At 66.0% G+C, this 56,997-nt stretch carries 49 protein-coding genes (1 of these 49 only partly in view); 24 read left to right on the top strand and 25 right to left on the bottom strand.

Features of this window, described 5'->3' with window-relative positions; translation table 11 throughout:
* From N7640_RS20875 to N7640_RS20865, 3 genes are all read right to left on the bottom strand, one after another.
* A protein-coding gene (locus N7640_RS20875) for a hypothetical protein (RefSeq protein WP_279905387.1) crosses the window boundary here: on the bottom strand, positions 1-430 show its 5' portion. Its footprint begins 89 nt before the window's first position; only the first 430 of its 519 coding nucleotides appear in the window; its start codon is at positions 428-430; its stop codon lies beyond the left edge, outside the window.
* A gap of 39 nt (positions 431-469) precedes the next feature.
* Entirely contained in the window at positions 470-772 is a 303-nt protein-coding gene (locus N7640_RS20870; RefSeq protein WP_279905386.1) for a hypothetical protein, read from the bottom strand.
* A gap of 312 nt (positions 773-1,084) precedes the next feature.
* Positions 1,085-1,786, bottom strand: a complete 702-nt coding sequence (locus N7640_RS20865) for an NAD(P)H-dependent oxidoreductase (protein ID WP_279905385.1) — start codon at positions 1,784-1,786, stop codon at positions 1,085-1,087.
* Positions 1,787-1,906: 120 nt separating this feature from the next.
* Between N7640_RS20865 and N7640_RS20860 the strand changes: the two genes are divergently transcribed.
* Both N7640_RS20860 and N7640_RS20855 read left to right on the top strand, forming a co-directional pair.
* Entirely contained in the window at positions 1,907-2,806 is a 900-nt protein-coding gene (locus N7640_RS20860; RefSeq protein ID WP_279905384.1) for a LysR substrate-binding domain-containing protein, read from the top strand.
* Positions 2,807-2,951: 145 nt separating this feature from the next.
* Positions 2,952-3,143, top strand: a complete 192-nt coding sequence (locus tag N7640_RS20855) for a CsbD family protein (protein ID WP_279905383.1) — start codon at positions 2,952-2,954, stop codon at positions 3,141-3,143.
* A 1,119-nt stretch (positions 3,144-4,262) separates the two neighbouring features.
* On the opposite strand, the gene N7640_RS20850 is transcribed toward N7640_RS20855, so the two are convergent.
* The 3 genes from N7640_RS20850 to N7640_RS20840 form a co-directional block, all read right to left on the bottom strand.
* On the bottom strand, positions 4,263-4,841 hold the full coding sequence (locus N7640_RS20850) for a hypothetical protein (RefSeq protein ID WP_279905382.1): 579 nt from the start codon (positions 4,839-4,841) through the stop codon (positions 4,263-4,265).
* A gap of 120 nt (positions 4,842-4,961) precedes the next feature.
* A complete protein-coding gene (locus N7640_RS20845; protein WP_279905381.1) occupies positions 4,962-6,209 on the bottom strand; it encodes a ribonucleotide-diphosphate reductase subunit beta in 1,248 nt (415 codons plus the stop codon).
* A gap of 399 nt (positions 6,210-6,608) precedes the next feature.
* Positions 6,609-9,488, bottom strand: a complete 2,880-nt coding sequence (locus N7640_RS20840) for a ribonucleoside-diphosphate reductase subunit alpha (protein ID WP_279905380.1) — start codon at positions 9,486-9,488, stop codon at positions 6,609-6,611.
* 663 nt (positions 9,489-10,151) lie between these two features.
* On the opposite strand from N7640_RS20840, the gene N7640_RS20835 reads away from it, so the two are divergent.
* Both N7640_RS20835 and N7640_RS20830 read left to right on the top strand, forming a co-directional pair.
* Entirely contained in the window at positions 10,152-10,877 is a 726-nt protein-coding gene (locus N7640_RS20835) for a winged helix-turn-helix domain-containing protein (protein WP_279905379.1), read from the top strand.
* The gene (locus tag N7640_RS20830; protein ID WP_279905378.1) at positions 10,874-12,490 is read left to right on the top strand and encodes an ATP-binding protein; all 1,617 of its coding nucleotides are present in this window, start codon (positions 10,874-10,876) and stop codon (positions 12,488-12,490) included. The genes N7640_RS20835 and N7640_RS20830 overlap by 4 nt, the downstream gene beginning before the upstream one ends.
* 13 nt (positions 12,491-12,503) lie before the next feature.
* Here N7640_RS20830 and N7640_RS20825 read toward each other — a convergent pair whose 3' ends face one another.
* On the bottom strand, positions 12,504-13,226 hold the full coding sequence (locus tag N7640_RS20825; protein ID WP_279905377.1) for an rRNA pseudouridine synthase: 723 nt from the start codon (positions 13,224-13,226) through the stop codon (positions 12,504-12,506).
* Positions 13,227-13,347: 121 nt separating this feature from the next.
* On the opposite strand from N7640_RS20825, the gene N7640_RS20820 reads away from it, so the two are divergent.
* Positions 13,348-14,463: a PQQ-dependent sugar dehydrogenase gene (locus N7640_RS20820; protein WP_279905394.1), complete on the top strand. Its 1,116-nt coding sequence runs from the start codon at positions 13,348-13,350 to the stop codon at positions 14,461-14,463.
* A gap of 59 nt (positions 14,464-14,522) precedes the next feature.
* Here N7640_RS20820 and N7640_RS20815 read toward each other — a convergent pair whose 3' ends face one another.
* Positions 14,523-16,724 carry an LTA synthase family protein gene (locus tag N7640_RS20815; RefSeq protein WP_279905376.1) on the bottom strand — a complete coding sequence of 734 codons (2,202 nt, stop codon included), beginning with the start codon at positions 16,722-16,724 and terminating at the stop codon, positions 14,523-14,525.
* 279 nt (positions 16,725-17,003) lie between these two features.
* Between N7640_RS20815 and N7640_RS20810 the strand changes: the two genes are divergently transcribed.
* On the top strand, positions 17,004-17,840 hold the full coding sequence (locus N7640_RS20810; protein WP_279905375.1) for a S1-like domain-containing RNA-binding protein: 837 nt from the start codon (positions 17,004-17,006) through the stop codon (positions 17,838-17,840).
* Positions 17,841-17,865: 25 nt separating this feature from the next.
* On the opposite strand, the gene N7640_RS20805 is transcribed toward N7640_RS20810, so the two are convergent.
* The 11 genes from N7640_RS20805 to lon form a co-directional block, all read right to left on the bottom strand.
* Entirely contained in the window at positions 17,866-20,220 is a 2,355-nt protein-coding gene (locus tag N7640_RS20805) for a TonB-dependent siderophore receptor (RefSeq protein WP_279905374.1), read from the bottom strand.
* A gap of 275 nt (positions 20,221-20,495) precedes the next feature.
* Positions 20,496-21,416: a FecR domain-containing protein gene (locus tag N7640_RS20800; RefSeq protein ID WP_279905373.1), complete on the bottom strand. Its 921-nt coding sequence runs from the start codon at positions 21,414-21,416 to the stop codon at positions 20,496-20,498.
* Complete coding sequence (locus tag N7640_RS20795) at positions 21,413-21,925, bottom strand: RNA polymerase sigma factor (protein WP_279905372.1); 513 nt, start codon at positions 21,923-21,925, stop codon at positions 21,413-21,415. Before N7640_RS20795 ends, N7640_RS20800 begins: the two co-directional genes overlap by 4 nt.
* Positions 21,926-22,685: 760 nt before the next feature.
* Entirely contained in the window at positions 22,686-23,654 is a 969-nt protein-coding gene (cmoB, locus tag N7640_RS20790) for a tRNA 5-methoxyuridine(34)/uridine 5-oxyacetic acid(34) synthase CmoB (protein WP_279905371.1), read from the bottom strand.
* On the bottom strand, positions 23,651-24,394 hold the full coding sequence (gene cmoA, locus N7640_RS20785) for a carboxy-S-adenosyl-L-methionine synthase CmoA (RefSeq protein ID WP_220813549.1): 744 nt from the start codon (positions 24,392-24,394) through the stop codon (positions 23,651-23,653). The genes cmoB and cmoA overlap by 4 nt, the downstream gene beginning before the upstream one ends.
* 65 nt (positions 24,395-24,459) lie before the next feature.
* Positions 24,460-25,029 carry a hypothetical protein gene (locus N7640_RS20780; protein ID WP_220813548.1) on the bottom strand — a complete coding sequence of 190 codons (570 nt, stop codon included), beginning with the start codon at positions 25,027-25,029 and terminating at the stop codon, positions 24,460-24,462.
* A gap of 111 nt (positions 25,030-25,140) precedes the next feature.
* The gene (locus tag N7640_RS20775; RefSeq protein WP_279905370.1) at positions 25,141-25,833 is read right to left on the bottom strand and encodes a lysoplasmalogenase; all 693 of its coding nucleotides are present in this window, start codon (positions 25,831-25,833) and stop codon (positions 25,141-25,143) included.
* Between the two features lie 92 nt (positions 25,834-25,925).
* On the bottom strand, positions 25,926-26,216 hold the full coding sequence (locus N7640_RS20770) for a hypothetical protein (protein ID WP_279905369.1): 291 nt from the start codon (positions 26,214-26,216) through the stop codon (positions 25,926-25,928).
* Positions 26,213-26,614, bottom strand: coding sequence for a protease inhibitor I42 family protein (locus N7640_RS20765; RefSeq protein ID WP_279905368.1), 402 nt, complete (start codon positions 26,612-26,614; stop codon positions 26,213-26,215). The genes N7640_RS20770 and N7640_RS20765 overlap by 4 nt, the downstream gene beginning before the upstream one ends.
* An 86-nt stretch (positions 26,615-26,700) precedes the next feature.
* The gene (locus N7640_RS20760) at positions 26,701-27,120 is read right to left on the bottom strand and encodes a glutaredoxin family protein (protein WP_279905366.1); all 420 of its coding nucleotides are present in this window, start codon (positions 27,118-27,120) and stop codon (positions 26,701-26,703) included.
* A gap of 101 nt (positions 27,121-27,221) precedes the next feature.
* Positions 27,222-29,621 (bottom strand): endopeptidase La, encoded by a 2,400-nt coding sequence (gene lon, locus N7640_RS20755; protein WP_279905365.1) that lies wholly within the window; start codon positions 29,619-29,621, stop codon positions 27,222-27,224.
* Between the two features lie 186 nt (positions 29,622-29,807).
* On the opposite strand from lon, the gene N7640_RS20750 reads away from it, so the two are divergent.
* A complete protein-coding gene (locus tag N7640_RS20750) occupies positions 29,808-30,560 on the top strand; it encodes an AraC family transcriptional regulator (RefSeq protein ID WP_279905364.1) in 753 nt (250 codons plus the stop codon).
* Positions 30,561-30,660: 100 nt separating this feature from the next.
* On the opposite strand, the gene N7640_RS20745 is transcribed toward N7640_RS20750, so the two are convergent.
* Both N7640_RS20745 and N7640_RS20740 read right to left on the bottom strand, forming a co-directional pair.
* Positions 30,661-31,515, bottom strand: a complete 855-nt coding sequence (locus tag N7640_RS20745) for a sulfurtransferase (protein ID WP_279905363.1) — start codon at positions 31,513-31,515, stop codon at positions 30,661-30,663.
* 46 nt (positions 31,516-31,561) lie between these two features.
* Positions 31,562-32,620, bottom strand: coding sequence for an SMP-30/gluconolactonase/LRE family protein (locus tag N7640_RS20740; protein ID WP_279905362.1), 1,059 nt, complete (start codon positions 32,618-32,620; stop codon positions 31,562-31,564).
* 253 nt (positions 32,621-32,873) lie between these two features.
* On the opposite strand from N7640_RS20740, the gene rnd reads away from it, so the two are divergent.
* Genes rnd through N7640_RS20725 form a run of 3 tightly spaced genes read left to right on the top strand, consistent with a single transcriptional unit; the run spans position 32,874 to position 35,193 of the window.
* Complete coding sequence (rnd, locus tag N7640_RS20735; RefSeq protein WP_279905361.1) at positions 32,874-33,989, top strand: ribonuclease D; 1,116 nt, start codon at positions 32,874-32,876, stop codon at positions 33,987-33,989.
* Positions 33,986-34,279 (top strand): YcgL domain-containing protein, encoded by a 294-nt coding sequence (locus N7640_RS20730; protein WP_279905360.1) that lies wholly within the window; start codon positions 33,986-33,988, stop codon positions 34,277-34,279. Before rnd ends, N7640_RS20730 begins: the two co-directional genes overlap by 4 nt.
* Positions 34,279-35,193 (top strand): D-2-hydroxyacid dehydrogenase, encoded by a 915-nt coding sequence (locus tag N7640_RS20725; RefSeq protein WP_279905359.1) that lies wholly within the window; start codon positions 34,279-34,281, stop codon positions 35,191-35,193. Before N7640_RS20730 ends, N7640_RS20725 begins: the two co-directional genes overlap by 1 nt.
* Here N7640_RS20725 and N7640_RS20720 read toward each other — a convergent pair.
* Together N7640_RS20720 and N7640_RS20715 are read right to left on the bottom strand one after the other, a co-directional pair.
* The gene (locus N7640_RS20720) at positions 35,187-35,762 is read right to left on the bottom strand and encodes a flavin reductase family protein (protein WP_279905358.1); all 576 of its coding nucleotides are present in this window, start codon (positions 35,760-35,762) and stop codon (positions 35,187-35,189) included. The genes N7640_RS20725 and N7640_RS20720 overlap by 7 nt on opposite strands.
* 43 nt (positions 35,763-35,805) lie before the next feature.
* Positions 35,806-36,711 (bottom strand): bestrophin family ion channel, encoded by a 906-nt coding sequence (locus N7640_RS20715; protein WP_279905357.1) that lies wholly within the window; start codon positions 36,709-36,711, stop codon positions 35,806-35,808.
* Positions 36,712-37,102: 391 nt separating this feature from the next.
* Between N7640_RS20715 and N7640_RS20710 the strand changes: the two genes are divergently transcribed.
* Positions 37,103-38,257 carry a Ca2+-dependent phosphoinositide-specific phospholipase C gene (locus N7640_RS20710; protein WP_279905356.1) on the top strand — a complete coding sequence of 385 codons (1,155 nt, stop codon included), beginning with the start codon at positions 37,103-37,105 and terminating at the stop codon, positions 38,255-38,257.
* A gap of 210 nt (positions 38,258-38,467) precedes the next feature.
* On the opposite strand, the gene N7640_RS20705 is transcribed toward N7640_RS20710, so the two are convergent.
* On the bottom strand, positions 38,468-39,664 hold the full coding sequence (locus N7640_RS20705) for an amidohydrolase family protein (protein ID WP_279905355.1): 1,197 nt from the start codon (positions 39,662-39,664) through the stop codon (positions 38,468-38,470).
* 35 nt (positions 39,665-39,699) lie between these two features.
* A complete protein-coding gene (locus N7640_RS20700; RefSeq protein WP_279905354.1) occupies positions 39,700-40,770 on the bottom strand; it encodes an amidohydrolase family protein in 1,071 nt (356 codons plus the stop codon).
* Between the two features lie 290 nt (positions 40,771-41,060).
* Here N7640_RS20700 and N7640_RS20695 point away from each other — a divergent pair, with 290 nt between their 5' ends.
* The 13 genes from N7640_RS20695 to N7640_RS20635 all read left to right on the top strand — a co-directional run.
* Positions 41,061-41,675 (top strand): TetR/AcrR family transcriptional regulator, encoded by a 615-nt coding sequence (locus N7640_RS20695; protein WP_279905393.1) that lies wholly within the window; start codon positions 41,061-41,063, stop codon positions 41,673-41,675.
* 244 nt (positions 41,676-41,919) lie between these two features.
* Positions 41,920-43,776: a DUF1302 domain-containing protein gene (locus N7640_RS20690; RefSeq protein ID WP_279905353.1), complete on the top strand. Its 1,857-nt coding sequence runs from the start codon at positions 41,920-41,922 to the stop codon at positions 43,774-43,776.
* Between the two features lie 14 nt (positions 43,777-43,790).
* Complete coding sequence (locus N7640_RS20685; protein WP_279905352.1) at positions 43,791-45,155, top strand: DUF1329 domain-containing protein; 1,365 nt, start codon at positions 43,791-43,793, stop codon at positions 45,153-45,155.
* A gap of 188 nt (positions 45,156-45,343) precedes the next feature.
* Complete coding sequence (locus N7640_RS20680) at positions 45,344-46,213, top strand: alpha/beta fold hydrolase (protein WP_279905351.1); 870 nt, start codon at positions 45,344-45,346, stop codon at positions 46,211-46,213.
* Between the two features lie 15 nt (positions 46,214-46,228).
* A complete protein-coding gene (locus N7640_RS20675; RefSeq protein WP_279905350.1) occupies positions 46,229-47,212 on the top strand; it encodes a VOC family protein in 984 nt (327 codons plus the stop codon).
* 8 nt (positions 47,213-47,220) lie between these two features.
* The gene (locus N7640_RS20670; RefSeq protein ID WP_279905349.1) at positions 47,221-48,966 is read left to right on the top strand and encodes a bifunctional 3-(3-hydroxy-phenyl)propionate/3-hydroxycinnamic acid hydroxylase; all 1,746 of its coding nucleotides are present in this window, start codon (positions 47,221-47,223) and stop codon (positions 48,964-48,966) included.
* Positions 48,963-49,754 carry a fumarylacetoacetate hydrolase family protein gene (locus N7640_RS20665; RefSeq protein WP_279905348.1) on the top strand — a complete coding sequence of 264 codons (792 nt, stop codon included), beginning with the start codon at positions 48,963-48,965 and terminating at the stop codon, positions 49,752-49,754. Before N7640_RS20670 ends, N7640_RS20665 begins: the two co-directional genes overlap by 4 nt.
* Before the next feature lie 22 nt (positions 49,755-49,776).
* Complete coding sequence (locus N7640_RS20660; RefSeq protein ID WP_279905347.1) at positions 49,777-50,724, top strand: acetaldehyde dehydrogenase (acetylating); 948 nt, start codon at positions 49,777-49,779, stop codon at positions 50,722-50,724.
* Between the two features lie 11 nt (positions 50,725-50,735).
* Positions 50,736-51,776: a 4-hydroxy-2-oxovalerate aldolase gene (gene dmpG, locus N7640_RS20655; protein WP_279905346.1), complete on the top strand. Its 1,041-nt coding sequence runs from the start codon at positions 50,736-50,738 to the stop codon at positions 51,774-51,776.
* Positions 51,777-51,827: 51 nt separating this feature from the next.
* Positions 51,828-52,643, top strand: a complete 816-nt coding sequence (locus N7640_RS20650) for an SDR family NAD(P)-dependent oxidoreductase (protein WP_279905345.1) — start codon at positions 51,828-51,830, stop codon at positions 52,641-52,643.
* A gap of 471 nt (positions 52,644-53,114) precedes the next feature.
* Positions 53,115-54,770: an AMP-binding protein gene (locus tag N7640_RS20645; protein WP_279906231.1), complete on the top strand. Its 1,656-nt coding sequence runs from the start codon at positions 53,115-53,117 to the stop codon at positions 54,768-54,770.
* A 51-nt stretch (positions 54,771-54,821) separates the two neighbouring features.
* Positions 54,822-55,961 (top strand): acyl-CoA dehydrogenase family protein, encoded by a 1,140-nt coding sequence (locus N7640_RS20640; RefSeq protein WP_279905343.1) that lies wholly within the window; start codon positions 54,822-54,824, stop codon positions 55,959-55,961.
* Between the two features lie 250 nt (positions 55,962-56,211).
* Positions 56,212-56,997: acetyl-CoA C-acyltransferase (locus N7640_RS20635; protein WP_279905341.1), on the top strand; the 786-nt coding region annotated here is incomplete at its 3' end.

Raw genomic sequence — 56,997 nt, 5'->3', positions numbered from 1 at the left:
TGGCGGGTGGACATTCGAAGAAGGCGCTCTCGGCGAGCGTGTGGAGGCGCTCGCCGCTGTTCAGGGTGAACTGCACGAAGGCTACATGCTCCGACCAGGAGCGGTAGCGCCGCACCATGAAGAGGCTGTACCTGGAACTGGTCGAGCTGATCGTCGACAGCGCCACCCGGCGGTCGCCCTCCGCGCCGCACAGCACCAGTTCGTCGCCATGGATGAACGCCGGCTGGCTCCTGGCGACCCTCAGCCACTCCACGCTGAAGCGGCCGACCATGGCCAGCACGACAAGCGGGAGGGGAGAGAGTGGCGCGACTTCGCCCCTGGCCATGCCCGCCAGCGTCATGCCGGCGATGAGCAACAGAAAGAGCAGGGTGATGACCCTGTAGAAGTGGACGTTGCCGAACTCCGGCAGGGGCAGTAGGCGAGCTTCCATGTGGGGTGGGCTTTCTTCGGATGGGTGAGCGGGGTGCCGTCAGCTGCGGCTCTCGAAACGCCGGGCGAGAAAGCCCATCAGCATGCCTCCGGCGATACCGATGGCGCCACAGGTCAGGCCCATGGGGCGGTCGCTTACGAAGCCGACGTTCTTCACAGGGGCCGGCAGGCCGAACAGGCCGCTGAACAACAGCATCGCGACTGACAGGGCGACGAGGTGGATACCCCCGGACTGCCAGGAGTTGCTGGGTATTCCCTGGCTCCTGCAATACAGGTGGCCCAGGCCGAATGGCAGCAGGAACTGGGTGGCGAGGAAGAGGATCAGGTGGCTGCTATCGCTCATCGTGGGCGGCTGCTTCGAAGTGGTTTGTGGCCAGGGTAGGGCATGCGCTTGTCAGGCTGGGTGACTTGTCGCGCAAAACGATGGCTATGTCCCCCTTACGTGTTGGTGGCGCAATCCTGCTCTTGTGGGAGCGGCTGGGCGGCATTCCGATTGGCCGCGAAGTTCGCGGATAAATCCGCTCCCACAAGGTGTGCAACAACTAATGGGGACATAGCCAAAACGATGGCTTGGTCCCGCTGCCGTGCTTCATGTCGGAGCAGCCGATAAGGCTGCTGGCTGGCGATGGACCGGGCGGTGCGGGTTGCCGGCCATTCAGGCGGGCTCGGGAAGGCGCTCCGCCTGCAGCGCCCGCTGCAGCTCCGCCACCAGCGCATCGACCCTGTCCAGGCCCCGCGCCACCGATGCGGCCAGCAGCTCGCCGCCCACCTCCTGGCCTTCGATGGCGACCTGATGCACCCGGGTGATGCCGATGAAGCCGAGGGCGGTGATCAGGTTCGGCTCCAGGTGGTTCATGTGGGCCATCTCGCCGCCGGCGTCGAAGCCGATGCCGCCCCGGGCGGTGAGGATTACCACATGCCGAGGCCGGTCGGCCAGCTTCGGCACATAAGGGTCGAGCCGGTTGCTCTCGTCCACGTCCACCGTCCTGCCAGGGCGCACCACTTGGTCGACCCAGGCCTTGAGCGCGGCCGGCATGCCGAAGTTGTACAGCGGCGTGCCGATCACCAGCACATCCGCCGCGATCAGCTCGTCGACCAGTCGGTCGCTCTCCGCCAGGGTCTGCCGCATCCACGGCTCGCGCTGCGGTTCCGGCGTGAAGGAGGAGGCGATCCAGTCGTGGTCGATGATCGACGGCGGGTTCTGGCCGATGTCGCGGTAGGTGACGGTGTCCTGCGCGCGGCGGGCCAGCCACTGGCCGACGAAGCGCTGGCTGAGGTTGCGGCTGTGGGAGCCGTGCAGGTCCTTGCCGGCAAGGCCGGGGCGGGCGCTGGCGTCGAGGTGCAGAATGTGCGGCATGGGGAAGTCTCCTGCTTGAAGTTGAACTCATCTGTGAATCGCAGCAGACTCAGGCTAGGTCCAGCCCTGTTGGGCGACAAACGATCATTATTTTCGGGTACGACTGAGGAAAATTCAGCCATGACGCGACGCTGGTTACCTTCGCTCTCGGCCCTGCGGGCCTTCGAGGCGGCCGCTCGCCACGAGAGCGCCAAGCGGGCCGCGGAAGAACTCTCGGTGACCGCCACGGCGGTCAGCCACCAGATTCGTGCGCTGGAGGAATCCCTCGGTGTCGCGCTGTTCCTGCGCAAGCCGCGCCAACTCGAACTGACCGCCCAGGGCCGCGAGCTGCAGCAGGTGCTGGAGAGCGCGTTCGACAGCATCGGCGCGACGGTCGAGCGGCTCAGCGCGGTGCCCTGCCGCCAGGCCATCACCCTCAGCACCACACCCGCCGTGGCGGTGCGCTGGTTGCTGTCCTGGGTGTGCCTGCTGCGCGACTCGCACCCGCAGATCGACCTGCGCATCCACGCCTCGCACGAGCCGGTCGCGCTCGATGGCGTCACCGCGGACATCGCCATCCGCTACGGCGACGGCCGCTGGCCGGGGCTGGTGGCCGAGAAGCTGTTCGACAACACCTTCATCCCGGCCTGCAGCCCGCTGCTCGGCCTGCGCGACGCGGCCGAGCTGCCCAACCACCCGCTGATCCACTTCCGCAACCAGGCCGCCATTTCCTCGCCCCTGGACTGGGCGCTGTGGCAGAAACAGGCCCGGGTGCCGGGGCTGGATGTCAGTGCCGGGCTGGTGTTCTCCGACGAGACCCACGCCGTGTCGGCGGCCATCGGCGCGCAGGGCGTGGCGCTGATGAGCCGGCAACTGATCGAGGATGAGCTGAGGGAAGGGCGGCTGGTGCAGCCATTCGGGCCGGAAGTGGAGGGCAAGCCGTTCTTTCTGGTGTATCCGGAGAGCCGGAGGAGTGATCCGACCATTCAGGCGGTGAGGGATTGGGTGATGGCGGTACCGGGTGGGCTTTGCACGCTGTAGGCCAGGCTGGCCGCGCAGGACGGCTGCTCTTCCTTGCCGTCCCCTCCAATCGCCCCGCGAAGCGGGAGGGCGAGCAAAAGAAATACGAAACGATTAAGGCCAAACGGGCTCCATTCTCCGTAACCCATCGGAAATGAGGTGTCACATGAGCAGCACGACAGACAAGATCAAAGGCAACGTCAACGAAGCCATCGGTAAAGTCAAAGAGGGTGTCGGCAAGGCTACCGATAATCCTCGTCTTGAGGGAGAAGGGGATGCTCAGCAGGTGAAGGGCAAAGCCCAGCAGCTCAAGGGCGACGTGAAGGACGCGATCAAGAAGGGCGTCGACAAGGCCTGATAGCAAGTTGCTGGCAGGCGGGCGCTGGAGCGTTCTATTCCCCGCAAGGATGTGAACGATCAGGCGTCTTTGGGCTTGTTCGATGCAGAACGGCTGTTGTGTCCCGGATGGGGCTGGTCAGGCTAGCTGGCGGCGCATCCGGGGCCGATTCTGTTTTCGTGCCGCTGCTTATTTTCTGGTCGGGTGAGGCAGTGGTTCCGCCCTGCTGAGCGGGTCACTTTTTCCAGCCGCGCCTGCCCGGTCGGGAAAAAAGTAACCCAAAACGCTTGCCCCGCCATCCGGCCCTACGCTTTGCTCCGGGTGACTCGCTGCGCTCGCCCTTCGGGCCAGCCTGCGGCTGTTACTGCGCTGCGTTTCGTTCGCTCTATCGCCGCTCCAGGGGTCGCCGCGAAGGGCCATCCCTACCTAGGCGGCCCCACCTAGGCGGCCCCGGCCATCGCGCCTCTCGCGGCATCCATGCCGCTCAAACCTCCCCGGCCGGCCCCTCACACAACGATTCCGCTCACCCGCCTGAAGGGGCGTTTGGTGTTGCCTGATAGTCCGGGTAAAGCAGTTGACTTGGATGGCTTCGGGGACGATGTAGAGTGCGCCGTGCGCACCATCCTCCGAGCCATCGGTGCGCACAGCGCACCCTACGCGGAACCATCAATCTGCTTGGTTTTGCAGGAGCGAGCCTGCTCGCGAACCAGGCCCGCAAAGAGCTTCGCGAGCAAAGCTCGCTCCTACTGGTAGCCCGGATGCAATCCGGGAAAAGGTGTGGACCCGATCCCGAATGAAAGCGTTGCTTTCATTAAATTCCGCCAAAACTTTCAGGCAACTCGGAGCCCGAGTCCCCGTCAGGAGGCCGAGTGGAGGTGTCGCGCAGGGGGACCAGCCGCATGGATGCGGCGAGAGGCTTAAAGGGCCATGGATGGCCCGTGTATGCCGTGCCCCCGGAGTGGCACCGGAGGGAGGGAAGTCTGGCCGCAGGCCAGACCCGGATGTCGGGGTGCCCTTCTCTTTGGTTACTTTCTCTTGGGCACGCAAGAGAAAGTGACTCGCCGTAAGGGCGAAAAAAGATGATTCAGTTGGACTGAGGGGTTTGTCTCGCTTAGCGGAAAGGGACCTGCATCATTTTTATCAGAGGTAGTTATCTACGTCGTTTATATAGAGTCTCAGGATGTCACCTCTTTTTATAGAGCTGGACGAGTGTCCGAGGTCTTTTCGGATGGCAAGCATAAGGTCTTCTACGATAAATAGAATATTGGAGCTTGAGTTGCCTTTTTCATTTGCAATGGCACCCTCTCGGAACTTAGAGAAAGCCAGTATCATATCATTTGATCCCCATACAACTAGGTCTCTAGTCGTGTCTGTGAAAAATTTAATCATCTCCTTTTCAGATGGCTGCTTCTCGCCAAGTTTTTCGGCAAAAGTTATTTTGAAAATAAAGTTTATTATATTTTCGTAAGTGGGTGTTTTTCTCTCTCGGAGAGTGTTGTTTATTATGGTTTTGGTTTCTAGATGTTTTGATACTAGTATGGATAGAACTGATACGATTACTGTCGTTGAGGCAGCAATTATGCCGGTACTTAAAGTGGAGTCTAGATTTGATATTTGGCGCCATATGTACTTTGCTAACGAATAGGTTCCCCAGAGGGTCGCGGCTATAACTAGCAGAGAGAAGATTAGGCTGAGTATCTTTTTAATCTTGGACTTCATGAAAGCCTCTGAATGAAAAAAGCCCCGCTCTAGACGGGGCTTTTTGTTTCTCTCGCTACCCCGAACATCCGTACTCAGGTAAAGCGCTTCTAATCTGTCCTAACAGTCTAGACCCAGGAATCAATCCCAGCTCAACGCCCCACCCGTCTGATACTCAATCACCCGCGTCTCGAAGAAGTTCTTCTCCTTCTTCAGGTCCATGATCTCGCTCATCCACGGGAACGGGTTAGTGGTGCCCGGGTATTCCTCTTTCAGACCGATCTGGGTCAGGCGACGGTTGGCGATGAACTTGAGGTAGTCCTCCATCATGGCCGCGTTCATGCCCAGTACGCCGCGCGGCATGGTGTCACGCGCGTATTCGATCTCCAGCTGGGTGCCCTGCAGGATCATCTGGGTCGCTTCGTCCTTCATCTGGGCGTCCCACAGATGCGGGTTCTCGATCTTGATCTGGTTGATCACGTCGATGCCGAAGTTCAGGTGCATGGACTCGTCGCGCAGGATGTACTGGAACTGCTCGGCGGTGCCGGTCATCTTGTTGCGGCGGCCCATGGAGAGGATCTGGGTGAAGCCGCAGTAGAAGAAGATGCCTTCCAGCACGCAGTAGTAGGCGATCAGGTTGCGCAGGAACTGGCGGTCGGTCTCCGGGGTGCCGGTCTTGAACTCGGGGTCGGAGATCGAGCGGGTGTATTTCAGGCCCCAGGAGGCCTTCTTCGCCACGCTGGGGATCTCGTGGTACATGTTGAAGATCTCGCCTTCGTCCATGCCCAGCGATTCGATGCAGTACTGGTAGGCGTGGGTGTGGATCGCTTCCTCGAAAGCCTGGCGCAGGATGTACTGGCGGCACTCGGGGTTGGTGATCAGGCGGTACACGGCCAGCACCAGGTTGTTGGCGACCAGGCTGTCGGCGGTGGAGAAGAAGCCGAGGTTGCGCTTGACGATGCGGCGCTCGTCTTCGCTGAGGCCGTCCTTGCTCTTCCACAGAGCGATGTCGGCGTTCATGTTCACTTCCTGCGGCATCCAGTGGTTGGCGCAGCCATCCAGATACTTCTGCCAGGCCCAGTCGTACTTGAAGGGTACGAGCTGGTTGAGGTCGGCGCGGGCGTTGATCATCTGCTTGTCGCCGACCTGTACGCGGGCGGCGGAGCCTTCCAGGTCGTCCAGGCCTTCCTGGATGTCCAGGTCGTCGAGGGCCTTCTTGGCGCGGGCGACGGCGTCGGAGTCGTCGGCGGAAACGGCGCGGGCGTCCTCGACGGAGCCGGCGGCGTCGTCGTCCAGTTTGTCGATGGCGGCGCCCATGACGGGTGCGGCGGTCTTGGCGGCGGCGGCTTCAGCGCCGTCTTCCTTGTCGAATTCGTCCCAGCTGAGCATGGTGGTCTCCTGCTTGGTATCGGGCCGGGTTTCTGCGCGGCCTGTATGAATGTTCAGTAATTCTGATTGTGTTCCGTTGCGGTCTGCACGCAAGGGTCTAACCGTGCCGCCCGATTGGCGGCGCCCAGGCCCGTGTGGCGGGCGAGGGGAGTGTTCGCTGGGGGATTCGGCTGGGCCTGGGGTCCCTCACCCCCTGGCCCCTCTCCCGGGGGGAGAGGGGAAACAAGCTGTCCGAGTTGCCGGTGGCTTTTATCTTTGGCAACTCGGTGCGAGCGCGAAGCTGAGCGAGTGAGCGCTAGGCGCCTGGCTGGTCCGAGCCCCTGAGCGTGCTGGTGCACGTGATGGGGGCGGACCTGCCGGGCAACGACGCGGGCGCCGCTCAGATGCGCGCGACTTCCTTTATTGGCAGGCTTCGCAGTCGGGGTTGTCGATGCTGCACGCCTGCGGTACAGGAGCTGGGCCGGCCGACGCGGCGAAGTTGCCCTCGTCGATCGCACCACTGGACACGGCGTTCAGCTTGCCGGTGTTGATGGTGGATTTCTCGGTGCTGGTGGCGGCCAGGGCACGGAGGTAGTAGGTGGTCTTCAGGCCACGGAACCAGGCCATGCGATAGGTCACGTCGAGCTTCTTGCCCGAGGCGCCGGCGATGTACAGGTTCAGCGACTGGGCCTGGTCGATCCACTTCTGGCGGCGGCTGGCGGCGTCGACGATCCACTTGGTTTCCACTTCGAAGGCGGTGGCGTACAGGTCCTTGAGGTCCTGCGGGATGCGTTCGATCTGCTGCACGGAGCCGTCGTAGTACTTCAGGTCGTTGACCATGACCGGGTCCCACAGGCCGCGGTTCTTCAGGTCGCGCACCAAGTAGGGGTTGATCACGGTGAATTCGCCGGAGAGGTTCGATTTCACGTACAGGTTCTGGTAGGTCGGCTCGATCGACTGCGACACGCCGATGATGTTGGAGATGGTCGCGGTCGGCGCGATGGCCATGATGTTGGAGTTGCGGATGCCTTTCTTGACGCGCTCGCGCACCGGCGCCCAGTCCAGGCTCTCGGACAGGTCGACGTCGATGTACTTCTGGCCACGGGCTTCGATCAGGATCTGCTGGGAGTCCAGCGGCAGGATGCCTTTGGACCACAGCGAGCCTTCGAAGGTGGAGTAGCTGCCGCGCTCTTCGGCCAGGTCGCAGGAGGCCTGGATCGCGTAGTAGCTGATCGCTTCCATGGACTTGTCGGCGAACTCGATGGCCGCGTCCGAGCCGTAGGCGATGTGTTGCAGGTACAGGGCGTCCTGGAAGCCCATCAGGCCGAGGCCGACCGGACGGTGCTTGAGGTTGGAGTTGCGCGCCTGCGGCACCGAGTAGTAGTTGATGTCGATGACGTTATCGAGCATGCGCACGGCGGTCTTCACGGTGCGGCCGAGCTTCTCGACGTCGAGCTTGCCGTCGACGATGTGGTTGACCAGGTTGATCGAACCCAGGTTGCAGACGGCGATCTCGTCCTTGTTGGTGTTCAGGGTGATCTCGGTGCACAGGTTGGAGCTGTGCACCACGCCCACGTGCTGCTGCGGGCTGCGCAGGTTGCACGGGTCCTTGAAGGTCAGCCACGGGTGGCCGGTCTCGAACAGCATGGACAGCATCTTGCGCCACAGGTCCTTGGCGGCGATGGTCTTGAACACCTTGATCTTGCCGTAGCCGGTCAGGGCTTCGTAGTACTCGTAGCGCTCTTCGAAGGCCTTGCCGGTGAGGTCGTGCAGGTCCGGCACTTCGGACGGGGAGAACAGGGTCCACTGGCCGTCGTCGAACACGCGCTTCATGAACAGGTCGGGAATCCAGTTCGCGGTGTTCATGTCGTGGGTGCGGCGGCGGTCGTCACCGGTGTTCTTGCGCAGCTCGAGGAATTCCTCGATGTCCAGGTGCCAGGTTTCCAGGTAGGCGCACACGGCGCCCTTGCGCTTGCCGCCCTGGTTCACGGCCACGGCGGTGTCGTTGACCACTTTCAGGAACGGCACCACGCCCTGGCTCTTGCCGTTGGTGCCCTTGATGTAGGAGCCCAGCGCGCGCACCGGGGTCCAGTCGTTGCCCAGGCCGCCGGCGAATTTGCTCAGCATGGCGTTGTCGTGGATGGCCTGGTAGATGCCCGACAGGTCGTCCGGCACGGTGGTCAGGTAGCACGAGGACAGCTGCGGGCGCAGGGTGCCGGCGTTGAACAGGGTCGGGGTCGACGCCATGTAGTCGAAGCTGGAGATCAGGTTGTAGAACTCGATGGCGCGCTCTTCCTTCTGCGGCTCCTCGATGGCCAGGCCCATGGCCACGCGCATGAAGAAGATCTGCGGCAGTTCGAAGCGCACGCCGTCCTTGTGGATGAAGTAGCGGTCGTACAGGGTCTGCAGGCCCAGGTAGGTGAACTGCTGGTCGCGCTCGTGATCGATGGCGCGGCCCAGTTTCTCCAGGTCGTAGGTTTTCAGCTTGGCATCGATCAGCTCGAACTCGGAGCCTTTTTCCACGTACGCCGGCAGGGCCTTGGCGTACAGCTCGGCCATCTCGTGGTGGGTGGCGCTGGCGGCGATGCCGAGGAAGCCCAGGCCTTCGGCGCGGATGTTGTCCATCAGCAGGCGGGCGGTGACGTAGGAGTAGTTCGGCTCGCGCTCGACCAGGGTGCGGGCGGTCATCACCAGGGCGGTGTTGACGTCCTTCTCGGCCACGCCGTCGTACAGGTTCTTCAGGGTCTCGGCTTCGATCAGCGAGCCGTCGACTTCGGCCAGGCCTTCGCAGGCCTCGCGGATGATGGTCTGCAGGCGGCCCATGTCCAGCGGCTGCACGCTGCCGTCGGCCTTGGTGACGCGGATGCTCGGGTGCGGCTGGGCGACTTCGGCGGAACCGGCCTTGCGCTTGGCGGCCTGGGCCTCGCGGTAGATCACGTAGTCGCGGGCGACCTTCTGCTCGCCGGCGCGCATCAGGGCCAGTTCGACCTGGTCCTGGATTTCCTCGATATGGATGGTGCCGCCGGACGGCATGCGGCGCTTGAAGGTAGCGGTGACCTGTTCGGTCAGGCGCGCCACGGTCTCATGGATGCGCGACGAGGCGGCGGCGTTGCCGCCTTCAACTGCGAGGAACGCCTTGGTGATGGCCACGGTGATCTTGTCGTCGGTGTAGGGCACGACGGTACCGTTGCGCTTGATCACGCGCAGCTGGCCCGGGGCGGTGGCGGCCAGATCCTGACTGGATTCGGCTGCCTGCGGCGCCACGGCCTGCGGGTTCTCGCGAGTTGTGTCGGTGTGCATGAGGTTCTCCGCTTCTAATTGGTTTGGACACCGGGGGTGTCTTGTGTTCATTCCATTGAAAACGTCGCGACGTCCGGCATTCCGGCCAGACATCGAGAAACATGGGCAGTGCAGGATGACGCGCCGCCGTCCTGGCTGCCGACCTGGGTGAAGCCGCCGGCGTGACCACAATCTGTAGTGATCGACGTTGCGCGACTTCGCGGTCGTTCGGTGAATGCAGGGGGATGTGCTACGCGGTCCGTGCCGTGCTCAGCCGCGGCGTTGGCGCTGAGTGGAAATGCTAACGGCAGCGCGTGGATCGGGCCCCTCTGCATTCTTTCTTCTTAGTGTCCCTGGCCTCGGGTGACCCACTATATGTTGGGGTGAGGCGCGATGGGGATACAAGATAATGCGCTATGGGGGGCTTTGCAAGGGAAGGGCGGGAGGCGTTTCTGTGGATAACTTGTGGGTGAATTGTGGGTCGTTTCGGGCCGACGCGCGGTAGGCCGCGAGAACACTGGCTCTTGCCGTTCGTCGTCCCTCGGGATGGTTTTTTCAGGCTGTGACGTGGCTTGGATCGCCGAGCACCCTAACACAACATCTAGTGTTTCTGGCATGCGCTGTGCTAACCGGTTCCGGTTGCTACAATGCCGCCACTTTCATGGTGCCCGCTGGAGAGAAGTCGTGGAGCAAGAGGCCTGGCAGATCCTCATCGTCGAGGACGACCAGCGGTTGGCGGAGCTGACCCAGGAGTACCTGCAGGGCAACGGCCTGCGGGTGGCGATCGAGTCCGACGGTGCCCGCGCCGCCGCGCGCATCCTCAAGGAGCAGCCGGACCTGGTGGTGCTCGACCTGATGCTGCCGGGCGAGGATGGCCTGTCCATCTGCCGCAAGGTGCGTGGCCAGTTCGCCGGCCCGATCCTGATGCTCACCGCACGCACCGACGACATGGACGAGGTGCTCGGCCTGGAGATGGGCGCCGACGACTACGTGTGCAAGCCGGTACGCCCGCGCGTGCTGCTGGCGCGCATCCGCGCCCTGCTGCGGCGCAGCGAGGGCGTGGCCGAGGCGCCGGCGGCGGAGAGCTTGCGGCGCCTGGAGTTCGGCCCGCTGGTGATCGACAGCGCGATGCGCGAGGCCTGGCTGCGCGGCGAGGGCATCGAGCTGACCAGCGCCGAGTTCGACCTGCTCTGGCTGCTGGTGGCCAACGCCGGGCGCATCCTCTCCCGCGAGGAAATCTTCACCGCCCTGCGCGGCATCGAGTACGACGGCCAGGACCGCTCCATCGACGTGCGCATCTCGCGCATCCGCCCGAAGATCGGCGACGACCCGATGCACCCGCGCCTGATCAAGACGGTGCGCAGCAAGGGTTACCTGTTCGTCGCCGAGGCCGCCGCCGCGCTGCAATGAACACCATCTTCCTGCGCATCTACGGCGGCATCATCGCGTCCCTGGTGCTGGTGGCGCTGCTCGGCGTGGGCGCCCTGCAGCTGACCAACGAGGTGCGCAGCGACCAGTACCGCGAGCAGCTGGCGCGCGGCACCTTCCGCCTGATGGCGGACAACCTGGCGCCGATGGCGGAGCTGGATCGGCGCCGCGCCCTGGCCACCTGGAGCCGCCTGATCGGCGTGTCCCTGGAGCTGCAGGACCTCTCCGCCGAGCCGCTGGACGGCCGCGCCCGTGGCCGCCTGCTGCGCGGCCAGGTGCTGGTCGAGCAGACCGGCCCGCACGCGGCGCGGGTCTACGCGCTGGTCAGCGCCGAGGAGCGGCTGGTGCTGAGCACCGAGGTGGAGCAGATCAGCGAGCAGCTGGCCCGCGCCACCGTCTACCTGCTGATGGACGAGCTGGTGCGCTCGCCCATCGTCGAGCAGCCCAGGCGCCTGGCGGCGTTGAAGGAAGAAAAGCAGTTCGGCTTCGACCTGCGCCTGGCGACCCTGGAGAAGGTCGACCTGGACGAGGACCAGCAGCGCCGGGTGGACGAGGGCGACACGGTGCTGGCGCTGGGCAAGGGCGGCGATTCGATCCGGGTGATCGCCGGCATGGTCGGCACGCCCTGGGTGCTGGAGGTCGGCCCGATCTACCAGATGAATCCCTATCCCACCGAGCTGCTGGTGCTGATCGGCGCGCTCGGCCTGACCCTCACCGGCTTCATCCTCTATCTGCTGGTGCGCCGCCTGGAGCGCCGCCTGCAGGCGCTGGAGAACGCCGCCGCGCACCTGGCCAGCGGCCGCCTGGATGCCCGCGCGCCGACCCAGGGCGCCGACTCGGTGGGCCGCCTGGCCTCGACCTTCAACGCCATGGCGGCGCAGCTGCAGCGCCTGCTCAGTGTGCAGCGCGAGATGGTCCGCGCCGTGTCCCACGAGCTGCGCACGCCGGTGGCGCGCCTGCGCTTCGGCCTGGAGATGATCGGCGACGCCGACAGCGACGAGGCGCGGCGCAAGTACATGGAAGGCATGGACGGCGACATCCAGGAGCTGGACAAGCTGGTCGACGAAATGCTGGTCTACGCCCGCCTGGAGCAGGGCTCGCCGGAGCTGAACTACCAGACCGTGGACCTGGGCGAGCTGCTCGACCAGGTGATCGGCGAGCTGGCGCCGCTGCGCGCCAACATCCGCGTCGACCGCGGTCGCTGCCGCGACTCGCCGGAGAGCGGCGCCCTGGTCGAGGCCGAGCCGCGCTACCTGCATCGCGCCCTGCAGAACCTGGTGAGCAACGCCATGCGCCACGCCGAGTCGCGGGTGCGCCTGAGCTACAGCATCGACCTGGAGCGCTGCCGGGTGGACGTGGAGGACGACGGCCCCGGCGTGCCCGAGGAGGCCTGGGAGCACATCTTCACCCCCTTCCTGCGCCTGGACGACAGCCGCACCCGCGCCTCCGGCGGGCATGGCCTGGGGCTGTCCATCGTGCGCCGGATCATCTATTGGCACGCCGGGCGTGCCCATGTGGGGCGCAGCACCAGCCTGGGCGGCGCCCAGTTCAGCCTGGTCTGGCCGCGCCGGCAGGAGAGGGGCGAGGCGGTCTGAGGGGGCTCAGTTCTCAGAACTTCTCGTTCGGGCCGAGATAGCGCCACTGCCCGACCGGCAGCTTGGCCAGCCCGGTGCGGCCGAAGCGCAGGCGGCGGACGCCCAGCACCTGCAGGCCGACGCTCTCGCACATGGCGCGCAGCTGGCCCGGCTGCACTGCCTTGATGGCGAAGCGCAGGCGGGTCTCGCTCTGCCAGCTGACCTTGCACGGCGGCAGCGTCACGCCCTTGTAGCTGAGGCCGAAGGCCAGGCGCTTGAGGCCCTTCTCGTCCAGCGTGCCGGCGACCTCGACCAGGTATTCCTGCTCCAGCGTCGCGCCCTTTTCCTTGAACAGGCGCACCACCGCGTGGCTCTGACTGAACACCAGCAGGCCGCTGGCGTCGGTCTCCAGCGGGGTGAGCAGTTCCAGGCGGCGCAGGTGGCGGTTCAGCGGGCGGATGCCGCTGGCGTCCTCGGCCCAGCGGTGGGCGTGATTCAGCAGCTGCTGGGCGGAATTGGCGCCCAGGCCGCAGCCGACGCCGACCGGTTTGTGCAGCAGCAGGGTGACCGGTGGCTGGGTCTCGGCCCTGGCGCCGGGCAGCAGTTCGATGCGCTCGTCGCGCACCGGGTGCTGCGGTTCCTCGACTACCTGGCCGTCCACCGTGACCCAGCCTCCCTCGATGTACAGCTCGGCCTCGCGCCGCGAGCAGGAGGTCTGCTGGATCAGACGTTTGGACAGGCGTTCGGCTTCGTTCATGGTGGCGAGTGTCACATCGGGAAATGAAAGGCATTGTACCCGGCCTGGGGTGTCAGCCGTGATTGGGATACAAGGTATCGATTCGCAGAGGAGCCATGACATGAGACGGACAATCCTGGGTATGACCGCCAGCGCGCTGCTGGCCCTCTCCGCGCCGCTGCTGGCGGAGCGCAGTGAGCTGGGCGAACTGGAACTGACGGAAGTGGTGGGTGGCCTGGAGCACCCCTGGGCCCTGGCCTTCCTGCCGGACGGCAAGGGCAGCCTGATTACCGAGCGGCCGGGCCGGCTGCGCTGGCTGGACGACCAGGGTCGGTTGAGCGCGCCCCTGGGCGGCGTGCCGCAGGTCTACGCCAAGGGCCAGGGCGGCCTGCTGGACGTGGCGCTGTCGCCGCGGTTCGCCAGCGACCGGCTGGTCTACCTGAGCTATGCCGAGGCGGACGACGAGGGCGACAAGGCGGGCACCGCGGTCGGGCGCGGGCGGCTCAAGGACGACATGAGCGGCCTTGAGGACTTCCAGGTGATCTTCCGCCAGCAGCCCAAGCTGTCGACCGGCGTCCACTTCGGCTCGCGCCTGGCGTTCGACCGCGACGGCCTGCTGTTCGTCACCCTGGGCGAGAACAACCAGCGGCCCACCGCCCAGGACCTGGACAAGCTGCAGGGCAAGCTGGTGCGGCTGAAGCCGGACGGCGGCGTGCCGGACGACAACCCCTTCGTCGGCCAGGCCGGCGCGCGGCCGGAAATCTGGTCCTACGGCCATCGCAACCCGCAGGGGCTGGCCTTCGACCCGTGGAGCGGCCGGCTCTGGCTGCACGAGCACGGGCCACGCGGCGGCGACGAGATCAACCTGCCCGGCAAGGGCCTGAACTACGGCTGGCCGAGGGCGACCCACGGCATCAACTACAGCTTCCTGCCGATTCCCGAGGCCGAGGGCAAGACAGTGCCCGGCACCGAGGCACCGCACCATGTGTGGGCGAAGTCGCCGGGCATCTCCGGTATGGCCTTCTATTCCGCTGAGCGCTTTCCGGCCTGGCAACACAACCTGTTCATCGGCGCGCTGGCCCAGCCCGGACTGATCCGCCTGCCGCTGGACGGCGACAAGGTGGGGCAGGAGGAACGGCTGCTGGAGGACCAGGGCTGGCGCATCCGCGACGTGCGCCAGGGGCCCGATGGCTACCTCTATCTGCTGACCGACGCGCCGAACGGCAAGTTGGTCAGGCTGGGGCTGCAGAAGCAGTAACCGCGCAAGGCGCGGGGGCGTACATCACCAGGTGGTGCGCGCGGCGCACCCTACGGGCGTCAGTGCGCCGCCGCGTCCAGCGCCGTTTCCGGCGCCTGGGCCGCGACCAGTTCCGGCGGCAGCGGCTCGGTGACCACGCTGAAGTCGCTGATGCGGATGGCGCCGCGGCCTTCGCCGAGCAGGTGGAAGGAGAAGGCCTTGCGGGTTTCCGGGTTGTCGAAGTCGAAGCTCAGCTCGATGCTCTCGCCACGCTTGAGCGCCGGCAGGGTCGGTATGGCCAGGCTGTTGTCGCGGTCGAACTCCTTGGTCAGCAGGCGCAGCGCCGCGCCCTGGCGGTCCAGGCGCACGGCCTCGATCTTCAGCGTCACCCGGGTGCGGGTGCCCTTGGGCATTTCCAGGTACTGGGCGCCGATCAGGTTGTCCGCCCAGTCGTCGCGGGACTGCACCTTGAGGTCGATGCGCTGGCGGTTGGCGAACTGGTAGCGCTGGCCGATCTGCCCGCCGGTGATGGACTGGTCGAGCAGGGCGGCGCGCTGGCTGACCAGGCGCGCCTGGCGCCCGCTGACGCGGCCCAGGTACTTGGGTTGCCCGCTGATGAAGCCCGCGCTCTCGTAGCGCCGGCAGACCTGCTGGAAGTTGCACTCGGTGAACACCTTGCCGTCGTGCTGGCGCAGCAGGCCGTTGGTGTAGGAGACGATCTCGCGCGGGGTGGCGTAGTCGCGGAACAGCGAGCGGCCGGCGATGTTGTCCGGCACCGGCAGGTCGAAGTAGTCGAGCACCGAGGCGGTCAGGTCGACGTGGCCGTACACGCCGGTCTTGACCCGGGGCAGCTTGTCCGCGGCCGGCGCCAGGACCAGGTTGAAGCCCCAGGCCGAGGCCAGGCGCACGTTCTCGATGCCGTGGGATTCGTCGGAGGTGACGATGACCAGCGTGTCCTTGAGCACGCCCTGTTTCTCCAGGCCGTCGAGGAAGTCGCCCACCGCGTCGTCCAGGTAGCCGATGGCCGCCTGCTTGGCGCTGGGGAAGCGGTCCAGGTAGTCCTGGGGCGCGGAGTAGGGCTGGTGGGTGCCGACCGTGAGCAGGGTGAGCATCCACGGCCGCTCGCTGGCGCGCAGCTGGCCGACGTATTTCAGCGCGCCCTCGAAGTAGGCCTTGTCGTCCATGCCCCAGGGGAATTCCAGGTAGGGCCGGTTCTTGAACCAGTCGCGGCCGTGGGTCTTCTGGAAGCCCATGTGCGGCATGATCTGGTCCTTGGCCATGAAGCGCAGCCCGGCGCCCTGCAGGAAGTGGGTGCGAAAGCCCATGGCGCGCAGCTGGTGCGGCAGGCACTGCAGGTTGCGGGTCTGGCTGTTGAGCAGCTCGACGCCCTTGGGCGTGCCGGAGTCCAGCTTGCTGTAGTCGCCGCAGAGCATGGCGTACAGGCCGCGGATGGTCTGGTGGCTGTGCAGCACGTAGTCCGGCGTGGTCATGCTGCGCTCGGCCCATTCGCTCAGGCGTGGCATCAGGTCTTCTTCGTAGCTGCTGCCGACGAGCTGGCGGTTGCGGGCGATATAGGCGCCGGGGATACCTTCCAGGGTGACGATCAGCACGTTGCGCGCCTTGCCGCCGCCGGGCAGCAGCGGCGTGCCGGACAGGTCCAGCCGGCTCAGGCCGTCGATGTCCGGCGGCAGGCCGGATTCCTCGCCGGCGTACCAGTCCTCGACCGCCATCCGCGCGCGGCTGCCGCCTTCGGCCAGGACCTTGTGCGGCAGGTTGAACAGGCGCCACTGGTCGTCCTCGCTGGGCTCCAGGTACTGGTCGACGGCGTGGCCGGCCAGCAGGACGACGGGCAGCAGGTAGGCGTAGCGGGGAATCCGCGGGCCGAGCCGGCGGCCGAGCAGCAGGCAGGCCAGCGCGAGCACCGCCAGGGCGCCGGCCAGCAGCGGGTAGCGGATGCCGCCGCCCTGGGTGGACTGGCTGACGAACTGCGGGTCGCTCAGGTACTTGAGGTCGTTGGGCTCGGGCATGCGGCCCACGGCGTTGACCAGCTCGGCGTTGCCCAGCAGCATCACCGCCCAGGCGGCGATCAGCGGTACGGCGAGCAGGGGGCGGCGGTAGCAGAGCAGCAGGAGCAGGCTGCCGATACCGAGGTCGGACACATGGCCCGGCCAGCTCGACCAGCCCAGCCAGTAGCGGGCGACGCTGGGCAGCACGAGGAACAGCAGGCCGAGGGCGAGAAGCGACGCGGCAGGAAAGGGCAGCCAACGGCTCGAAAGGCGCACAGGAGCTCCTGAGATAGGGCAGCGAGAGTCCGTGTAATTCAGACAGGCGAAAGGGGTCGTGGTTGCGACTTGCCATGATTCTGAAACATGCCTGTGCTAGACGCCAGTGGCGCATGCGTCCGACGCCGCGTATGGCGGGCGCTGGAAGGCCCGTGGCGGGGCGGGCAAGCGCAGCGGCGGCGCGGCGCGCGCGGTTTTTTCCGCCCCCCGAGCGGCGTGCGGCAGATTGTAAGCGGGTTCTACGGGTAGAATGCCGGCCTCTTCGAACGGGTGACGACCATGGCTCTGATCGGGCGCTACAACTCTCTGCCGGTGGCCAAGCTGGCCGACTTCGGCCTCTTTCTCGACGGCGGCGCGGATGGCGAAATCCTCCTGCCCAAGCGCTACATCCCCAAGGGCGAGCCCTGCGAGGTCGGCGACTGGCTCAACGTGTTCATCTACCTGGACAGTGAGGATCGCCTGATCGCCACCACCGAGAAGCCCAAGGTGCAGGTCGGCGGCTTCGCCAGCCTCAAGGTGGTGGATATCAACCGGGTCGGCCTGTTCTTCGACTGGGGCCTGCCCAAGGACCTGCTGATGCCGCACTCCGAGGAGAAGCGCCCGCTGCAGGTCGGCGACTACTGCGTGGTGCACGTCTATCTCGACCCGCGCACCCGCCGCATCACCGCCACCGCGCGGCTGGACCGCTACCTGGACAAGACCCCGGCGAACTACCAGGTCGGCCAGGAGGTGGACCTGCTGGTGGTGGAGCAGACCGACCTCGGCTTCAAGGCCATCATCAATGGCCTGCATTGGGGCCTGATCCACAAGAACGAGGTGTTCAAGTTCCTCCGCGGCGGCTCCCGGGAGAAGGGCTACATCAAGGAGCTGCGCGCCGACGGCAAGATCAGCCTGAGCCTGCAGCCGGTCGGCCATCAGGCCCGCGACGAGCTGTCCGAGCAGATCCTCGCCGCCCTGCGCGACGCCGGTGGCAGCCTGCCGCTGTCCGACAAGAGCGACCCCGCGGTGATCAGCAAGGCCTTCGGCGTCAGCAAGGGCAACTTCAAGAAGGCCATCGGCGGGCTGTTCAAGCAGGGGCTGATCGCCATCCACGACGACCGGATCGAGCTGGTCTGAACCCGGGCCCGCCGGTGCCCGTGGCTCAGTAGCTGTACTTCATCGAGAACATGACGTTGCGCGGGGCCCCATGGAACCCGTATTCGCTTACGGACGTGAAGTACTCCTTGTCGAACAGGTTGTTCAGGTTCACCGAGCCGGACAGGTTTTCGCTGATCGCGTAGCGAGCCATCAGGTTGACCAGCGCATAGCTGCCTTGCCAGTACTGATCCTTGTTGCCGATTCTGCTCTGCCAGTTCATCCCGCCGCCGACGGTCAGCCTGCTCAATGCGCCAGGCAGGCGATAGGTCGTGAAGGTCTTCAGGTTGTGCCGGGGCAGGCGTGTGAGGATGCGGTCGCCATCCTTGCCGGTGGTGACGCTGTAGGCGTAGCCGCTGGTGAATTGCCAACCTTCGGCCAGCTCTCCGTTGAACTCCAGTTCCACGCCCTTGGTCGTGGCGGAATCTGAAATGTCGTACGTGTACGTATCGTCATTCCAGATGGCCAGGTTTTCCTGTTCGTTCTTGAACACGGACAGGCTGGAAGTCAGGCGCCCATCGTTGAAGCTGGCCTTGATCCCGGCTTCGTAGCTGATGCCTTCTTCCGGCTCCAGCGGTGCGCGGTTGTATTCGATGACGTAGTCCTCCTGCGGCTGGAAGATCTTGGTGTAGCTGGCGTAGAGCGACCAGGTGTCATCCAGGGCCTGCACGATGCCCACATAGGGGATGAAGACTCCGCTTTCGTGGCTGCGGACGTCGTCGACCCCCGGGTACTCCATGACTCGCTTCCAGTCGATGACACGGCTGCCCAGAAGGAGATTGGTACTGTCCGTCAGTTGGAAGCGGGAACTTACATAGGCGCTGTACTGGTGTTCGTTGCGTACGTTGTTCCCGTAGTCGATGAAGTCGGGTTCGGGCATGGCGCCAACGTCATGGAAGTCGGGAATGTTCCTGTCGTAGCTGGGCGATAGGCCCATGCTGGGGCCCTTGGCCCAAAGATCGGACAGGGTGACCCCGGTCATCAGTTCATGCTCACGCCCGAGGAGAGAGAACGAGCCCGTGGCGTAGGCATCCAGGCCGATCTGCTCGGCATTGCTCAGCCAGCGGGCGGGCCAGAGCGTTGCGCCGGTGCCGGTGGCCTGGTCTATCGAGCCCCTGATGTTGGTGAGCAGTGCGTCATACTCGTTCTGGGTGTAGTTGAGCTCTACTTTCCCACTCCATCCCGAGTCGAACTGCTGTTCGAGCGAGACGAAGGCATTGTTCAGCTCCTGGTCGTAGTGCAGCCATTTCGGCCATTTGTAGTCGTTGGCGCTGGAGTCGATCCTCTGTCCGTTACTGAAGAACAACGGCGTGGCCCTGAACTGCGAGTTGCTGTCTCGTGTCAGGTGGCTGAAGCCCAGGGTAAGCAGGGTGGTGTCGCTCAGATCGAATTCACTGATGCCGTACAGCACGAAATAATCCTGCTCGTAACGATCGACCCAGGCATGCTGATGCTTGTAGTCGGCGACCAGACGGCCTCGAATGTTGCCGCTCTCGTTGAGAGACCCGGAAACATCCATTCCACTCCCGTAGCGCTCCCAGCTGCCCGCCTCGGCGGTAAGGCTGACCTGCGGCTCGTGGGTCGGGCGTTTGCGAATCAGGTTGACCGTCGCCGAAGGCGTTCCCAGCCCGCTCATCATGCCGGTGGCCCCCCGTACGACCTCTATCCGGTCGTAGATGGCCGTGCTGTGCAGGTCATTGCTCAGCAGGGAGGAGGTTGGCACTCCGTCGATCTGGAAATTGTTGATTATGGAACCACGCGCCATGAAGTCGGGGCTGTCGGCGCCGACGTTAGAGTTCTGCACAACGACGCCGGCAGTGGCGTTCAGCGCGTCGATCATGTTGCCCAGGCCCTGGTCTTCCATACGCTGGCGGGTCAGCACGGTGATCGACTGCGGCGTGTCCTGGGGCGACAGGTTGAGGCGTGTCGAGCTGCTGGTCGACCAGGTGGTGTAGGAGCCGGTGCCTTCGGTGGTGGAGCCCGGCGCCTTGCCGGAAATGGAGGTGGTGCCCAGCTCCAGCACCCCGGGCTGGGCTGGGACCGCTTCGATCACGGCGCTGTCGCCGGACAGGGTGGCGCGCAGGCCACTGCCCTGCAGCAGCCGGTCCAGCCCCGCGCCGGGTTCGTGCTCGCCCTTCAGACCGGGGCTGTTCAGCCCTTGCAGCAGCTCGCTGGGCACGATCAGGCGCAGGCCGCTCTGCTCGCCGAAGCGGGTCAGTGCCTGGCCCAGTGGCCCGGGCGCAATGTCGTAGTGCCTGGCCTGGTTCGCCTCCACGGCCTGGGCGGGCGGCTGCGCGTGGGCCAGCGGGCCGGCCGAGGCCAGGGCCAGACAGAGGGCGGTGGGCGCGAATGATCGGTGCATGGTTCTCCCCTTTGCTGAAATCAGCTCAATGAAAATCGCTCTCAACGGGGGAAGACGACGGTGCGCGCAAACCTGACAGCGCGCCGGAAGTTTTTTGTTCTGTCTGCGTTCATTGCTGTGGGTGAGCGCAAACCCTGTGGGAGCGGACTTGTCCGCGAACGGGGCTGACGGCAAGGCTTCGCGGACAATCGGAATGCCGCCCAGCCGCTCCCACAAAAGCAGGGATTGCGCCACCACCCCGTAATGGGGACATAGCCGGTTTTTTGCCTGGTCCATCAATCGTCAGCGGGGTCGACCAGGGTCAGCCAAGGCCAGTGGCGGATGCGGATCGGCAGGGACTTCTGCAGCAGTTCCAGTTGCGCGGGTACGTCGTCGGTCGCGAACACGCCGGTGACCGGCAGTGCCCGCAGGCGCTCGTCGCGGATCAGGATCAGGCCGTCCTGGTAGTCGCCGAGCTGGTCGAGCACCTCGCCCAGCGGCTGGCCGTCGAACACCAGCCGGCCGCGGCGCCAGCCGGTGGCGGCCTGGACATCCGCCGGCTCGGGCGGGCGCAGGCCGTCGGGGCCGAACGCCAGGCGCTGCCCGCTCTCCAGCCGTTGCTCGGCGCCGTCCTGGCTGACCAGCACGCTGTGTTCGGTGACCACCACCGAGACCCGGTCGCCCTCGCGCCGGACGTCGAAGCCGGTGCCCAGCGCGCGAATCCGCCCGCCGGCCGCCTCGACCTCGAACGGGCGGCTCGGGTCGGCGGCGACCTGCACGTGCAGTTCGCCGCCATGCAGGCGCAGCACGCGCCGTTCGCCGTCGAGGGCGAGGTCGACGCGGGTGTGGGGCGCCAGTTCGAGGCGCGAGCCGTCGGCGAGGGTGAGTTCGCGGCGCTCGCCGCTGCCGGTGCGCTGGTCGGCCAGCCAGCCCTGGCGTTCGGCCTGCCAGCCGCCGGCGAGGAACAGGGCGAGCAGCACCGCCAGCGCGGGGCGTGCGAAGCGGCGCGGCGTGGCCGGGGAATGGCCGAGCGCCTCCCACAGCCGCTCGGCGTCGGCGCTGGCGGCGCGATGGTCGACGCTCAGCCGGCTCCACTGTGCGTAGTCCGCCCAGTCGTCCTCGCTGGCGGCGCCGTCATGCAGGCGTACCAGCCGCTGCAGCGCCTCCTCGGTCAGCGGCGGCAGGGGACGGTCCAGGTCCTCGTCGCTGGGCTTCATTCGGCGACCAGCCCGAGGCGGCGGGCACAGTGGCGCAGGGCGCGCATGATGTACTTGCAGACCATGCTCGGCGAGACGCCCAGGCGCTCGGCGATGGCCGCGTGGTTCAGGCCGTGCAGGCGATTGAGCAGCAGCGCCTCGCGGCAGTTCGGCGGCAGCTCCTGCAGCGCCTGGTGCAGCAGCTGCAACTGCTGGCGCAGCTCGTACAGGCGCTCGGGGCCGGGGCGGGCGTCGAGCAGTTGGTCGTCGAGTTCGTCCAGCGGCGTGGTTTCGCTGCGCCGGCCGCGGCTGCGGCGCAGGTCGATGATCAGGTTGCCGAGGATGCGCAGGAGGAAGAAGCGCGGGTTGGCGATGGCTTCGCGGCGGCCGCCGTGGTCCAGCCCGGCGTAGCGCAGGAAGGTGTCCTGGGCCAGGTCGGCGGCGGCTTCCCGGTCGCCCAGCCGGCGGTAGGCCAGTTGCTGGAGTTCCCTGTGGTACAGGCGGAACAGCTGCTCGAGATTGGGGGCCATGGCGGGTCCGAAGGCGAAGCGGGCGCGCCAGACTAGCTAAAACGAGAATTGTTCGCAAACGTGGTGCGAGTGAGTCGGGGGAGTGATAGGGCGTCATGGGGGTGTGACAGCTCCTCTGTGAAAAGCGCTGGAGGCTGGACGAGAGCCTTGCGTTTTCCTCGGTGCCCGGGCTGCTTTCCGAGCAGCGCCTGGCTCGACCGCGCCACACGGGATTTCCCGTCCCAACGCCTCGTCGTCCCCGTGCAAGCGGGGACCCAGGGCACGGTGCTCCGGTCGGCGCATGGATTCCCGCCTGCGCGGGAATGACGAGGTAGGTGGTCGTCCTCGCGAAGGCGGGGACCTAGGGCACGGTGCTCCGGTCGGCACGTGGATTCCCGCTTGCGCGGGAATGACGAGGAAAGTGGTCGTCCTCGCGAAGGCGGTGACCCAGGGCACGGTGCTCCGGCCGGCACATGGATTCCCGCCTGCGCGGGAATGACGAGGAAAGTGGTCGTCCTCGCGAAGGCGGGGACCCAGGGCACGGTGCTCCGGTCGGCACATGGATTCCTGCTTGCGCGGGAATGACGAGGAAAGTGGTCGTCCTAGCGAAGGCGAGGACCCAGGGTTCGGTGCTCCGGCCGGCGCATGGATTCCCGCCTGCGCGGGAATGACGAGGTAGGTGGTCGTCCCCGCGAAGGCGGGGACCCAGGGACGCGGTGCCCTGGTCTGCGCATGTATTCCCGTCCACGCGGAAATGACGAAAGGAAGCGACCCCCTCTGCCTACGGCTTGCGCGCCACCAGCACGGCGCGGGTCGGCGCCGGCAGGCCTTCGAGGGTGCGGCTGTGGTCGGCGGGGTCGAGGAAGTCGGGCAGCGACTGGAAGCGCATCCACTCGGTGGCGCGCTGTTCCTCGACGCTGGTGGTGGACACGTCCACGCACTGCACATCGACGAAGCCGGCGCGGCGCAGCCAGAGTTCCAGCGCTGGCACCGAGGGCAGGAACCAGACGTTGCGCATCATCGCGTAGCGGTCCTCGGGCACCAGCACCTGCTGGGCGTCGCCTTCCACCACCAGGGTCTCCAGCACCAGTTCGCCGCCCCTGAGCAGGCAGTCCTTGAGTTCCAGCAGGTGGTCGATGGGCGAGCGGCGGTGGTAGAGCACGCCCATGGAGAACACGGTGTCGAAGCCTTCCAGCTTCGCCGGCAGTTCCTCCAGGGCCAGCGGCAGGTACCAGGCCGGTGCGTCGGGCAGGTAGCGCTTGACCGCGAGGAACTGGTTGAGGAACAGCCAGTTGGGGTCGACGCCGACCACCGCGTCGGCACCGGCGCCGAGCATGCGCCACATGTAGTAGCCGTTGCCGCAGCCGACGTCGAGGATGCGCTTGCCGGCCAGGTCCAGGTGCGGCGCCACCCGCGACCACTTCCAGTCCGAGCGCCATTCGGTGTCGACGTGCACGCCGAACAGCTCGAACGGCCCCTTGCGCCAGGGAATCAGGCCCTGCAACGCGCTCTTCAGCGCGGCGCGGGTGGCCTCGTCGCAGGTGCCTTCCAGGCGCAGGGCGTCGCGCAGCTCGGCGTGCTCGACCGGCAACGCCGGCAGCGCCTCGACGGCGGCGAACCAGCGCGCCAGGTCGCCGTGGCCGACGGCCAGCTTGGCGTCGAGCTGGGCCGGCAGGTCGGCGGCCCAATCCTGCAGCGGGCTGCCCGCCAGTTGCTGTTGCAGGGCGTCGAGGTCGAGGTGGCGGATCATGGCAGGGCGATCAGGGAGGCGAAGTTGAGGCACTGGAACCAGGGCACGACCTTGGAGAAACCGGCGGCCAGCAGGCGCTCGCGGTGCTGTTCCAGGCTGTCGGGCTTCATCACGTGCTCGATGGCGCTGCGCTTCTGGGCGATTTCCAGTTCGCTGTAGCCGTTGGCGCGCTTGAACGCCAGGTGCAGCTCGCCGAGCAGGGCGTGCTCGGCCTCGTCCTCGAAGCGCAGCTTCTCCGAGAGGATCAGCGCGCCGCCCGGCAGCAGGGCCTGGCGGATGCGCGCGAGCAGTTCCTGGCGCTGCTGCGGCGCGACGAACTGGAGGGTGAAGTTGAGCGCCACCAGCGAGGCCGGTTGCAGGTCCAGGGCGAGGATATCGGCCTCGACCACCTCGGCCGGCAGCAGCTCCTGGAACATGGCGTCCTGGGCGTGCAGGTATTCGGAGCAGCGCTCGACCATGGCGTGGGAGTTGTCCACGGCGACCACCCGGCAGCCGTCGGTCTTCACGTGGCGGCGCAGCGCCTGGGTCACCGCGCCGAGGGAGCAGCCCAGGTCGTACAGCACGCTGTGCGGCTGGGCGAACTGCGCGGCCAGCACGCCGAGGTTCTCGACGATGGTCGGGTAGCCCGGCACCGAGCGCTTGATCATGTCCGGGAAGACCCTGGCCACGTCCTCGTTGAAGACGAAGTCCGGCACCTGTTCCAGGGGCTGGGAAAAGAGTCGGTCGGGCTGCTGCTTCACGGCGGTCGGTCCGGTGTGGAAAAGGCCGGCATTCTAGCCAAGAGCGGGCCGTGGCCCAACCGCCTTCACTTCAACTGGTCGGAAAAGAATTCGCCGGCGCCCTGCAGCGGGCCGAGCGGGTTGCGCTTGACCTCGTAGCGGCGGATGTTCGGTTCGCCGTTGCTGACCTTGTGCACCAGGGTGTCGTCGACCAGCACGAACACCGCGCGGAAGGCCCAGCCCTGCAGCTCGCGCTTCTTGCGGAAGTTGAACACGTCGGCCCAGAAGTTGCCGACCCGCTGGGTGTCGGTCTTGTTGAAGTCGAAGGCGTAGCCGATGCAGCGGTCCTTGGCTTCCAGGCACTGCAGCAGGCCGTCGGGCAGGTACTCGATGGGTACGTTGGGCTGGACGAACATCAGGCGCAGGTCGATGAACGAGAGCATCTTGCCGTTGCCCTGGGCCAGCGGGTCGAAGCCGAGGGAGAACAGTTCGGAGCGGGTGGTCTTGCCGGGCTGGGCCTGGGAGTAGCGGATCTCGGCGTCCAGGTAGTCGTTGAACGGCGAGAGCACCTCGGCGCGCTCGCTGGGGAGCAGGCTACCGCAGCCTGACAGCAGGAACAGGTACAGCGGGAGCAGCATCCACGACTTGCCTTGCATGGCCGACCTCCACCAGAGAGCCTGACTCTCTCTATAGACGATTTGCCGGGGCGTCGCCGTTTTCCGGCGAGCGCGCCCGTGCCTGCGCGGCACGGGCGCGCCTGACGTTGCCTAGCGCTCGGCCAGGGAAGGCGTCGTGGAGGCGGTCGCGGTGTGAGCCGGGCGGGCGAGCAGGAGCACCGCGGAGGTGGCGATGCCGAACTGGCCCAGCCAGTAGCTGAGGATGATGGCGTAGCGCGCGCCCTCGAAGGGCGCGACGAAGCGGTTGATGCCGATCAGGCTGTCCGACAGCACGAACAGCGCGGCGCCGCCGGCCGCCAGCCAGGCGGACGCGCCGGCCACCACGCCGACCCGCGCCAGCGCGCGCCACAGCATGCCGCCGATGACCAGGCTGTACAGCGCCACCGGCGCCAGCATCTGGCCCAGGCCGCCACCGGCAGTGGCCAGGAGATAGAGCATGCCGCCGGCTGCCAGCGCGGCGATCAGCAGGTCGAAGGGCGCCAGGCGGCGGGTGTCGCCCAGGTAGGCCGCCAGATAGGCCAGGTGGGCAAGGAGGAAGGCGCCGAGTCCGAACACGAAGAGGTCCGCCGGCCATTCCAGCAGCAGGTCGCCGAGCAGCGACAGGCCCAGGCCGATGGTGATCCAGCGCCGGTAGTGGCCGGCCGGCGCTTCGCGCAGCCAGAGCAGCAGGCAGATGACCGGGAGCGGCTTGCTCAGCAGGCGCAGCCAGGTCAGTTCGAAGTGGTGGCCGAGGAGGAACAGGGCGACGCCGGCGAGGGCGACGATCAGCAGCAGTGGACGCATGGCGGGGTTCTCTTGTTGTTGTTTGCGCCCATTATGGCCACGCTGCCGGCCGGAATCAGTGCGGCACGTAACAGCTGGAGCGGTTTGTCGCGTCAGGGGCCGGTGCCGATGGTGGCGAAGGGGAACAGCAGGCAGGTGGTCAGCCGCGGATAGCGGGCCCCGAACGCCGCGCCGAACAGCACGCCGCCCAGCGCCCACAGGGCGAGCTGGCCGAGTTCGGGCGAGGGCGCGAAGGCCAGGCGCCCCAGACCGGCGATCCAGAAGAAGGCCAGGGCGCCGATCGTCGCGCCGGTCAGGCGATCCCGCCGGCGGATGGGCGAATGCCACCAGCGGGAGAACTGCTGGCGCCTGTTGCCGGCGAACCGGCGCAGCGCCGCGATCATCGCACGTCGATCCGGCAGTCGATGGTCTTCTCCGGCGCCACGTCCTGTTCCCAAGGCCGCTGGTAGTGCATCAGCAGGCGGCCCTCGCCGGCCTGGTAAGCCTGGTAGCGCCAGGTGGACTGGCCGCCGGCGCCGACCAGCCCGGCATCCTCCGGGGTCACGTAGACCTCGGGGCCGAGGCTGCGCAGCACGCCGCCTGCGGCGTCGGTCACCACCCAGCGGAAGCCGGTGGTGGGGTTGCTCGGCAGGGCGATGTTCAGGGTCTGTCCCGCGTGCAGCTGCAGCGGGCACTTGCCCAGCTGCTTCTCCTCCACGCTCACGGTGGATTTCGGCTGCGAGCCGCAGGCGGCCAGCAGGGCCAGGCCGCAGGGCAGCAGCAGGCGATGGAAAGGCTTCATGGCGGACTCCTGTCGGTCGAAACCCGCACAGCATAGCGGGGCAGGGCTGGGAGAGGGGCATTGCGTGCGCACGGTACGTCCTCGATTTACGGGTAGATGGCCCGGAAGCTGTCGATGCTGAAGCCGTTCAGCCGCTTGTCGCCGAACAGGATGACGGGCACGCCGTTGCCTCCAATGGCGTCGTAGGCTTTGCGGGCGCTCTGGTTCTTCTCGATGTCGTATTCGACGTAGGCGATGCCGTTCTGCCGGAAATGGTTGCGGGCCTGCCGGCAGTAGCCGCACCAGCTGGCCGCATACATGACCACGCGCTGGCTCCTGGCGGGCGCGACCGACTCGTAGCTGACGCTCTCGTAGGGCGTGACCTTGAGGGAGAGCCGCTCGGCCTTTTCCTTGTCCTGCGGCTGGTCGCCGAAGTGGACGCGCCCCTGTTCGTCGGTCCACTTGTAGATCTCCGCCGCGCAGGCGAGCGGCAGCGTGGCGAGCAGGGCGAGGATGAATTTCGACATCGGTTGGCTTCCATGCACGAGGTGAACAGTGTCCTTTCTACAGCATTGCGCCCCATAAGCAGAGCGGGTGAGGGCGGCTCACCCGTCTGCGGGGGATGGCCTCAGGCGAACAGCACCTTGGCCACGTCGGCGAAGCGCCTGGCGAAGTGTACGGTCAGCCCTTCCTTGAGGTAGTCGGGCAGCTCGGCGAAATCGCCACGGTTGGCCTCCGGCAGGATCAGCTCGAAGATCTTCTGCCGCCGCGCCGCGATCACCTTCTCGCGCACGCCGCCGATGGGCAGCACCTGGCCGGTCAGGGTCAGTTCGCCGGTCATGGCCACGCCCTTCTTCGGCGCCTGGTTGCGCGCCAGGGAGAGCAGGGCGCTGGCCATGCTGATGCCGGCGCTGGGGCCGTCCTTGGGCGTGGCGCCCTCCGGCACATGCAGGTGGACGAAGGCCTGGTCGAAGAAGCCCGGGTCGCCGCCGTATTGCTTGAGGTGGGCGCCGACGTAGCTGTAGGCGATTTCCGCCGATTCCTTCATCACCTCGCCGAGCTGGCCGGTCAGCTTGAAGCCGCGGTTGAGGGTGTGGATGCGGGTCGCCTCGATCGGCAGGGTGGCGCCGCCCATGCTGGTCCAGGCCAGGCCGGTGATCACCCCGGTGCCGTTGAACACCTGCTCGCCGCGGAACACCGGCATGCCAAGGTAGCCTTCGAGGTCCTTCGGGCCGATCTTCACCTTGCTGCCGGGGTTGTCCAGCAGCTGCACCACCGCCTTGCGCACCAGCTTGCCGAGCTGCTTCTCCAGCTGGCGCACGCCGGCCTCGCGGGCGTAACCCTCGATCACCGCGCGCAGCGCCGAGTCGCTGATGCTCAGCTGGTTCTTGTTCACCCCCGCCTTCTCCAGCTGGCGCGGCCAGAGGTGGCGGCGGGCGATGGCCAGCTTCTCCTCGGTGATGTAGCCGGACAGGCGGATCACCTCCATGCGGTCCAGCAGCGGGCCGGGGATGGAGTCGAGGGTGTTGGCGGTGCACACGAACAGCACCTTGGACAGGTCCAGGCGCAGGTCCAGGTAGTGGTCGAGGAATTCGACGTTCTGCTCCGGGTCGAGGGTCTCCAGCAGCGCTGAGGCCGGGTCGCCCTGGTAGCTGGCGCCCATCTTGTCGATCTCGTCGAGCATGATCACCGGGTTCATCACCTCGGCTTCCTTCAGCGCCTGCACCAGCTTGCCGGGCATGGCGCCGATGTAGGTGCGGCGGTGGCCCTTGATCTCTGCCTCGTCGCGCATGCCGCCCACGCTGAAGCGGTAGAAGGGCCGGCCGAGGGATTCGGCGATGGATTTGCCGATGCTGGTCTTGCCCACGCCGGGTGGGCCGACCAGCAGCACGATGCTACCGGAGATCTCGCCCTTGAAGGCGCCCACCGCGAGGAACTCGGTGATGCGCGCCTTGATGTCGTCCATCCCGGCGTGGTGCTTGTCCAGCACCTTGCGCGCGTGGCCGAGGTCGAGCTTGTCCTGGCCGAGCAGGCCCCAGGGCAGGGCGGTGGCCCAGTCCAGGTAGTTGCGGGTCACCGCGTATTCCGGTGAGCCGGATTCGAGGATCGCCAGTTTGTGCAGTTCCTCGTCGATGCGCTTCTGCGCCTGCTCGGGCAGGGTCTTGCCGGCCAGGCGGGCGCGGAATTCGTCGGCGTCGGCGCTGCGGTCGTCCTTGGTGATGCCCAGCTCCTGCTGGATCACCTTGAGCTGTTCCTTGAGGAAGAATTCGCGCTGGTGCTGGCCGATCTTGCGGTCCACCTCGGCGGACAGCTCGTTCTGCAGGCGTGCGACTTCCACCTCCTTGCGCAGCAGCGGCAGCACCTTCTCCATGCGCCGCAGGATCGGCACGCAGTCGAGCACTTCCTGCAGCACGCCGGCCGGCGCGGTGGTCAGCGCGGCGGCGAAGTCGGTCAGCGGCGACGGGTCGTTGGGGCTGAAGCGGTTCAGGTAGTTCTTCAGCTCCTCGCTGTACAGCGGGTTGAGCGGCAGCAGTTCCTTGATCGCGTTGATCAGCGCCATGCCGTAGGCCTTGACCTCGTCGCGGCCGTCATTCTGGCCCTGCGGGTAGTCCACCTCGGCCAGGTAGGGCGGGCGGTGGCGCTTGAGCCAGCCGCGTACGCGCACCCGGCCCAGGCCCTGGGCGACGAACTGCAGCTTGCCGTCGGCGCGGCTGGCGTGGTGCACGCGCACCAGGGTGCCGTGCTCGGGCAGGCTGGCGGTGTCGAAGTGGCGCGGATCGGTCACCGGCTGGTCGACGTAGAACAGCGCCAGGCACTTGTGCTCGGTGTTGGCCACCAGTTCCAGGGTTTCCGCCCAGTGCTCCTCGCTGACGATGACCGGCAGCACCTGGGCCGGGAAGAACGGGCGGTTGTGGATGGGGAGGACGTACAGCTTGTCCGGCAGGGTCTGGCCTGGCAGGGCGAGGTGGGTGGCCTGGCGATGCGCCTCGGCCTCGATGTATTCGTGGGTGATGTCCTGATCGCTCATGGCGGCCCTTGTCTGCTCAACCTGTGGTAGCGGGTTAGATGGGGCGATGGCCGGGGCATTTCAATGTCATTTTCGGGTTGCGCCTTTTTTGAGGGATGGTGCAACCGATGCCGCTTATCGGTGATACTGCCGCTTCGCCGTCCAACTGGTTAAAGTGCAACCCTGCCTCGGTCCGGTATTCCGCCCATGCTCAATGCCCGCCTCGCGCGCCTGGACAACCAGGCCCACGAACACGCCCACGACTATCACCAGCTGGTGATGTCGCTGTCCGGTCGCGCGGAATTCGAGGTCAGCGGCTGTGGTGGCGAGGTCTGCCGCATGCGCGCCTGCCTGGTGCCAGGGGACGCCGACCACCAGTTCGCCGGCATGGGCGACAACCGCATGCTGATCCTCGACCTGGACGGGCGCGATACCTCGCCGGAAGACCTCGACCTGCTCGCCCAGCTGTTCGAGAGCCCGCGCTACCCGACCCTGGATGCCGATTTCCAGAACCTGCTGAGCTACGCCGGCGCCGAACTGGCCCGCTACGGCAGCGACCCGCACCTGGCCCGCGCGCTCGGCGGCGTATTGCTGCGGGCCCTGCACCTGCGCCTGTTCGGCGAGGGCCGTCGCGGCGCCATCGCCAGCCTCGACATCGGCCGGCTGGACGCCTACATCGTCGAGCACCTGGCGCGGCGCATCACGGTGATCGAGCTGGCCCAGGTGGCCTGCCTCAGCCCCAGCCACTTCCACGCCCAGTTCAAGGACAGCGTGGGCCTGACCCCGCACCAGTACCTGCTCAAGACCCGCCTCGACCACGCCGCACGGCTGCTGCGCGAGAGCCCGCTGCCGCTGGTGCGGATTGCCGGGGAGTGCGGCTTCTCCAGCCAGAGCGCGCTGACCACCGCCATGCGCCGTTACCTCGGACTGACGCCCAAGCGGCTGCGCGGGTTGCAGTGATGCAATCACCCCTCTCCCTCTGGGAGAGGGGCCGGGGGTGAGGGTCTGCCGATCATTCGCCGTTTTCTCCCCTCCCGGAGGGAGAGGGCGGAGATACCGCTCAGTCCCCGGTCGCCACCGGCCGTGCCGGGTCGGTGATCCATTCGCTCCAGGAGCCGGCGTACAGCGGCGCCAGCGGATAGCCGGCCAGGCTCAGGGCGAACAGGTTGTGGCAGGCGGTGACGCCGGAGCCGCAGTAGGCCACCAGGGACTGCGCCGGTTTTTCTCCGCGCAGCGCGTCGAAGCGTGCGCGCAGGCGGTCCGCCGGCAGCCAGCGACCGTCTTCGCCCAGGTTGTCGGTGAACACCGCGCAGCGGGCACCGGGGATGTGCCCGGCCACCGGGTCCAGCGGTTCCACCTCGCCACGGAAGCGGGGCAGGGCGCGGGCGTCCAGCAGGGTCAGGTTCGCGTCGTTCAGGCGCTGTTGCAGCTGCCCGGCGCTCAGTACCAGGCTGGCGTCCGGCTGGCCGGCGAAGTGGCCCGGCCGTGGCGCGGGGCGTTCGTCGGTCAGCGCCAGGCCGGCGTCCTTCCAGGCCTTGAGGCCGCCGTCGAGGAGGAACGCGCCGTCGCGCTTGCCCAGCCAGGCCAGCAGCCACCAAGCGCGGGCGGCGAAGGCGCCGGGGCCGTCGTCGTACAGCACCACCGTGGAGTCGTCGTCGATGCCCCAGGCGCGCAGCTTGCCGACCAGTTCGTTGGCGTCGGGCAGTGGATGGCGCCCGGTCACGCCCTTGACCACCGGGGCGGACAGGTCCCGCTCCAGGTCGGCGAACTGCGCGCCGGGCAGGTGGCCCTCGGCGTAGCTGCGGGCGCCGTAGGCCGGGTCGTCGAGGGCGAAGCGGCAGTCGAGGATGACCAGGCCCGGTTCGCCCTGGCGGGCGTGCAGGTCTTCGGCGGTGATCAGCTGGGCGAGTGGCATGGGGCCTCCTGTGGCGGGTCGATGGACGGGCACATCATAGGGGGTGTCAGCGAATCCTGAGCCTGCCGATCCGGTCGTTGTCCAGGCTGCCCAGGTACAGGTAGTCGCCCACCGGCTTCACCGAGGTGACCATGCGCAGGTGGGTGCCGCTGGTGTCGTGCAGGCTCTCGACGATCCGGCCCTGCTCGTCGAGGGCGATGGCCAGGCCGTAGGCGGTCGGCTTCGGCCACAGCGCGCGGGGCAGCTTGGCCAGCTGGGCCTTGACCCAGGGTTGGTTCTGCAGGAAGTCGGCGTCGCTCTTGCGCGGCGTCGGCAAGGCCACCCAGAAGGTGCCGGCGCGGTCGCCCTGGAGGTTGTCCGGCATGCCCGGCAGGTTGTCGGCGAACAGATCGTGGGTGCCGGCCTTGTCGCCCTTCAGCCAGTAGCGCTGGATGCGGTAGCGGTAGGTCTCGTTGACCAGCACGAAGTCCTCGTGCTGCGACAGGGCCACGCCATTGGCGAAATACAGGTCCTTGAGCAGCACCTCGGTCTTGCCGCTGGCCGGATCGAAGACCATCAGTCGACCGTAGGGGCGGCCTTCCAGCAGGTCGAGCAGGTAGTCCGGCTGCTGGAACTTGCTGGAGGCGTCGGTGAAGTAGATGCGCCCGTCGCTGGCGATGTCCAGATCGTCGGTGAAGGCAAACGGCACACTCTCGGCCTCGGTGGCCAGGACCGTGACCTTGCCCTGTGGGTCGATGCTGAGCAGGCCCTTGTAGGCGTCCGCGACGATCAGGTTGCCCCGGGCGTCGAAGTCCATGCCCAGCGGGCGGCCGCCGGTGTTTGCGAGGGTTTCCACCTTACCGTCGGCGATGCGCACCACGCGACCGTCGTGCAGCCCTGCGTAGACCCGCCCCTGGCTGTCCACGGCGGTGTCTTCCGGGCCGTGGATCTGCCCCTGGGCCAGCAGTTTGGCCTTCATCAGGGTGTCGTTGGGCTCCAGCACGCCGGTCATCTGCGGCGCTTCTTGGGGTTTCCAGGCCAGCGGGTCGATGGGGCTGGGGGTGAAGGAGAGGACGACGCCCAGGCCCGCAACGAGCAGCACGACGAGACCGAGGATTTTCTTCATTGTTGTTTCTTCCCTGGTGGTGTGGTGCCGGCAGTGTACAGGCTGCCGGGAGAGGGGAAGAACCTGCACGGACAATCCCGTCATTCCCGCGAAGGCGGGAATCCAGGCGCCAGCCAGGACATCGTGTTCCTGGGTCCCCGCCTTCGCGGGGACGACGGGTGTGGTGGAGTCGCTGTTCCGTAGGCAACGGGCGTGAATGCCCGGTATCACGCTCGGGCATATATACTGCGCCGCATCAATCAAGGAGTGCCGCGTGGCCATCGATATTCAATGGATCCTCGACGACGCCAGCCTGGCGCGTCATTGCGCCGAGTGGCGGCAGTTGCCCTTCGTCGCCCTCGATACCGAGTTCATGCGGGTCGACACCTTCTATCCCATCGCCGGCCTGCTGCAGGTGGGCGACGGCCAACGTGCCTACCTGGTCGACCCGCTGCAGGTGAGTGACTGGGCGCCCTTCGCCGCGCTGCTGGAAGACCCGGGCGTGACCAAGGTGCTGCATTCCTGCAGCGAGGACCTGGAAGTCTTCCTGCGCCTGACCGGCGCGCTGCCGCAGCCGCTGTTCGACACCCAGCTGGCCGCCGGCTACCTCAACATCGGCTTCTCCATGGGCTATTCGCGCCTGGTGCAGGAGGTGCTGAACATCGAGCTGCCCAAGGGCGAAACCCGCTCGGACTGGCTGCAGCGGCCGCTCTCGGAGACCCAGGTGAGCTACGCCGCCGAGGACGCCCAGCACCTGGCCGAGCTGTACCAGATGCTGCTGCCCAGGCTGTCGGCGGACAAGCTGGCGTGGATCCTGGACGACGGCGCCGAGCTGGTGGCCAACCTGCGCCGCGAGGTCGACCCGGACGAGCTGTACAAGGAGGCCAAGCTGGGCTGGAAGCTGTCGCGCCAGCAGCTGGCCGTGCTGCGTGCCCTGTACGCCTGGCGCGAAGGCCAGGCGCGGGCGCGCAACCAGCCGCGTAACCGCATCCTGCGCGAGCATTCGCTGTGGCCGCTGGCGCGCTTCCAGCCGGACAACAGCGTGGCTCTGGCGCGCATCGAGGACATGCACCCGCGCACCGTGCGCCAGGATGGCGAGACCATCCTGCGGCTGATCCGCGAGGCCGCGGCGTTGCCGCCGGAGCAGTGGCCCGAGTCCCTGCCGGCACCGCTGCCGATCGAGGCCGGCGCGCTGCTGAAGCAGCTGCGCGCGGTCGGCCAGGCCGAGGCCGAGCGCCTGCAGATCGTCCCCGAGCTGATGCTGCGCAAGAAATCCCTCGAAGCCCTGCTCAAGAGCGGCTACCCCGACGGCCCATGGACGCTGCCGGACAACCTGCGCGGATGGCGCCGTGAACTGATGGGCCAGGCCCTGCTGGACGTACTGCAATGAAGAAGATCTGCTCCATCTACAAGAGCCCGCGCAAGAACGAGATGTACCTCTACGTGCTCAAGGCCGATGCCCTCAAGCGCGTGCCCGAGGGCCTGCTGGCCGCCTTCGGCGCACCGCAGCTGTGCTTCGAGATGATCCTCACCCCGGAGAAGAAGCTGGCTCGCGAGGACATCGCCCAGGTGCTGGATAACCTCGACAAGCAGGGCTACCACCTGCAGATGCCGCCGCCCGAGGAGGAGTACATCCAGCATCTGCCGGAAGAACTGCTTCGGCGCAACGATCCGGTCTGATGCGAGTCCTCCTGCTGGAGCGCGAGCAGGCGCGCTACGCCGAGTTGCTGCGGGCGGCCGAGCCCGGGCTCGAACCGCTGCACGACGCCGCCCGCGCAGGCGAGTGCCCGGTGTGGCTGGGCCAGCCGGACCTGCTGCTGCCGCTGCTGCGCCAGGGGCTGCGGCCCGACTGGCTGCAATCCACCTGGGCCGAGATCACGCCGCTGCTGGCCCCCGGTCTGCCGCGCGACTACCGTCTGAGCCGGGCGGTCGGCATCTTCGGCCAGCCCATGGCCGAATACGTGCTCGCCTACCTGCTGCTGCACCGCCGTCGCGTGCTGGCGCGCCTGGCCAGCCAGGTCGAGCAGCGCTGGGATGGCCTGCTGCCGCCCAGCCTGAACGGCTGCAAGGTGCTGGTGGTGGGCGCAGGCGACATCGGCAGCGAGATCGCCCGCTTCCTCGCGCCGTTCGGCGTGGAGCTGCGCGGCATCGCCCGCCGGCCCAGGCCCATCGAGCCCTTCGCCGAGGTGCATGGCCTGGACAACCTGGCCGAACAGGCGGCCTGGGCCGATTGCATCGTCAACGTGCTGCCGGACACACCGGCCACCCACGATCTCTACGATGCCGACCTGTTCGCGCGGATGCGCCCAGAGGCGCTGTTGATCAACTGCGGGCGCGGCGTGGCGGTGGTCGACGCCGACCTGGTGGCGGCCCTGCAGGCCGGGCAATTGGCCGGCGCGGTGATCGACGTGTGTCGCGAGGAGCCGCTGCCGCCGGGCCATCCCTTCTGGGACGCGCCGCGCCTGCTGCTCACCGGGCACAGCTCGGCGCCGACCGAACCGGCGGCGATGGCCCGGCTGTTCATCGACAACCTGCGCCGCTACCGCGACGGACAGCCGCTGCGCGGCGAGGTCGACTTCGCCCGCGGCTACTGAGGCGGCGTCAGCGCCTCGCCGATGGCATAGAAGTGCCCGCCGGCCACGTGGTGCAGGCTGCGCCAGGCCGGGTCGGCGTCCTCGAAGTGCCAGCGGCCGCCGTGGAATACCCGGTCGTCGGCCCAGGCGCCGACCACTTCGCCGATGAACAGGTCATAGGCCCCCTGGTTGTGCGGTTCGGGCACCAGCTCGCAGGCCAGCCAGGCAGAGCAGCCCTCGACCAGGGGCAGGTCGTGGCCGGGCAGTTCGAACAGGTCGACGCCGGCCCGGGCCAGCTTGTCCGGCGCCTCCTTGAGACTGTGATTGCCGACCTCGTGGGTCAGGCGCAGCTGGGCGACCGTCGGCACCTGGATCGCGAAGCGGCCGCTGTGCTCGATCAGCTCGCGGGTGCGGGTGGCCTTGTCCAGCACCACGGTGAGCTTGGGCGGGGCGAAATCCAGCACGCAGGCCCAGGCCGCCGCCATCACGTTGTCCACGCCGCCGTGGCGCGCCGAGACCAGCACGGTTGGGCCGTGGTTGAGCAGGCGGTAGGCCTTGGCGAGGTCGACGGGGGCGAGGTGGGGATTCATCGGAGACTCCTGGCGCTGGGAATTCTGATCGTGCTGTCGCTGGCTATAGCAGGACCTCGCCCACCGGCTCCAGCGGCGCCGGCGTCGGTTCGCCGATCAGCTCCAGGGTCGAGATCTCGATGGTGCGGCAGATGGCGTCCAGCGGCAGGTCGTTGGGCTGGGTATCGAACGGGTCGGCGATCTGGTCGCCGAGGGCGTCCAGGCCGAAGAAGGTGTAGGCCAGCACGCACACCGCGACCGGGGTGAACCAGCCGATGCTGCCGACCAGGCAGAAGGGCAGCAGGAAGCAGTAGATGTGCACCACCCGGTGCAGCATCAGGATGTACGGATAGGGAATCGGCGTGTTGCGGATGCGCTCGCAGCCGCCCAGCACGTAGGAGAGGCGGGTCAGCTGCTGGTCGATCTCGACCAGCACCACGTCGCTGGCGCCGCTGCCGCGTGCCTGTGCCATGAAGCGCTGGCCGAGCAGGCCGAGCAGCGCGTTGGGCGAGGTCGGCAGGTCTTGCGCGTCGTCGCCCAGCGCCCGCCGGGTGTCGTCGCTCATCGGTTGCCCGCGCAGTGTGTCGCGCAGCGCATGGGCGAAGCCGATCAGCGGCCTCGCCAGCGCCAGACGGGATTCCCGGTCCAGTTCCGGCAGCAGGGTGACGCTCTGCCGGGCCAGGTTGCGCGCGACGATCAGCAGCTCGCCCCACAGCGTGCGTGCCTCCCAGAAGCGCTGGTAGGCCACGGTGTTGCGGAACGCGAGGAAGATCGCCAGCGTCAGCCCCCACAGGGTGAAGGGCGTCGCCGTCAGCAGCATGTGGTGGGCGTCGAGCAGGCCCTGGCTCGCCACCACCAGCGAGCTGAGCAGCACCGTGTACATCACCTTCTTCCAGATGACCGGGATGATCGAACCCTTGATGGAGAACAGCAGGGTCCAGAGGGAGACACGTGGGGGGTAGATGATCATGGGCTGTATCGGTACGGGCCGCGCGGGGAGGCGCAATAGTACCGAAAAGGGCGGTGCCCCGGGTTGGCCGTGGTGGGGCGGGCGCAGGCTGTCTGCCGCCGACCCAATCACTGCGCGGCGGTTGGAGACCCGCGGCAGGCCTTCCGCCGCTGGACCGGGGTGACGGTGAACGAATACCGGCGGGGGAAGCGGGGCGCCTGAGCCGCCCGTTCGTCCTCCGCATCCCTGGTGTGCCCCCGCCGCGCGGCGCCGACCCGTCTGCTATACCGAAGGTCTTTCGTTCGGAGTCGTGAATGGAAGGCGGGCATGGTGCCCCCACACAACACAGCAACCAGGAGCGGTATCTACGATGGCAAGTCCAGCGGATGTGATCATTTCCAACAGGCTCGATGTGTCGATCAGAACCAAAGTGACCCGGGATTACTGGGTCGAAGGCGACGGGAAGTCCATCGACGACAAGCTGATCGGCCCGAACAGCACGGCCACGTTCAGGGTGAAGGCGAAGACCGGCCACCACGGCGAACTGGATATAGAGCTGCTACGCGACGGCGACAAGCAAGTCCTCGGCACCGCCTACATCAAGAGCATAAAGGACCCCCAGGACGGCGGCGGCCTGAAATCCAGCGTCACCGACGCCCAGGCCAACCTGCAGCTCGCGACCTATGGTGAACGCCATTCGCCGGGCGACAAGGACCTGCGTCGGATCACCTTCACGCTGCTGAAGGCCGGCTATGCCGAACTGGGTTTCAATGAAGTGTCGATGAAGTCCGCCCACAACAGCTACGAGCGGAAGGAAGGCTTCGTCCAGCAGCTGCAGTGGAACGCCGGCCAGCCCTCGAAGGATGGCTGCGGCTCGCTGGAGATCGACGTGGCGCAGTCCAAGGACGGCAACGAATGGGCGGTGACGCACACCAAGGACTACGACAAGAAGGACCGCCAGCTGTCGCAGTACCTGTCCGACCTCACCGCCTACTCGAACGCCTACCCGGGGCACGATGTGATCACCCTGCACATCGACCTGAAAAAGGTGCACTCGGACAACTTCCCCGCCGAGCTGGACGAGTACATCCGCGCACGGCTGCTCATGCCGATCTACCCACCCGGGGACCTCATGGGCACCTGCGATTCCCTGCCCGAAGGGGCCAGGACGAACGGCTGGCCGACCATCGCCGAACTGGCTGGCAAGATCATCATCTGCCTGACCGGCGACGAAACCGCGAAGAAGAAATACGCCTCGACCGATCCCAAGAAGCGCCTCTGCTTCGCGGACAAGAAATGCGGCAACGACGAAGACCCGGCGGACACTCATCGGGTCTTCTTCAACTACAACATCACCCACCCGACGCGTGACCAATGGATGTTGGTATTCCGCAAGGCCGCCGGGAAAAGGGATGTGCTATTGCGGGCCTATGAAGTGAACAGCGACGACAACTGGTACGACTGCCTCGAAAGCGGCTGCAACTTCATCGCCACCAACAAGATCGAGAACCATGCGTGGGCGGCGGTGGGGCACCAACGCTTCGTGAAGCGCACGCCGCTTGTGTAGCCGCTGGAGAAACGCCGGCATCGGGCGATGCCGGCGATTTCATTGGCCGAATACTGTTCACTGATGGCTGCCCTCGTGGGGGCGGCTGGGCGGCATTCCGATTGGCTGCGAAGCGTTGCTGTCAGCCCCGTTCGCGGACAAGTCCGCTCCTACATAGTTGGCTCGACAACGGGGCGTGTCCGATCATTCCTTATGTGGCGGATATTACTTTCACTCTCTGAGCTTCTGGGCAAGCGAGCGCAGCGGCGAGAGTACCTGTCGCTTGGTCCCATTGAGGAGTGACTCCTGTTCGAAGGAGGGCAATGCCGCGACAGCCTCATCTGGCTGCTTGTAGCCGGGGAACAGGCTAAGCGCGTTGCCGCGTTCGACACGGGCCGCTTCGCCGGCGCTCCAGAAGTCGGAGGCGACCAGTTCCTTGATCTGTTGCTGAGCGTGTTGGCCGGAGGCGAATGGCGCATCGGTGCCGAACAGCAGTCGGTCTGGCTCGACCAGCTCGCGCAACGTCGCCATCGATGGGCGCGAGAGGGAGGTGGCGGTGTCCAGGTAGAAGCGCCTCAGGTAAGTCAGCACGCCCTGGGTCGCCGTGTCCCCATACTCGATCATGGTGTTGGCCAGGGACACCCTCCACGCGACGTAGGGCAGGAAGCCTCCGGCGTGAGCGAGAATCCAGCGGATCTTGTGGAAGCGCTCCATCGTGCCCGACAGGATGAGGTTCAGCCCGGCTCGGGTAATGTCGCAGGGGTATTCCACCACGCTCAGGGGCGTGCTCAGGCCGAGAGGGTCGGTGGCCGGTACGTTCGGGTGGACGAAGACGATGGCGCTGCGCTCGTTGAGTTCGTGCATCAGCTCTGTGAAGAGGGGATCGCCCAGGAATTTCCCGTCGTTGCTGGCCATCAGGACCACGCCGTCCGCCTGCAAGGTATCGAGCGCGTGGATGGCCTCCGCGCAGGCCCGTTCGGTGTACGGCAATGGCAGGTGCGCGAAGAATCCCATCCGGCCCTTGTGGCGCTCGGCCAGTTCGCGCGAGAACTCGTTGCTGCTGTGCGAGAAGGCCGTCAGTTCGGCTTCACCCACCTGAATGCCGGGCAGCACCGCAGAGGTGATTGCCGTCTGCACGCCGTCCGCCTGCAGGGACGCGATGAACGACTCAGGGGACCAGTCGGGTAGTTCGAGCCCGGCAAGCGACCTCGTGTTGCGACGTGCCAGCAGGTCACGCATGGCCGGAGGCACGATATGGCGATGAACGTCGATCACGCCGGATTGCTCGACTGCAGCGATGGCCGCCGCGTCCGCAACCGGATCAAGGTTCCTCACGATGTTCTTCTCTGGTTCGCGTTTCATGTTCGATGCGAGCATCCCGGCACCCATGAGCGCGCCAGCGCCCACGACGAATGTACGACGTTTCATGACCACCTCTTGTTCTTGTACTGAAGCCCCGCAGATCAGCGGTTGCGCATGGACTCGGCCATGGATGACATCGGCCCGGTCATCGCTCGTCGCAGGCGCCCGGCCACGGACTCGCTCTCGAAGAGGGGGAGGGCGGCGACGACCTCGTCGGCGTGGCGGTACTGGGGGAAGAGTTCGAGCGCGTGGCCCCGGGCGATGCCGTACTTGATCGGCTCGGGGAACAGGTCGGATTCGTCCAGGGTGCGGCACTGCAGTGCCGACGCGGGGGCCGGCGCGAACGGGAAGTCGCTGCCGAACAGGATGTGCGAGGGATCGACCAGCTCCTTCAGCGCCACCATGGAGTAGCGCGACGGCGACAGCGCGGTGTCGAAGTAGAAGCGCTCGATGTAGTGCTGCATGCCCTGGGGCGCGTGGCGCCGCTGATTGGGAATGTCCACCGTGCCCAGCCGCCCGGCCACGAACGGCAGGAAGCCACCGGCATGGGCCAGGATCCAGCGGGTATTGGGGTACTTCTCCTGGGTTCCGCTCAGGATCAGGTTGATCGCGGCGCGCGTGGTGTCGCAGAGGAACTCGATGAGAAAGCCCGGCATGTCGAGACCGATGTTCACGCTGGTCTCGTGCAGGTTGGGATGCACGAAGACCACCGCGCGGCGGCGATCCAGCTCGCTCATCAGCTCGTCGAACAGTGGGTCGCCGAGGAAATGGCCGTCGGTGCTGCCCAGCAGCACCACGCCATCGGCCTTCAGCACATCCAGGGCGTGGATGGCCTCGCTGCAGGCCTGCGCGGTGAAGGGCATGGGCAGCACCGCGAAGAAGCCGAAGCGGCCCGGATACTGTGCCACCATCCCTGCGGAGAATTCGTTGCAGCGCCGGGCCAGGTCAACGGCCTGGGCGGCTCCGCCGCCGAAGTGAACACCGGGTGCGGAGAGGGAGGTGATCGCGGTCTGAATGCCGTTGGCATCCATCACGGCAATGGATTTCTCCGGGGTCCACCTGGGAAGCGGGGCGCCCGCGACCTTCTCGATGCCCTTGGCTTGCATGGTGGCGACGAAGGCAGGGGGGATTACATGGTGGTGGACGTCTATGCGCCCTTGCTTGATAGCCATGAGAGGTACCTTGGCGAGCATGGAATTCGAGCCGACCGGCGACTCACCGCTAACACACTCGATCCATGATGAGCACTTGTGATCACTTAGGTCAAGGGCGGATCACGTCTTGGCTTGCCTGTAACCTTTGCTCTATCTGCTTTTCGCCGCACTCATGGCCTCTGCAATGCCTGTTACAGACGTATTCCATGGGTTGTCTGGTGATGTCCGGCTAAAAAACAGGCGATTTCGTGGTTGATTTGTCGTGAGCAGTGGTGTTCACTTGTGCGCATTCGACGTCTCGAAGGTCTATAGCCGTGAGCATCATTCAAAAGCGCATCCATGAAGCGGCCCTCCAGCTGTTCGCCCAGAAGGAACTGGCGGACGTTAACGTCAGTGAGCTGGCGCAGAAGGCGGGGCTGGCGCGCAACACCATCTACAAGAATCTCGAATCCATCGAAACGTTGTTCGAGACGGTCGCCACCGAGCTGGCATCCGAGATGAACGAGCGGGTTGGCAAGAGCGCGGCCCCTGGGCTGGATCCGGCGCAGCGGCTGTCCAACGGCATTCGCTTCTATATCCGTAGAGCCCATGAGGAGCACAACTGGGGTAGCTTCCTACTTCGCTATGGAGCCTCGCATGTATCGATGCAGGCTCTGTGGGATGGCCCACCTGTGAGAGACGTGCTGGAAGGCCTTGCCAGTCAGCGCTACAGCTTCCGTCAGGATCAACTCTTGTCCGCCATTGGCCTGATCGCTGGAGCGGTTCTGTCGGCTATCAGTCTCGTCCTGCAAGGGCATAAGACGTGGCGCGATGCCGGCGCCGATACCGCGGAGTTTGTCCTGCGAGGGTTGGGTGTTCCAGCTGATGAAGCTCGAGCATTTGCCACTGCTCCGCTCCCAGAGTTACCGACTCTAGACGACTGATAAACCCGGTTCTGCAAAGCGCACCATGTGATGCGCAGGAGGAGCTTATTGCCTGAAAAAAGTGAACAAGCAGGTTAGGCCAGTCAGGCACTTCTGCTGATCAAGCGCCCGCTAGTGCGCAGGGCGTAATACCCACCACTTCCAGAATTACGGATTTCATCGAGCCCTCGATGACCTGTACGGGCCGGCTCGTCCCGCAAAAAGGGCCTGCGTCGCAACACAAGAACAACAAGAGGTAGTGAAGATGCTCAAGCAACCCCGATGGCGGCCGGCCCGGCTCGCCAATGCAATCAGCCTTGCAACCCTGTTTTCCGCGTCGGCCCAGGCCATCGACTTTTCCATCGGCGAGATCGATGGCCAGCTGGATTCCACCCTGTCCATCGGTGCCAGCTGGGCATTGCGCAACCCGGATCCCGATCTGCTCGGCAGCAGTGTCACCGACGACGGTCGGCGCAACTTCAAGAAGGGCGAGACCTTCTCCAAGATCTTCAAGGGCATCCACGACCTGCAGCTGAGCCACGGCGAGAGCGGCGTGTTCCTGCGCGGCAAGTACTGGTACGACTTCGAGCTGAAGGACGAGAGCCGCCTGTTCAAGGACATCGACGACCACAATCGCAAGACCGGCGCCCAATCCAGCGGCGTGCAGCTGCTCGATGCCTTCGCCTACCACGGCTACACCATCGCCGACCTGCCGGGGACGATTCGCCTCGGCAAGCAGGTGGTGAGCTGGGGCGAGAGCACCTTCATCCAGGGGGGGATTAACAGCATCAACCCGGTCGATGTCGCCGCGTTTCGCCGCCCCGGTTCGGAGATCAAGGAAGCCCTGATTCCGGTCAACATGTTCTACCTGTCGCAGAACCTCACGGATAACCTGACCGCGGAGCTGTTCTACCAGCTGGAGTGGGATCAGAGCGTCATCGACAACTGCGGCACCTTCTTTGCGCCCAACGATGCGATTGCCGATGGTTGCACCGGCCTGGTCGCCGGTCCCGCGCTGGATCAGAACGCCCTGGCCCAGGCCGCGCTTTCACCTTTCGGCGTCGATCTGACCAACGAGGGCATTCGCATTCCGCGCGCGGGTGACAACGACGCCCGCGATGACGGCCAGTGGGGCGCCGCGTTGCGCTGGTTCGCACCGGAGCTGAACAGCGAGTTCGCCGCCTACTTCATGAACTACCACAGCCGCATGCCCTACATCAGTGGCATTAGCAGCCCGCACATGGCCGATCTGGGTTTCGCCAGCCAGGCCTGCGCCAACCTCGGCATCGACGACCCGGCGATATGCAGTGCCGTGGTCGGCAGCGCTCAGGGCCAGGCCCTGGTTCAGGGATATCGTCTGGGCACCTCGCAGTACTTCGCGGATTACCCGGAAGACATCCAGCTGTACGGCCTGAGCTTCAGCACCATCCTGCCGACCGGCACCACGCTTTCCGGCGAGATCAGCTACCGGCCGAACATGCCGATCCAGATCAGCGCGGTCGACATCGTCGCGTCTTTCTTCGGTGATCCCAATTTCTCACCCGTGCTGTCGTCGGGCTACTTCACCGCTGCCAACAGCGCCACGATGTCCGGTTACCAGCGCAAGGAGCTGACCCAGGCCCAAGTCACCGCCACCCACTTCTTCGACCAGGTCATGGGGGCGGATCGCCTCACCCTGGTCGGCGAAGCCGGCGTGACCCACGTCGGCGGCATGGGCGGCGACGGCCTGCGCTATGGCCGCAGCACCACCTTCGGCATGGGTGAGCTGGCCGACAACAGCATCTGCACGACCCAGATCAATACCAGGACGCCCAGCTACTGCACCGACGACGGCTTCACCACCAGCACCTCCTGGGGTTACCGCGTGCGCGCGATCTGGGAGTACAGCAATGTGATCGACGGCGTCGAGCTCAGGCCCAGCCTGGCCTGGAGCCACGACGTCAACGGCTACGGACCGGAGCCCGGCTTCAACGAAGGCTCCAAGGCCATCAGCCTGGGGCTGGATGCCGTCTACCTCAATACCTACACCGCCAGCCTTGCCTACACCGACTACTTCGGCGGCGACTACAACGCGATGGCCGATCGCGACTACGTCGCCCTGAGTTTCGCTGTGTCGTTCTAAGTGGAGTTACCCAGATGAATAATAAAATGCTCTCGGCGTGCTCATTCGCCCTTGCCTGCACCCTCGCCAGCCACACCGCCCTGGCGGCGGTCAGCCCCGATCAGGCCAACCAGCTTGGTTCCGGCCTGACCCCCATCGGCGCCGAAATGGACGGCAACGCCGATGGCAGCATCCCTGCCTGGACCGGTGGCCTGCCCAAGGACGCCGGGACACTCAGCGCCCAGGGCTTCCTCAGCAACCCCTTCGCCAACGAGCAGCCGCTGTTCACCATCACCGCGCAGAACGCGGCCCAGTACCAGGACAAGTTGAGTCCTGGCCAACAGGCGATGCTCAAGCGATACGCCACCTACCAGATACCGGTTTATCCGAGTCATCGCAGTGCCAGCCTGCCCGATGCCGTCTACCAGGCGGCGAAGGAGAACGCGACCAGGGCCAGGCTGGTCGAGGGCGGCAACGGCCTGGTCGACTTCTCGACCGCCATTCCATTCCCGATCCCGCAGAACGGCCTGGAAGTGCTGTGGAACCACATCACCCGCTACCGCGGCGGCAGTGCCAAGCGCACCCACGTGCAAGCCACGCCACTGGCCAGCGGCAAGTTCATGCCGGTGTACTTCAAGCAGCAGTTCACCTTCCGCGACCGGATCAAGGATTTCAATCCGGCCAAGCCCGGCAACGTGCTGTTCTACTACCGGCAGCTGGTCACCGCTCCGGCGCGCCAGGCCGGCGATGTGGTGCTGGTGCACGAGACCCTGAACCAGGTGAAAGAGCCGCGCATGGCCTGGATCTACAACGCCGGCCAGCGTCGTGTGCGTCGCGCTCCGCAGATTTCCTACGACGGGCCGTACCCGGCCTCCGAGGGGCAGCGGGTCGCCGACAACCTGGACATGTACAACGGGGCGCCCGACCGCTACGACTGGAAGCTGGTCGGCAAGCGCGAGATCTACATCCCCTACAACAGCTTCAAGCTGGACTCGCCGACGCTGAAGTACAGCGACATCGTCCATCCCGGCCACCTGAACCCCGCTCACACGCGCTATGAGCTGCACCGCGTGTGGGAGGTCGAGGGCACCCTGAAAAAAGGCGAGCGCCATATCTACGCCAGGCGGGTGTTCTTCATCGACGAAGACTCCTGGCAGATCGCCCTGGCGGACCACTACGACTCGCGCGGCACGCTGTGGCGCACCGCGGAGGGACATCTGACGCCGCTGTACGACGTACAGGTGCCGTGGCTGGGTGCCGAGGCCCTGTATGACCTGATCAATGGCCGCTACATCGTCTCCGGCATGCGCAACGAGGAGAAGGACCCGGTCGAGTTCGGCTTCTCTTCGCTGGCCGCCGAATACACCCCGGCGGCTCTGCGCAACGCGGGCATTCGCTGACCCCGGCTACTCCAGTCGAAGGCGTTCCGCCCTAGACCCTTGCCGCCCTGCGGGGCGGCCTTTTACGAGCAGGCAGCGCTCGCATCAGCGAGTGAGATCACTACAGCATTCAAATGAACACTTGTGTTCATATATGAGCAATTGTAGATTAATTGGCACGACAACCAGCAGGTATCTCTGGAGCGCACATGACCCACAACGCAGCCATTCCAGGCCTCACATCCCGCCATGTCAGCGTCGGCCGGCGGCAGATATTCCTCAGCGAGGCCGGCCAGGGCCATCCTCTGCTCATCCTGCACGGCGGCGGCGCGGGCGCCTCGGGCATGTCCAACTACTCGCGTAACATCGAGGCACTGGCCAAACAGTTCCGCGTGCTGGTGGTGGACATGCCCGGCTATGGCCAGTCGACCAAGGGCCTGGACCGCAGCGACTCCTTCGGCGATCTGGCCAGGAGCATGCTCGGCCTGCTCGACGTCCTGCAGATCAAGTCGGCCCACGTGGTCGGCAACTCCCTCGGCGGCGCCTGCGCGCTGCGCATGGCGCTGGAGGCGCCGGCGCGGGTCTCGGCCCTGGTGCTGATGGGCCCGGGCGGGATCAACACCACGCGCAGCCTGCCCACCAAGGGGCTCAACCAGCTGCTCGACTACTACAACGGCGAAGGCCCGACGCTGGAGAAGATCACCCGCTTCATCCGCGAATACCTGGTCTACGACGGCAGCCTGGTGACCGACGCCATGATCGCCGAGCGCTACCGCTCCAGCATCGACCCTGAAGTGGTCGCCGCTCCGCCGCTGCGTCGCCCGCCAGGCCTGAAGGCCGCACTGCGCATGGACTTCACCCGCGACGCACGCCTCGCCCAGTGCCAGGTGCCGACCCTGGTGCTGTGGGGGGCGGAGGACAAGGTCAATCGCCCCAGTGGCGGCGAGACGCTGCGCAAGCGCATGCCCAACTGCGACCTGTACCTGTTCAGCAAGACCGGGCACTGGGTGCAGTGGGAGCGCGCCGCCGAATTCAACGCCGTCACCGCCGGCTTCCTCGCCTGCCACAACCCGGCCTGAGCGTACGGAGTACCTATGAAACAGGACATCTTCGGCGCCAGCAGCATGGGCTATGTGGTCATCGAGTCGAGCCGGCTGGAGCGCTGGCAGGCCCTGCTGCAGGACGGCATCGGCCTGCACCTGCAGCATGTGGACAGCCAGTTGCTGGCCTTGCGCATGGACCAGCACCAACGCCGCATCATCGTCAAACGCGGCCCGGCGGAAGACTTCGCCGCCATCGGTTGGCAGCTGAGCAACCAGAACACCCTGGACATCGTGCTCCAGCGCCTGAAAACCCGCGGCATCGCCATCCACGAAAGCAGCGCGGCGGAAGCCGCCGAACGCGGCGTGGTGCGTTTCTGGCGGGTGATCGGGCCCAAGCGCATGGCCATCGAACTGTTCATCGAGCCGCTGACCACCGACGAGCCGCTGAGCATGCTCAGCGAAGGCTTCATCACTGGTGAGGCCGGCATGGGCCACCTGGCGATCACCAGCCGTCGCGGCAAGGACATGCGCCGCTTCTGGCAGGAAATCTTCGATGCCCGGCAGAGCGACACCATCGTCGAGCAACTAGCTGGCGTGACCGTCGACATCGAGTTCTTCCGCGTCAATCCGCGCCACCATTCGATCGCCATCGCCCAGGTACGCGGCCTTGCGCTCGACCCGATTCGCACCAAGGCCCAGCACATGAACCTGCTGACAACTTCTGTCGGCGGGCTGACCGATGCCTTCCTGCGCTGTCGTCGGCTGGGCTTCGAGATGGCCCACGAAATCGGCGAACACCCCAACGACCGCGAGCAGTCGTTCTACGTCCTCACCCCCTCCGGTTTCGAACTGGAGCTGGGCTGGAACGCCCTGGAAGTCGATGAGGCCAGCTGGCAGATCGCGACCTACAAGGGCATCAGCCTGTGGGGCCACAAGCCCCAGAAGCCTGGTACCTGGAACACGCTCAAGACCAACCTGGGCAATTTCGGCCAAGGCCTGCGCTCGCTGCGCCGCGCCGAGTACTCCCCGCTGTAGGAAACGCCATGACTACACACAATTCTGAAATCATCGACGTCGTCATCGCCGGCCTCGGCCCGACCGGCGCCACGCTGGCCCACCTGCTCGGCAAGCGCGGCCTGTCGGTGCTGGTGCTGGAGCGCGAACCGGTGTTCTACGGCAATGCCCGTGCGGTCTATACCGACGACGAGTGCATGCGCGTGATGCAGGCCGCTGGTGTCGCCAAGGATCTGGCGGCCGACATGCAGATCGACACCCCGGCCCAGTGGACCTTCCCGGATGGACGGGTGATCGGCCGCTACTGGCAGCTCAAGCGCCGCTTCGGCTGGCCGGTGATCAACTTCCTCTACCAGCCCTGGCTGGAGACCAGGCTCAGCGACCTGCTGGCGAACCACCCGACGGTGAAAGTGGTGCGCGGGCGCGAGCTGGTGGACTTCGAGCAGGATGGCGAGCTGGTCACCCTCACTCACCAGGCCACGCAGAGCTGCCGCTTCGGCGATGGTGACGGCAGCCGGGTCGATCTCGACGTCGACCCAGCGCCGGTCACCCTCAAGGCGCGCTACCTGGTCGGCGCCGACGGCGGCCGCAGTACGGTGCGCGAGAAGCTCGGCATCGGCATGGATGGCAAGAACTTCCCCGAGCCCTGGCTGGTGGTCGATCTGGAGATGAAGGAAGGGGAAGACGCGCTGCGCCACATTCCCTACTTCAACTTCATCTGCGATCCGGGCTGCCCGGTGGTCAGCTGCCCGCAGCCGGGGCGCTTCCACCGCTTCGAGTTCATGCTGATGCCCGGCCAGACCAAGGAGTACATGGAAGACCCGGCCACGGTACGGCAGTTGCTCAGCCGTTACGTCGACCCGGACAAGTTCGAGGTCAAGCGCAAGCTGGTCTACACCTTCAACGCCCTGGTTGCCCGCGAGTGGCGCAAGGGCCGCGTGCTGCTGGCCGGCGACGCCGCGCACATGACTCCGCAATTCATGGGCCAGGGCATGAGCTCCGGCGTGCGCGACGCCTACAACCTAGCCTGGAAGCTGGAGGCGGTGCTGCGCGGCAAGGCCGCCGACAAGCTGCTCGACACCTACGGCAGCGAGCGCTACCACCATGCCAAGGCGATGATAGACATCTCGGTGAGGATGAAAGACTTCGTCTCCATGTCGAATCCGTTCAAGACGGCACTGCGTAACGTCGCCGTCAGGGTCTTGAATGCAACCCCGGTACTGGGCAAGTGGCTGCGCGAGGGTGGCTTCAAGCCCACTCCGACCTACAAGCCCGGTTCCTACCTGGGGCTGCCCAGGAGCGGCCGCCGCGACGTGGCCGGTACGCTGTTGCCCCAGCCGGAAGTCCGCACGTTCAAGGGGAAGCGCGTGCCGCTCGACGAAGTGCTCGGGGAGGGCTTCGCCCTGCTTGGCCTGGAGAACAACCCGCGGGTTGCCCTGTCTGCTGAGTCCCGGCAGTTCCTGTCGGCGCTGGATACCCGCTATGTCACGCTGTTCCCCTTCGGCGGCCGCCCACAGGGCATGGGCGTGCAACGTTTCAGTCCCGCCGATCTGATCGAGGTCGAGGAGCCCGATGAGGATCTGGTGCGCTGGTTCAAGCGTGCGGGGCGCGGTCGCGATCTGATCGCCGTGGTACGACCGGACAAGTTTGTCTTCGCCCTGGTGCCCGCCGAGCAGCTGGACACTGCGCTGGCCGAACTCAAACGCCAGCTGGGCTGGCGGCCGAACCTGGCTGCCGGCCAGGCGAACGTCGCCGACATGAGGAAAAGCGCATGAGCCGCGACGCCTTGAAGAAGCTGGAACAGGCCGCCGACGCGCTGGCACAGGCGCGGCAACGGCGAGAGCCCTGCGCACAGATATCGGCGACCTTCGGCATCACCACCCTGACCGAGGCCTACGCCGTGCAGGAGATCAACACCCGGCGTGCCCTGGACCAGGGGCGGCGACTGGTCGGGCGCAAGGTTGGCCTCACATCCACTGCGGTGCAGCAGCAGCTGGGCGTGGACCAGCCGGACTTCGGCATGCTGTTCGCCGACATGGAGATCGCCGATGGCGAAGGCGTCGACTGCAGCCGGCTGATCCAGCCCAAGGCCGAGGGCGAGATCGCCTTCGTCCTCGGTCGTGACCTACCCGATGCCGACACCACGCTGGCCGAGCTGATGAGTGCGGTGGAGTACCTGCTGCCGGCCATCGAGATCGTCGATTCCGCCATCGTCGACTGGAAGATCACCCTGGCCGACACGGTGGCGGACAACGCCTCTTCCGCCCTCTACGTGCTGGGCAAGCAACCCACGCGATTGTCGGCGCTGGACCTGCGCCTGGAGGGCATGCTGCTGGAGAAGAACCGCGGCCAGGCCTCCATCGGTGTCGGCGCCGCCTGCCTGGGCAATCCGCTGGATGCGTGCCTGTGGCTGGCCCGCACTATGGCCGAGTTCGGCCGCCCGCTGGTGGCCGGCGACGTGCTGCTGTCCGGCGCCCTCGGCCCCATGACCCAGGTCGCCCCCGGCGATCACCTGCACCTGCGCCTGACTCGCCTGGGCGAAGTCGGCTGCCACTTCCATTGAGCCGCCGGCCTGGAGAAACGGAATGAGCACCAAGAAACTCAAAGTCGCCATCGTCGGTTCCGGCAACATCGGCACCGACCTGATGATCAAGGTGATGCGCAACGCGCAGTACCTGGAAATGGGCGCCATGGTCGGCATCGACCCGGCGTCCGACGGCCTGGCCCGCGCGGAGCGCCTGGGCGTGGCCATCACCCACGAGGGGGTCGAGGGCCTGAGCCGATTGCCTGTGTTCGACGAGATCGACTTCGTCTTCGATGCCACCAGCGCCGGCGCCCACGTCTGGAACTCCGGCTTCCTGCGTGGCGTGAAGCCGGGCATCCGCCTGATCGACCTGACCCCTGCGGCCATCGGCCCCTACTGCGTGCCGGTGGTCAACCTGGAGCAGAACCTCGACCAGCTCAACGTCAACATGGTCACCTGCGGCGGCCAGGCGACCATCCCGATGGTGGCGGCGGTGTCGCGGGTGGCCAGGGTCCACTACGCCGAAATCATCGCCTCCATCGCCAGCAAGTCCGCCGGCCCCGGCACCCGCGCCAATATCGACGAATTCACCGAGACCACCAGCAAGGCCATCGAGGTGATCGGCGGCGCGGCCAAGGGCAAGGCCATCATCATCATGAACCCGGCCGAGCCGCCGCTGATGATGCGCGACACGGTGTTCGTGCTCTCCGATTCTGCCGACCAGGCCAGGGTCGAAGCGAGCATTGAGGAGATGGCCGCCGCTGTGCAGGCCTACGTGCCTGGGTATCGGCTCAAGCAGAAGGTGCAGTTCGACGAGGTGGAGAACCTGCACATCCCCGGCCATGGCCAGTTCAGCGGCCTGAAGACCTCGGTGTTCCTCGAAGTCGAAGGCGCCGCCCACTACCTGCCGGCCTATGCCGGGAACCTCGACATCATGACCTCCGCCGCGCTGGCCACCGCCGAGCGCATGGCGCAGTCGATCCTGAACAACGCGACGCGCAACGGCTGAGGAGCGCGAACATGACTTTCGACCCGAGCAAGAAGCTGTACATCTCCGACGTCACCCTGCGCGACGGCAGCCACGCCATCCGCCACCAGTACGGCCTGAGCGACGTGCGCGCCATCGCCCGTGCCCTGGACAAGGCCAGGGTGGACTCCATCGAGGTGGCCCACGGCGACGGCCTGCAGGGCTCCTCCTTCAACTACGGCTTCGGCAAGCACTCCGACCTCGAATACATCGAGGCGGTGGCCAGCGAGATTAGTCACGCCAGGATCGCCACCCTGTTGTTGCCCGGCATCGGCACCGTGCACGACCTGAAGAACGCCTATGAGGCCGGCGCGCGTATCGTGCGCGTGGCCACCCACTGCACCGAGGCGGACGTGTCCAAGCAGCACATCGAATACGCCCGCGAGCTGGGCATGGACACCGTCGGATTTCTGATGATGAGCCATATGGTTCCGCCCGAAGAGCTGGCTCGCCAGGGCCAGCTCATGGAGAGCTATGGTGCGCAGTGCATCTACATGGCCGACTCCGGCGGCGCGATGAACATGAACGATATCCGCGACCGCATGCGTGCCTTCAAGGCGGTGCTCAAGCCGGAAACGCAGACCGGCATGCACGCCCACCACAACCTGTCGCTCGGCGTGGCCAACTCCATCGCCGCGGTGGAAGAGGGCTGTGATCGCATCGACGCCAGCCTGGCCGGCATGGGCGCTGGTGCCGGCAACGCGCCGCTGGAGGTGTTCATCGCCGCCGCCGAACGCCTGGGCTGGAACCACGGCACCGATCTCTACACCCTGATGGACGCGGCCGACGACATCGTCCGCCCACTGCAGGACCGCCCGGTGCGGGTCGACCGCGAGACCCTCGGCCTCGGCTACGCGGGCGTGTACTCCAGCTTCCTGCGCCATGCCGAAGTCGCCGCTGCCAAATACGGCCTGAAGACCCTGGATATCCTGGTCGAGCTGGGCGAGCGGCGCATGGTCGGCGGCCAGGAGGATATGATCGTCGACGTCGCCCTGGATCTGCTCAAGCTAAAAGGCCAGGCACTACCCACCTGAAACAGGGACAGCCCGATGCCACGTGTTCAATCAAACGGGAAGGTCGCTCTGGTGACCGGCGCCAACTCCGGTATCGGCCGGGTCACCGCTCGCACGCTGGCGCTGCAGGGGTATCGGGTTTTCCTGGCCTGCCGTTCCGAGGCACGCACACGTCCTGTACTCGAGGAAATCCAGAGCCTGAGTGACGGCACAGCCCAGGCCGAGTTCCTGTTGCTCGACCTGGGCGATCTCGGCTCGGTTCGCCGCTGTGCCGATGCCTTTCTCAAGCGGGGCCTGCACCTCCATCTGTTGATCTGCAATGCGGGGCTGGCGGGGCAGCGAGGCATGACCACCTCCGGCTTCGAACTGGCATTCGGTACCTGCCACGTAGGCCACTTTCTGCTGGTCGAGTTGCTGAAGGAGCGACTCGTCGAGTCGGCCCCGGCACGTATCGTCATGCTCTCCAGCAAGGCGCACCGCCATGCCCAGGGAATCGACTTTGACCGGGTGCGCCAGCCGACGCGAAGTCGTACGGCGCTACAGGAGTACGCGGTGGCGAAGTTGGCGAACCTGCTGCATGCCAAGGAGCTGGCTCGTCGTCTGGAGGGGACCGGCGTCACGACCTATGCGGTTCATCCCGGCGTGGTCGCGACAGACGTATGGCGAGCACTGCCTTCGATGCTCGCGTGGGTGATCAAGCTGTTTATGCGCAGTGAAGAGGACGGAGCCGCTACCACGTTGTACTGCGCAACCGACCCCCGAGTGACCGGTCAAACCGGGCGCTATTACGCCGATAGCAAGGAAGAACAGCCATCCCCGATTGCCTGTGATCCGGCTCTGGCCGCGGAGCTGTGGCGCCGAAGCGAAGGCTGGATAAGCAGGGGGTAGTGCGGAGCGGGCTGGGGTGGACTCACAGCTGGCTCTGCATAGATGGCCCGGCAGTGCCCATCGGGTCAGTACAGCCAGGGGAGTCTCCGAACAACGGGATAGCAGGTTTAATCTGCTATCCCGTTTTTCGTGGACGTCGCTACTGTTTCTTGATCGGCAGCTGCCGATCAATTAGCGGTCCTTCACCAGCGGTGGTTACTTCGCTCTACGAACTCCCTCTTCGTTGGGTGATTCGCTGGCATATCAATCCCTCTCATTTGTCGAGTCTGGCCATATCGATGGCAGCTGCTGCAATAGCTGGCTGCGCAATGTGACTCGACAATTGCTCCCCAATGTTCAACTAACCGACCAGGCCAGCTTAGCGAAAGAGCTAAGGCAGTCTGGGGCAGTTCTTGTCGGTAGTAACGAGCGGGGATAACAAAAATGAATGCCATTGCTCCGGATAGTTTGGCTCTAGCATCCAAGAGTTTTGTGGAGCTTCTTTTTCATTGGGAACTGACCAAGCCCGAAGACATGTATCTGGTTCAGCCCGATGCCGAGGGTATCGCCAAGAGCTACAGCTGGGCCGTGGTGGCGGATCAGGTGCGGCGCATGGCCGGTTACCTGAAATCCCTCGACCTGCCGCCAGGCACCCGGATTGCGTTGCTGGGCAAGAACAGCGCCCACTGGATCATGGCCGATCTGGCGATCATGGTGGCAGGGCATGTGTCGGTTCCGATCTACCCAACGCTCGATGCCGACAACTTCGGCTATGTGCTGGAGCACAGCGAGGCGGCCCTGCTGTTCATCGGCAAGCTGGATGGCAATGGCGACAACTGGGCGCAGCTCGGCCCGGCCATTCCTGCAGGCCTGCCCTGTATCCGCTTGCCGTTCTCGCCCGAGGTCGATGCGCCCCATTGGGAGAAGCTGGTCGCGGCAGCAACGCCGCTGCTGCAGCCAGTCGCGCCCGAGCCTGCGGCGCTGGCCACCATCATCTACACCTCGGGCAGTACGGGTCGGCCCAAGGGCGTCATGCACACGTTCCAGAGCATGTCCGCGATTCTCGAAGGAACCAGAGCCGAATTCGGCTTTACCGAGCGGGAGCGTTTTCTCTCCTACCTGCCCCTGGCCCATACGGCGGAGCGGGCCTATGTCGAGTGTCTGTCGCTGTACTGCGGCGCGCAGGTGTTCTTCGCCTGGTCGCTCGATACCTTCCGGGCGGATCTACAGCGGGCCAGGCCGACGGCGTTCTTCTCGGTACCCCGGTTGTGGAGCAAGTTCCAGGCGGGGGTCAATGCGCAGATCGCGCCCTGGTTGCAGCGCTGGCTGTTCAATATCCCGCTGCTTGGCCGTCGGGTGAAGCGCGGGGTGCTGGCAGGCCTCGGCCTGCAGCATGCCCGGCTCGCCATCACCGGCTCGGCGCCGCTGCCGCCGGAGGTCTTCCGCTGGTACCAGCAGCTCGGCCTGGAGATGAAGGAGGTCTACGGGATGACCGAAAACTTCGGCTATTCCCACGGCATCCGCCGCGATGGCGCCGTGCAAGGCTGTATCGGCCGCGCCAATCCGGGCGTGTCCTGCAAGCTATCGGACACCGGCGAGATCCTGGTCAAGAGTCCCGGCGGCATGCTGGGCTACTACAAGAATCCGGATAAGACCGCCGAGGATCTGACCGCCGATGGCTACCTGCGCACCGGTGATCTCGGCGAGCTGGATGCGGAGGGGCGCCTGCGTATCACCGGGCGCTCCAAGGATCTGTTCAAGACCGCCAAGGGCAAGTACGTGCCGCCGGCGCCCATCGAGCAACAGCTGGGCAACCACCCGCTGGTCGAGGTCTGTTGCGTGTGCGGCGAGGGCATGCCCCAGCCCGTGGCGCTGTTGGTGCTGACCGACAGCGCCCGCGCCGAGGCTGTCGACCCGCGTGCCAGGGAGGCCGTGGCGCTGGAGCTGGCAGACCTGGGGCGCAAGGTGAACGCCGGCGTGCCCAAGGAGACCGCCCTGCATTGCCTGGTGGTGGTGCGGGAAAGCTGGAGCATCGACAGCGGCCTGCTCACGCCCACCATGAAGATCAAGCGCCACGAGATCGAGCGCCACTACAGCGCACAGATCGCGCTCTGGTCGAACGCCCGCACCGCCGTGCTGTGGGAGTGACGGCAGCTCCATCCCTGAACCCAACCCCAACCCCAACCCCAGGAGGCTCCCATGCAGCGCCGCCCGTTCGAACCCGAGATGGAGCAATTCCGCGACTCGGCCCGTAAGTTCTTCCAGCAGGAGATCCGTCCGCACAGCGAAAGCTGGCGCGAGGCCAACATCGTCGACCGCGAGGCCTTCCGCAAAGCCGGTGCGCAGGGCTATCTGTGCATGTGGGCCGACGAGCAATACGGCGGACTGGGGCTGAAGGATTTCCGCTACGAGCAGATCCTCATCGAGGAAAACACCCTGCATGGCGACCGGGGCTACTTCATTACCCTGCACAGCCGCCTGGTCGGCCCCTATATCGAGCATTTCGGCAACGCCGAGCAGAAGCAGCGCCTGCTGCCGGGGATGATCAGCGGCGAGACTATCCTTGCCATCGCCATGACCGAGCCCGACGCCGGCTCCGACCTGGCCGGCATGAAGACCCGGGCGGTGGAGCAGGACGATCACTGGTTGCTGAACGGCTCTAAGACCTACATCTCCAACGGCATCAACGCCGACGTGGTGATAGTCGCGGCGCGGACCCATGCAGAGAACCCGCACGGCGTCACCCTGTTCCTAGTGGAGCGCGGCATGCTGGGCTTCGAACGCGGGCGCAACTTGCAGAAGATGGGCCTGAAGTCCCAGGACACCGCGGAGCTGTTCTTCCATGACGTCCGGGTGCCGAAGGCCAACGTCCTGGGTCAGGTGCATGGCGGCTTCTACCACCTGATGCAGGGGCTGGCGGAAGAGCGCCTGATCGCCGCCTGCAGCAGCGTGGCGGCGGCGCGCCTGGCGCTGGAGCTGACCCGCGACTTCGTGCGCGAGCGCAAGGTATTCGGCAAGCCGCTGAGCAAGCTGCAGAACACCCGCTTCAAGCTGGCTGCACTGGATGCCGAGATCGATATCGCCCAGGTCTACGTGGATCGCTGCGTCGAGGCGCATCTGCAGGGCCAGCTGGATGCAGTGGATGCCTCGCGCGCCAAGCTCTACGCCAGCGAAGTATTCGGCCGCATGGTGGACGAGGGCGTCCAGCTGCATGGCGGCGCGGGCTACATGGAAGAGTACGAAATCTGCCGCCTGTATCAGGACGAGCGAGTCGGGCGGATCCTCGCGGGCACTTCGGAAATCATGAAGGAAATCATCGCCCGCTCATTGCTGGACTGATGTGGCAACAAAGGCCACATCGCTGTCCGCTCTCGCTATAGATGGCGAACAGGCGCGAACCAATAATTCCAGGCGCCAACTGTTATTCAAACAAGTTCGAGTTCACCCGGTTTGTAACTGGGTGGAGCGGGGCGCGTTCGGCCGTTGAATCGATGCGGTTCAACTTGGGCGGCGACTTCGAAGTTACTGAGTCGGAAGACTCATTAAATGGCCTAGCGCCACTCTTAATGTTCATATCCAAGAGGCAGTCATGACCGAGGCTTATATTTACGACGCCGTGCGCACGCCGCGCGGCAAGGGCAAGAAGGATGGCGCGCTGCACAGCGTCAAGCCGATCGATCTGGTGGTCGGCCTGCTCAAGGCGCTGCAGCAGCGCAATCAGCTCGATACCGCCCAGGTCGACGATGTGGTGCTTGGCTGCGTGACCCCGATCGGAGACCAGGGCTCCGACATCGCCAAGACCGCCGTGCTGGCGGCCGACTGGGCCGAATGCGTGTCTGGCGTACAGCTCAACCGCTTCTGCGCCTCGGGTCTGGAGGCGGTGAACATCGGCGCGATGAAGGTGCGCTCCGGCTTCGAGGACCTGGTGGTGGTCGGCGGCGTGGAGTCCATGTCTCGCATCCCCATGGGCTCCGATGGCGGAGCCTGGGCACTGGATCCGGCCACCAATATGCAGGCCAACTTCGTGCCGCAGGGCGTGGGCGCCGACCTGATTGCCAGCATCGAGGGTTTCTCGCGCACGGACGTCGACAGCTTTGCCCTGCGTTCCCAGCAGAAGGCCGCACGGGCCGGCGCCGATGGCTCGTTCAACAAGTCTCTGGTGCCGGTGACCGACCAGAACGGCATCGTCATCCTCGACCACGATGAATTCATTCGCGGCGACTCGACCCTGGAAGGCCTGGGCAAGCTCAAGCCGAGCTTCGAGATGATGGGGCAGATGGGCTTCGACGCCACCGCTTTGCGCAAGTACAGCCATGTCGAGCGCATCGAGCACGTGCACACCCCGGGCAACAGCTCCGGCATCGTCGATGGTGCC

It is taken from the genome of Pseudomonas sp. GD04015 (assembly GCF_029837675.1).
Classification (GTDB): Bacteria; Pseudomonadota; Gammaproteobacteria; order Pseudomonadales; family Pseudomonadaceae; genus Aquipseudomonas; species Aquipseudomonas paralcaligenes.
Note: the sequence above shows the minus strand (reverse complement) of the source record. Positions and strands in the feature narration are given on the sequence as shown.

What these genes read in the sequence shown, in the direction of transcription:
- N7640_RS20870 (WP_279905386.1), bottom strand. Translation starts at nt 772, where the DNA reads ATGAGCGATAGCAGCCACCTGATCCTCTTCCTCGCCACCCAGTTCCTG.
- N7640_RS20730 (WP_279905360.1), top strand. Translation starts at nt 33,986, where the DNA reads ATGAAGAAGATCTGCTCCATCTACAAGAGCCCGCGCAAGAACGAGATG.
- N7640_RS20850 (WP_279905382.1), bottom strand. Translation starts at nt 4,841, where the DNA reads ATGAAGTCCAAGATTAAAAAGATACTCAGCCTAATCTTCTCTCTGCTA.
- N7640_RS20670 (WP_279905349.1), top strand. Translation starts at nt 47,221, where the DNA reads ATGACTACACACAATTCTGAAATCATCGACGTCGTCATCGCCGGCCTC.
- N7640_RS20745 (WP_279905363.1), bottom strand. Translation starts at nt 31,515, where the DNA reads ATGCCACTCGCCCAGCTGATCACCGCCGAAGACCTGCACGCCCGCCAG.
- cmoB (WP_279905371.1), bottom strand. Translation starts at nt 23,654, where the DNA reads ATGATCCGCCACCTCGACCTCGACGCCCTGCAACAGCAACTGGCGGGC.
- N7640_RS20820 (WP_279905394.1), top strand. Translation starts at nt 13,348, where the DNA reads ATGACCGCCAGCGCGCTGCTGGCCCTCTCCGCGCCGCTGCTGGCGGAG.
- N7640_RS20845 (WP_279905381.1), bottom strand. Translation starts at nt 6,209, where the DNA reads ATGCTCAGCTGGGACGAATTCGACAAGGAAGACGGCGCTGAAGCCGCC.
- N7640_RS20720 (WP_279905358.1), bottom strand. Translation starts at nt 35,762, where the DNA reads ATGAATCCCCACCTCGCCCCCGTCGACCTCGCCAAGGCCTACCGCCTG.
- N7640_RS20860 (WP_279905384.1), top strand. Translation starts at nt 1,907, where the DNA reads ATGACGCGACGCTGGTTACCTTCGCTCTCGGCCCTGCGGGCCTTCGAG.
- N7640_RS20810 (WP_279905375.1), top strand. Translation starts at nt 17,004, where the DNA reads ATGGCTCTGATCGGGCGCTACAACTCTCTGCCGGTGGCCAAGCTGGCC.
- N7640_RS20805 (WP_279905374.1), bottom strand. Translation starts at nt 20,220, where the DNA reads ATGCACCGATCATTCGCGCCCACCGCCCTCTGTCTGGCCCTGGCCTCG.
- N7640_RS20675 (WP_279905350.1), top strand. Translation starts at nt 46,229, where the DNA reads ATGAAACAGGACATCTTCGGCGCCAGCAGCATGGGCTATGTGGTCATC.
- N7640_RS20690 (WP_279905353.1), top strand. Translation starts at nt 41,920, where the DNA reads ATGCTCAAGCAACCCCGATGGCGGCCGGCCCGGCTCGCCAATGCAATC.
- N7640_RS20865 (WP_279905385.1), bottom strand. Translation starts at nt 1,786, where the DNA reads ATGCCGCACATTCTGCACCTCGACGCCAGCGCCCGCCCCGGCCTTGCC.
- N7640_RS20660 (WP_279905347.1), top strand. Translation starts at nt 49,777, where the DNA reads ATGAGCACCAAGAAACTCAAAGTCGCCATCGTCGGTTCCGGCAACATC.
- N7640_RS20705 (WP_279905355.1), bottom strand. Translation starts at nt 39,664, where the DNA reads ATGAAACGTCGTACATTCGTCGTGGGCGCTGGCGCGCTCATGGGTGCC.
- N7640_RS20715 (WP_279905357.1), bottom strand. Translation starts at nt 36,711, where the DNA reads ATGATCATCTACCCCCCACGTGTCTCCCTCTGGACCCTGCTGTTCTCC.
- N7640_RS20700 (WP_279905354.1), bottom strand. Translation starts at nt 40,770, where the DNA reads ATGGCTATCAAGCAAGGGCGCATAGACGTCCACCACCATGTAATCCCC.
- N7640_RS20750 (WP_279905364.1), top strand. Translation starts at nt 29,808, where the DNA reads ATGCTCAATGCCCGCCTCGCGCGCCTGGACAACCAGGCCCACGAACAC.
- N7640_RS20775 (WP_279905370.1), bottom strand. Translation starts at nt 25,833, where the DNA reads ATGCGTCCACTGCTGCTGATCGTCGCCCTCGCCGGCGTCGCCCTGTTC.
- N7640_RS20770 (WP_279905369.1), bottom strand. Translation starts at nt 26,216, where the DNA reads ATGATCGCGGCGCTGCGCCGGTTCGCCGGCAACAGGCGCCAGCAGTTC.
- lon (WP_279905365.1), bottom strand. Translation starts at nt 29,621, where the DNA reads ATGAGCGATCAGGACATCACCCACGAATACATCGAGGCCGAGGCGCAT.
- N7640_RS20825 (WP_279905377.1), bottom strand. Translation starts at nt 13,226, where the DNA reads ATGAACGAAGCCGAACGCCTGTCCAAACGTCTGATCCAGCAGACCTCC.
- N7640_RS20795 (WP_279905372.1), bottom strand. Translation starts at nt 21,925, where the DNA reads ATGGCCCCCAATCTCGAGCAGCTGTTCCGCCTGTACCACAGGGAACTC.
- N7640_RS20760 (WP_279905366.1), bottom strand. Translation starts at nt 27,120, where the DNA reads ATGTCGAAATTCATCCTCGCCCTGCTCGCCACGCTGCCGCTCGCCTGC.
- N7640_RS20830 (WP_279905378.1), top strand. Translation starts at nt 10,874, where the DNA reads ATGAACACCATCTTCCTGCGCATCTACGGCGGCATCATCGCGTCCCTG.
- N7640_RS20640 (WP_279905343.1), top strand. Translation starts at nt 54,822, where the DNA reads ATGCAGCGCCGCCCGTTCGAACCCGAGATGGAGCAATTCCGCGACTCG.
- N7640_RS20665 (WP_279905348.1), top strand. Translation starts at nt 48,963, where the DNA reads ATGAGCCGCGACGCCTTGAAGAAGCTGGAACAGGCCGCCGACGCGCTG.
- dmpG (WP_279905346.1), top strand. Translation starts at nt 50,736, where the DNA reads ATGACTTTCGACCCGAGCAAGAAGCTGTACATCTCCGACGTCACCCTG.
- N7640_RS20680 (WP_279905351.1), top strand. Translation starts at nt 45,344, where the DNA reads ATGACCCACAACGCAGCCATTCCAGGCCTCACATCCCGCCATGTCAGC.
- N7640_RS20855 (WP_279905383.1), top strand. Translation starts at nt 2,952, where the DNA reads ATGAGCAGCACGACAGACAAGATCAAAGGCAACGTCAACGAAGCCATC.
- N7640_RS20740 (WP_279905362.1), bottom strand. Translation starts at nt 32,620, where the DNA reads ATGAAGAAAATCCTCGGTCTCGTCGTGCTGCTCGTTGCGGGCCTGGGC.
- N7640_RS20685 (WP_279905352.1), top strand. Translation starts at nt 43,791, where the DNA reads ATGAATAATAAAATGCTCTCGGCGTGCTCATTCGCCCTTGCCTGCACC.
- N7640_RS20800 (WP_279905373.1), bottom strand. Translation starts at nt 21,416, where the DNA reads ATGAAGCCCAGCGACGAGGACCTGGACCGTCCCCTGCCGCCGCTGACC.
- N7640_RS20765 (WP_279905368.1), bottom strand. Translation starts at nt 26,614, where the DNA reads ATGAAGCCTTTCCATCGCCTGCTGCTGCCCTGCGGCCTGGCCCTGCTG.
- N7640_RS20725 (WP_279905359.1), top strand. Translation starts at nt 34,279, where the DNA reads ATGCGAGTCCTCCTGCTGGAGCGCGAGCAGGCGCGCTACGCCGAGTTG.
- N7640_RS20780 (WP_220813548.1), bottom strand. Translation starts at nt 25,029, where the DNA reads ATGCAAGGCAAGTCGTGGATGCTGCTCCCGCTGTACCTGTTCCTGCTG.
- N7640_RS20840 (WP_279905380.1), bottom strand. Translation starts at nt 9,488, where the DNA reads ATGCACACCGACACAACTCGCGAGAACCCGCAGGCCGTGGCGCCGCAG.